Below are 57,671 nucleotides of genomic sequence, written 5' to 3' on the forward strand. Positions count from 1 at the left end.
TCATTTTTCGCATTGTCAATTGGCGGGATGATGCAGTGTTCTGGGCTGATCAAAGCGCCTGCCGAAAAGCCGGCTATTGGAATTCCCTTACTATACTGTTCTCTTAGGAGCGCGCCGAGGTCTGTATCAACTATATATTCCCGATAACGTTCGGTTTCGCCTCCGCCAATAATGATGCCAGTACATGTCCGCAATTCTTCTATTTCTTCGTTTGTCGGCTCGGGCGTCAAAAGCAAATAAAAGAATTTTTTAACCCCGTTCACTTTTAAGATATCCGTGTATTGGGGCAAATAATTTTTCCATCCCTCCCTTTCTACCAGCAGGATGGCCACCTTGCCTTTTTCTTCCAATGATTTTGCGGCAAACTTTTTTCCGAATTGCACATCAAATGGAGGACCGCCTCCTTGCAAAAAAAGAAGCCTTTTTTCCACTCCAACTACTCCCTTCTTCTTGTCGGCTATCTCACGATATACTCGAGTACTTCATCCAGATAACATTCTAGCGGCTTTCCCGAATCAACCACTAAATGTTCAATATTGAGCGGTTTTTCACTACTGTCGACAGCGACTGAGAATACTTTTTCGGATAACACTTCTTGGATTTGGCTAATTTTGCGATTCCGATTTTTCAGGCGTTCATTTATTTCTTGGAAATCATTCAAATAACATTCCACGTATTTGTATTTGACATTGTATTTTTCCGCTAACCGCATTCCCCTACCGAGCATTTCAGCATATAAGCAAGGGCTATCGAAGATAACGGAATGCCCAAGAGAAAGATGATAGTCGATCAAAGACCAATCAATTCCATATGAAATTTTTCCAGCAGTTCTATTATCTTCTTCCCGCACTTCCATAAATTCTAACAACGCCGATTTAACCACATCATGGTCTACAATGACGGCACCTGTCCTTCTTGCAATCTGTTGGGCCAATGTCGATTTTCCGGAACCCGGAAATCCGGCCATTTGTAGAAAAAACATAGCTGCAGCCTCGCTTTACTAATGTATTTGGTTTTTATTGTTCCAAGTTTATTTGTCAGAAAGTTTTAACATTATTTTTACTTTCTTAAGCTATACTGTTAGAAAGTTAGAAAAACGGTCAAAAAAATACAAGGCGAGTTACGAAAACCCTTTTAATGAAAGAAGGTGGCTTATGCGAAAATTCATGCCTTTTGTTTTATTTCTCCTTCTATGCTTGGTTGTAAGCATAGCTTCCCATATCACCTATCTTCATGAATGGTCACAAAACCGATTCATGGTAGGCAATAACGACGGCTTGTCTCAAATGCTGCCATTCAAATTGCACTTATATCAGCAATATACATCCGGCGAGTTTTTCTACTCAACACAGTTGGGCTTAGGAAGCGGTACTTTGGGGTGGCTATCCTATTATTTCGCGACCTCCATTTTCTTCTTACTGACCGTTTGTGTGCTTTTTTTGCTGGAATTCTCCGGCGTTATCCGTGAACCGGATATTTTGTTTTTGGCTCAGGCTGCTGTTTTTATCAGCATAATCCGCCTAACAGCGGTATTGGCCATTGCTTCTTTTGTCTTTCGCTACATGAAATTCGACCGTCTTCCCGCTTTTCTCGGTGCTTGCGTCTACAGCATATCCGGCATGTATTTTAGCCACACTGCTTACTGGGAGTTTTTCGCAGATGCCTACCTATGGCTGCCCTTGCTTTTGTTTGGTGTTGAAAAAGTGTTCCGGGAACAGCGCTCTGGCTGGTTTCTGTTTACAGTTGCGCTGTCAATGTTCGATAACTTCTATTTTGCTTATATTAATTTATTGGTAACGGGTATTTACATTCTTTTTCGTCTTGTTATCCCATTAGCTAAAAACGAGGCACCGAAACTCATAGTGATCAAAAAATTCTTGATAGCCGGCCTGATTGGCGCTGGGATCAGTACTGTTTCATTTGTCCCTGCAGCCTATTCGTTTTTGAACAATTACCGTCCGCCATATGCACATGAAATTGACTGGTTCGATTGGATAGACAATATTTTATATACTAGCAGTTACCTTGTCTTGCCCGCCGCTTTAGTATTAATGGTGTTTGCCTTTCCGCTTTACAGAAGTGTACGGTTCCGTTTTTTTTCATTTCTTGTGTTATTTGGTGTATTACTTCACTATAGCCCGGTGATGGCCAGCGCATTTAATGGCTTTTCCGCTCCCCAGTACCGCTGGGAATATTTTATTTCTTTTGCTGCTGGAGGTGCTGCGGCAGCCGGTTTCAGCAAACTGGCCTGGTTAAAAGTACGGCATATCCTAGTTGCAGGCTCTTTAAGCCTAATAGCTTATTTTGTTTTTGCGGCCTTTGATCCTACACGCGACGTTTCTTTGCCATTTCTTTTGATCGTTTTCGGAGTCGCTTTGTTCATTTTCTTTTTGTATACCCGCGCATTTCAGAAAAAATCTATGAAAGGCCAAGTCTTGGCCTTAATTATCATATTATTGGTTATTTTAGGGAGTGGGTTCCAATTTATCCAAGCAATCGCAGAAAATCAGCTCAATGTCCGACTGCCTTTGTATATTGGTGTGATAGGGATAGCCGTTATCACTTTCATGTTATTTTCAAGAGTAGGTCCGGATATCGCCAAAGCGCAGCAGCTCGCCATATTTGTAGTTCTTACATTGATTGTGTCCGCAAACGGTTTCCAATATGTCAATCTGGTTAATGGAGGGAATACCCATAAAGTTTCAAAAGAACTTATTACCGGGCCCAATTATAATGATGTGGAAATCGCGGAACTTCTAACCGCTATCGAGAACCGGGCAACTGATTCGGTTTACCGGGTTGAATGGATGGAAAGCCAGCGAAACAATACACCGCTCGTCCAGAATTTCAGAGGATTAAGTGCTTATTCCAGTATCTTGAACGACGAAGTGGTGCATTTCTATTTGACTGAACTGGAAATTGATATGGCTCGCGAAAGCGTTAGCCGCATAACAACACTCGGCAAACGGACGAACTTGCATAGCCTTCTTAAAGCCGACTACGTTATTCTCCGTCCGAATAATAAAAACGTGCCCGCCGGTTTCCGGCAAGTGCTGGCTGATGAAAATTTTGCGGTTTTTGAGAACCAGTATCCATTGCCATTTGTACGGACTGCAGCTATCACCTATAGCGAAAAAGAATTGGAACAGGCACCTATTCTTCTGCGTGAGCACGCCATGCTTAGAGGTGTTGTGTTAAAAAATCCGGAGACCGAGGCACCGCTTCCCCCTTTGCCGCAAAAGTTCACTTATGAAGTTGAAGAAAAAAACGCCAGTTTTACTGAAGGGGTTTTAGACGTAACCGGAGAATCTGGCGGCGTGGACTTGCTTCTGAATGAGCCTGTATCAGAAGGAAGTGATCTATATATTTCGTTCCATCTGATTAATAAAAGGCCGGATGACGGCTTTACGCTGGAAGTTAACTCCTATAAAACTTCACGGAAATGGAGCGGCTCTGTTTATAAAACATTTGTGGATGATATAACAATCCGCATTCCAGCAGATGATATTATCCGGATCCGTATGCCCAAGGGAATCTACGAACTAACAGAATTGGAGGTCTACGAAGAAACTTACGATGTGCTCCGCAAAGAAGTTGAAAATGCACCAATAGAAAATAAAGTGGTATGGGATGGCAGCCGGCTTCATGCAGAGTATGCTTCTGCAAGAGAAGGCGATTATCTTGTGATGCCCATTCCCTACGAAATTGGATGGAGTGCAAAAGTAAATGGAAAAAAAGCAGATGTTCTGGAAGCGAATTATGCTTTTTCTGCAATCCCTGCAGAAAAGGGATTTAACAGGATTGAGCTCATTTACCGGCCGCCCTACTTTTTCCGGTCACTGTTCTTTTCGCTCTTCTGCATCGCAGCAGCCTTTATCTACGTTCGAAAAGAAAGAAGGATTAAGAGGAAGAAAACTGGGTAAACCGTTACTAGCTACTTTAGCAACTAACTTAAACCAGGAGGAGATTACATGGCAAAAAAACTCGCTATTCACGAAACACTCGAAGTCCATGAGGTGCTTACTTTCAAAACAGCATGCCTCGCAAAAAACAAATTATTTGTTGATATGGTGCAAGATAAAAAACTAAAGGAAATTATCGAAGAAGATACTGAATTATCCACAAAAGCGGTAAAAGATTTACGTAAAATCCTGGCTGATGCCAACAAACAAACAAGCGGGGAGGAAGCATAATATGACTAAAAAACAAGAAGAAAAGCAACTCGAAAACGAAGTGCAAGCTGTGCCTGAAGGTTTGATCGATGATATGGTCATTGCGACCGATCTGCTTGTTTCTGCAAAAGCCGGTGTCCGCAATTTAGCGGTCGCCATTACAGAAACTGCAACTCCTAGCGTGAAGAAAATATTGCGCCGCGAGCTGGACAACGCTATCGAGCTTCATGACAAGCTTGCGCAATACATGATCAAAAACGAAATGTACCATGCTTATGATATTAACGAGCAACTTGAACATGACTTGAAAAAGGCGGATGTCGCCCTTAAATTAAGCAAATAATTTATATACAAAAAAGGTGTCGGCAAATCGAATGATTTGCCGACACCTTTTTATTGAGCCGTATAACCGCCATCGAGCACAGCGGCTTGACCAGTGATTCCTCTTGCTTTATCGCTTGCCAGAAACATCGTATAATCCGAGATTTCCTGGACAGTTAAAAGGCGCTTTTGTGGCACAAGCGGATAGATAACTTCTTCAAGCACTTTCTCTAGAGAAACATTGCGGGTTTTAGCCAAATCGTTCATTTGATTACGGACAAGCGGGGTGTCTACATAGCCTGGGCACATGGCATTTACTGTGATGCCATATTCTGCGCCTTCCAGCGCCGCCACTTTGGTCAAGCCGATTACCCCATGTTTTGCGCTGTTGTAAGCAGCCTTGCCCGCAAATCCAACCAAGCCATTAATGGAAGCCATGTTAATGATGCGGCCGAATCCTTGCTTTTTCATGATCGGAAAGGCGTGCTTAGTAGCTACAAACGGTGCCACCAACATAATTTTAATAAGAAGTTCATACTTTTCAGTCGGAAACTCTTCAATTGGCGAAATAAACTGCATGCCTGCATTGTTGATCAGGATGTCTAAAGAGCCGAAAGCTTCTACCGCTGCGTCGATTGACTGCTTCAAATCCTCTTCGCTCGTAACATCGCATTTCAAGCCGATGCATTCAAAACCTTGATCCGTTAATGTTTTTGCTGCTGTTTCCACAGCTTCTTCATTGATATCCGTCAGCACAATCTTAGCGCCTGCTCTGGCAAAGTCAACGCTGATTTCATATCCAATGCCGCTTGCCGCGCCTGTAATCAATGCAACTTTGTTTTCAACCATTATTTCAACCTCCTATGTTTTCGCTTAAAGCCCTAGCCCAAACGAAAACAAAATTATTGCAAGTACTGTTCCGAGCAATGGCACAATAACGGTCAACGCGCCTACTGCAGCATATGCGGCTTTGTGCGTTTCTCCGCAAATCCCCTGAATTGTAGTTACTACGTAACCGTTATGCGGTAGTGAATCCAGCGCTCCGGATGAAATCGCAATTGTCCGGTGAAGAGCATCAGCATTAACACCCATATCCAAGTAATGCGGTGCTAACAGCGGCAACGCAATTGTTTGTCCACCTGATGAAGATCCGGTCATTCCTGCAATAACACTTACGGCGATTGCTCCACCGATTAGCGGGCTGCCTGGAATATCAGTCATGGCATTTACTGCTGTTGTAAACGCCGGAACCGCTTTAGCCACCGCACCAAAACCTACTACCGCAGCCGTATTGCCGATTGCAATCAGTGCACCGATTGTTCCTTCTGTCAAAGCTTTTCCAAGGTTCTGGAAATACTTTCTGTTTAGAACATAGGTAGTAAGAACTCCGCCTAGCAACGCAATAATCAAGGCAGAGGTTTTAAGAGAATCGTGGAAAATAAACGAAATGATCAATACTACGAATAGTGGGATAAGTCCCAAGATCGGATTTGGCAAATCACGGTTTTCTGCAATCGGATCCGTAGCACGCGCAATAAAATGCTCCCCGTTGTTTACCGCTTTATTGATCATGCGTTTTAACCACCAGTAACCGAGAATGGCCATGAAGATTGCTACAAAAATACTTGCTTCCCAACCAGCATATGGGCTTGTATTCAAGAAAGGAATCGGAATCCAGTTTTGGATTTCCGGTGATCCTGCCGATGTCATTGTAAAGGTAACAGACCCTAGTGCAAGTGCTGCAGGAATGAATCGGCGTGGAAGGTCAGCTTCCTTGAACAAACTAAGCGCCATCGGGTACACGGAAAATGCTACAACGAACAAGCTGACACCGCCATAAGTCAATACTGCACAAGCAAGTACGATGGCTAGTACCGCTTGCTTCAAACCGAACTTCCCGACGAGCCATTTTGAAACACTATCAGCTGCTCCGCTGTCTTCCATAACCTTACCAAAAATTGCCCCTAACAGGAACATAGGAAACCATGACGTTATAAATCCTGAAAAACCTGTCATATAATTTGTTAATAAATTAGCTTCCCCTTCTCCTACCATCTGCGGAAATATAGCCAACCCGCTGAATAAAGCAACGACTAGCGCACACAACGGACCTGCTATAAGCAAATTCATCCCTCGCATCGTTAAATAAATAAGCAGTGCAAGTCCTCCTACTAAACCAATCATACTCAACATCTTTTTCTCCCCCTTGCCTTTTTTGAATTCCCCTTATGAATACGCACTTTATTGAAAACGCTTTCTTATAACATTATAAAATGTTACAAAATTGTGACTAGTGCGTTTATTTTAGTGTACAGTCTCTTTTAAAATAGGTAAAATGAATATTAACTATATAATCTATAGTTTTTAGTTATAGGAGGAAAAGTTTATGGATATTCGACAGCTTTCCTATTTCGTTGAAGTCGCAAAGCACAAAAGCTTTACTAAAGCAGCTCAGACTCTGCATCTGTCACAACCTAGTTTGAGTAAGATGGTAAAGAATTTGGAAGAAGAGCTGGACGTTACATTATTTGATCGTTCCGCTCGGCAGATTGCCTTGACAGATGCTGGGGAAGTGGTAGTGGAACAAGCGCAAAAAATTCTTAATAGCCTGGATGATTTATCGGCATCCCTTTACGATGTAATGAATTTAAAAAAAGGTAAGATTAAGATCGGACTGCCTCCTGTAATCAGCACTTTGTTTTTTCCGACCATTATTGCTGAATTTCAGCGGATGTATCCTGAAGTGGCGATTTTACTGGCAGAAGATGGGGCAAAAAAAGTAGAAAAGAAAGTTTTAGAAGGGGATGTCGATCTTGGATTTGTCATGTTGCCTGTAGACCACACGAAATTTGATGTGGTGCCATTTGTCCATCAGGAAATCAAATTGCTCGTGCATGAATCCCATCCTCTCGCCAATAGAGATTTAGTTGATTTGATCGAATTCAAAGAAGATCGTTTTTTGCTATTAAGCAAAGAGTTTACTTTAAACAGCCGGACCAAAGAATTTTGCAGGAACCAAGGCTTTGAACCGAAAGTCGCTTATGAAAGTTCCCAGTGGGATTTTATCGTGGGTATGGTCGAAAAAAATTTAGGCGTCACTTTAATGCCGGAGCTTATTTGCGACCGGGTCAAAGACGGTCCTTTCAGGACCATTTCCCTTTCCACCACTTTTCCATGGATGCTTGGCATCATTATGGCAAAAAATCGCTATGTACCTTATATTTCCCGTTCATTCATTTCCCTGGTAAAAAGCTTACCGAACACATAAGAAACATGTATAACTGCATCACCCCCTCTCACAATTAGTGCGAAGAGGGAGTGATGAAGGAGCTATTCCTTTTAAAATTCGGCGCTTTCTAAAATTTCCCCTTGCGCTTCATAACCTTTCATATACTTGATCCGACGCTGTGCGGAGGTTTCGCTGACTTGTTCATCTGCGTGGTAAGAAGAGCGGACCATTGGACCGGCTTCGCAATGTTTGAATCCTTTTTTAAGAGCTATCTTCTTCAGTTCCGCAAATTCATCAGGATGGTAGTACCGGATAACATCCAGATGCTTTTTTGTCGGCTGCAAGTATTGGCCGATTGCCATAATATCCACTTTATGCGCAAGCAAATCATCCATCGCCTCTAAAATTTCTTCTTTTGTTTCACCAAGTCCTACCATGATGCTGGATTTTGTCGGAACATGAGGCGCTATTTCTTTTACGCGCTCTAAAAGCTTCAGCGACCGGTCATAAGTTGCAACAGCCCGCACCCGCTTGGTCAGGCGGCGAACTGTTTCAATGTTGTGATTGAAAATATCCGGTTCGCTGTCCATTAGCATATGCAGGCTTTCGTAATCGCCTTTCATATCGGATGGCAAAATTTCTACCGTACAGCCTGGCACTCTCCGGCGAATAGCTCTGACCGTTTCCGCGAAAACAGCTGCACCGCCATCTTTTAAATCATCTCTTGCTACGGCTGTAACTACAACATGTTTCAGTCCCATAATTTCTGCAGACTCCGCTACACGTTCCGGCTCATTCCAGTCAAGTTCATTCGGAAGGCCCGTTTTGACTGCACAAAACCGGCATGCTCTCGTGCATGTATCGCCTAAAATCATAAATGTTGCTGTTTTTCGCACACTCCAGCATTCGTGGATGTTTGGACATCTTGCTTCTTCACAGACGGTATTCAAGTTTTTTTCCCGCATGAGCTTTTTCAGCTCAGTATACGATTCATTGGTATTCAATTTTACTTTAAGCCACTCCGGTTTGCGTATGTACTCTTTGTTTCTTGTCATGAGTGCGGCACTTCCTTTCTTTCTCTCAAGTAATTCCAATCTTCACTCTTATACTTCTTTTCCAGCTCCAAAGCTTCCTCCACTAAGAGAGTTGGGAGTTCGTATGGCTGTAACTCAATGTCCAGTCCTCTTTCAAAACCTTTTTTGAAAGCCGCTTTCGCATGGTCAAAGCTGATGGGAGCAGGCAATACATCATTGATAGCGACTGCACGCTTATCAAATGCCTTTCTTGCCCGTTCTTTTACTTCTTTATCAGGATATAAAAACAAGTCAAACAGCTTGATCTTATCGATTTCAAGGGGTATAGAGCCGTGTTGGAGAATAACACCGCCTTTGCGTGTCTGAGCGCTTCCCGCCGCTTTCTTCCCATCAATCACAAGCTCATACCAGGAAGGTTCCTCAAAGCAAACGGCGGAACCTTTTTTCAATCTTTCGTTTCGTGGTATTGCGAACCCTGCATTGATTCCAAGCTCTTTATAGCCTTCAAGCAATCCTTTAGATAAAACCAAATAAGCCTCTTTAATTGTTTGCGGCATATCCGGATGGTTTTCCGAGACAATGACGCTGTATGTTAATTCGTAATCATGCAATACAGCTTTCCCCCCGGTCTGCCGGCGCACAAGTTCAACTCCATAGCGCTCGGCACCAGCCAAATCGATTTGCCCGTCCACTTTCTGAAAAAAACCGATAGAGATGCCCGCAGGCTCCCACCCATAAAACCGCAGCACTGGCGGAATTTTGCCTGCGCTATGCCAACTCAGTAATGCTTCATCGAGAGCCATATTGAATGCTGGCGTGCAGTGGCCGGAATCCACAAAAAACCATGTATCTTTCATCTTTTCCCTCCTTTTAGTTGAAAATAAAAAGCGCCGCTTCCCATGTCAGGAAGCGGCGCATGCAGGCGTAAAAAGAAGCATTCGCATACTACTTCCCTCCGCTGGCATGGTCCAGATCAGGTTCAAAGGGTCCGAGCAATGCTCGTCTCAGCCGTTTTTCGGCTCCCCTAGTAGTTAACTTTTTATTTTCAATTTATAGAAATCTTATCATAAAGCAAATTAAAGAACAATAAAAAGTAAGAAATTCCCTATTTCACTTTTAGTTTTTTTCGTTTCGAAGAACCATCCTACTTTTCTTGCAAAATCTTTTCTATTTTGTCCATCAATTGGGACTCTATCCGGATTTCTGCCGCTGCTATATTTGACTGCACCTGTTCCGGCCGTTTCCCTCCCGGAATAACAGCGTCAATTCCAGGCTGTTCAAGCAGCCAGGCAAGCGCCAAGTTGGAGACATCGGTCCCTTTTTGTTCCGCAATTTCTTTCAGCTGTTCCACTTTATCAATGTATTTCTCGAAATTTCCTGATTGAAACAAGGGTGAGCTGTTTCGCCAATCCCCTTCTTCCAATTGGAAATCTTTTGAATATTCCCCTCCCAAAATTCCATAGGCGAGTGGTCCATAAGCAACGACCGAAATATTGTTTTGAACACAATAAGGAAGCAAATCTTTTTCAATTTCCCGTTGGAACATGTTGTACTGCAGCTGGACAGCAGAAATTTCAAGACTGCCATTGGCTTGTTTCAGCTGCTCAAGCGAAACATTCGATACCCCGATCGCCTTAATTTTCCCTTCTTGCTTTAAACGGGACAATTCGGCTACCGCTTCGCCAAGCGGTGTTTTTTCATCAGGCCAATGAATGTAATATAAGTCTACAGAGTCAAGCTGCAGCCGCTTCAAGCTATCTTCCAAAGCACCGCGAAGGTAAGCAGGGCTGTTGTTTTTGCTTCCATTCCGCCAATCGCTGCCGCCTTTTGTGGCAATCACATATTGGTCCCGTTCGAATTCTTTCAATACTTCACCGACCAATTCCTCGGATCGGCCTTCACCATAAACATCGGCTGTATCGATAAACGTAATTCCTTGCTCAAGTGCGGCGCGCACCAAGTTTTTCCCATCTTCCTCATTTAAATCCTGATAAAGGTTGTGGCCGCCTACTGCGTTGGTTCCCAGTCCCAAAACTGAAATTTGAAGATCGGTTTTTTTCAACATTGAAAATCTCATCTGAACACCCTTTCTTATGGATTGATATCTTTCAGGATGGCGCTATAGATAAACGCCACATTGTCCTGTCAGTAGACTCTATTCCCCTTATCTCTTGTATTATGTCAGTTTTCTGGAAGGATTAAATCTACGATAATGGGGAATTGCAGAAGAAACCTTATTTTTTGAATGGAGGAAAAGGAATGGGTAGATACACTTCCCGGAATATTATTTATGGCGGTATTGCTGCCACCGGCATTTATTTATTGCTTAAAAATATTAAAGAACAGAAAAATACGTATTGGATTTACAAGGACCACGATATCCGCAATGGAGAGAACGTCGATAAAAAAGAAAGCCCGAACGCCGAGTATGACAATGCGGAAATTGGACTTTCAGAACTTGATGCCACATACCGCGCAGAATGGACATCAATGGGTTATCCTCTCACGCACCGTGAACTTGAAGAAAACGAGAATAAATACAGCTAGAAAAAGAAGCCGCTATGGCTTCTTTTTTATGCCTATTTTCACCAGGTATCACCGCCTGAAGGAGGCGGCCAAGTACCGGACATTCGCCGGACCATTACGGCTTGGCCGGCATGATACGTGTTGTGGAGGGTGATGCCCATCAACCATTCTGCACGTGTTCTTCCCTTGCCTTCTGCACCTTTCTCCATCAAATCTTTGGCCGCCTCTTGTTTTGCGTCCTGTAAACCTGCTAAAAACCGGGAAACTGCAGCGTCCCACTCTTCGTTGTTCGCAGGCGCCCCTGACTCCGGCCATGACTCTGTTGCATGTTCCGGACTTTTCGGTGTTTCTCCTTTTATATAAGCCAACATGAAATCTTGCCAATAAATCATATGATTGAGAAGTTCCCAGATTGAATGCGGGCAATCTCCCGGCTTTTCACCAGCCGTCCGCCATTCCAGGCCGTCAAATACTGTTGCAGTGTCAACGTGTGCGCCTTTGCCATGCAAGCCATTATGAAAAAACTCTTTTTCCATGCTCCTGCCCCCTTACCTTTCCGGTTTTATCAAGCTGTGCCCAATCAAATTGGGGGAAACAGGTTTTAAACCAAGTTCCCGCGACCATACCGAAAGTTGCCCGATATGGTGAATTTGATGAGCTATCACATGGCGCATCACTTCCCCCGCTGCCAACAGCTCCACACTGCCGTCTTCTTGTGGCAGAACCAATGGGCGTCTATCCATTGCAGGTTCCCATGCGTCTACATATGCCTCTACTTCCGGTCGGAACTTGGCATCTAACGCCTTTACTTTATCCAGACTATTAAATTGCTCAAAATCTTCCTGGAAGTCCTCTTTTCCTTTTAGCAGCCGAATCCAGCTCCACTCCACATCAACTATATGAAAAAAGGTTTTTAAAATACTCTCCATTCCTCCCGTCCGTTGACTCAAGAGTTCTTCTTCAGATACATTTTCGCACCAGGTATACCATTCTTCGCGAATCTTCCAGTTGTACCGAAAAAAAGTTTGCATTCCATCCCTCCTGAAAGTTTATTGCTAATCTTTCTATTATCATTCCACGCATACAAGAAAAAGCCTGCTCAGAAATCATTCGATTTCTTAGGCAGGCTTTTCCGATTCAACTGAATGACCGATTTATTTTTCTGGTATTTGTTAGTATGTGGCCTTGAATAGTATTCTTGTACCAAGTAAACAGGTCTTCCTTTTGTTTCTTGGAACACTCTTCCTAAATATTCTCCAATAATGCCAAGAGACAATAATTGAATACCTCCGAGGAATAATATGACCGCCATCAAAGACGGATAGCCGGGAATAGAATCATTGAACAGCAAAGTGCGCACCAGTATGAAAAGCATATACAGAAAAGCACAAAGCGACACTGCTAGTCCCAGGAAAGAAGATATGCGCAGCGGTGCAATGGTTGACGCTGTAATGCCATCAACTGCAAGGTTGAACAATTTCGGATAATTCCACTTTGTGGTCCCCGCTGCTCGCGGCGCCCGGTCGAACAATATTTCTTTTTTGTTATAACCGATCCAGCTGAACATCGCTTTCGTGTAGCGCTGGGTTTCCCGCATCTGGTTCAGCGCTTCAATGCATTTACGGTCAAGTAGCCTGAAGTCACCGGTATTGCTTTGGACTGGAACTGCAGATACCTTTTTCAACAAATTGTAATACGACTCGGAAGACCATTTTTTGAACCAAGTCTCGCCTGCCCGGCTTCTGCGCCTTGCAAAAACATCGTCATATCCTTGCTCCCAATACTGGATCATTTGTGGAATCAATTCCGGAGGATCTTGCAGATCTGCATCCAGAATAATGACCGCATCGCCTCGCACATGGTCAAAGCCGGCGAGCATGGCAATTTCCTTGCCGAAATTTCGTGACAAGTTAATATAGGAGATTTCCTGATGGAACACCGACATCCCCTTCAAAATTTCAAGTGTACGGTCCGTACTTCCATCATTGACGAACAAATATTCAAAGCGGTATTCCGGAATAGGGGTGGTGACTTTTTTCAACCGTTCCACAAGAACGGAAAGAACCGCTTCTTCATTATAGGCTGGGATTAGAATTGTAATTAGTCTCATGGTCTTCCACACCTTTCAATGCCATCAGGTTTTTCTGGATGGGATTCAATACGGTTGCACTCAAGGGCTTGCTTTGAAATCAGGGGCCGCTATGCTATACTTTCGATAGTTTTCACCCTTGCGATAAGAGACATTTCACCATAAAGGAGCAGCTTATGCCAGAACAACTATTGTCAAAATGGTTTCATCAAATAAAACCCCAATGGAAAACCGCTTTCCTATCCACAGTCATCATCGGGTTCTTAACCCATATGTACATATTTACGAATGCTATCCCTAACCACGACAGCTTAGTGAATATATACACACCACAATTCAATTTTGATCTTGGCCGCTTCTTTCTCTCACCATTCAGCGGAATCAGCTCTTATTTCGATTTGCCGTGGATGAATGGACTTCTTTCCATTCTTTACTTGGCAGTATTTTCTGCCTTGATTGTCGAACTGCTAGAATTGAAAAAACGTATTTCCATCATATTGACTTCCGGCCTGATCGTCGCTTTCCCGGCAATCAGTTCTATTTTTTCGTATATGTTTACAGCAGATGGCTATATGGCCGGGTTCTTGCTTACAGCTTCCGCCTTACTTCTTACTAAAAAATACAAGTACGGCTTTTTGCCCGGCGCTCTGTTGTTTTATTTTGCAGTGGGAATTTACCAAGTCAATTTACCGCTGCTCTTAACATTGACTACCCTTTTCTTGATTAGTGAAATCCTTTATAAACCGATTACGTTAAGAATTTTTTTTACATATGCTATTCGCTTTTTTGCATTAACTGCCATTGGCATGGCGCTTTATACCATCACCTTTACGCTTTACCGCAACTTCTTCGCGGGCCAAGTGCGCAACTATCAAGGCCTGAACGAAGTAGGCAACACAGCCGGTTTATGGGAACCAATTTTACGGGTGCGAAATGCTTTTTCCCACTTTTTCTTTCGAGGATTTGGTCCGGATATGCCCGTCAATTTGTTTGAAATCGCAAATGTTGCCGTTTTCGCCTTGCTCCTGTTAGGGTTTGCATTATTCTTTGTCAAGCGAAAACAAACCATTTCGAAACCTCTAGCAGCCATTGCGGCCATCTTGATCTTAAGTTTGCCTTTTTCTGCATACAGCCTGTACTTTGTCTCGCCCGGTGTACAATACCACATGCTGATGATGTTACCGCTCGTTCCATTTTATTTATTGCCGATTCTTTTTTACGACAATCTTACATCCGCAACACCAAGAACAACCTTGTTTTCTTGGGGAACGGTACTTGTAACAGCGCTTGTTATTTTCAATTTTGCTTTGATCGCGAATATATCGTACTTTAATATGAATTTAAAATATGAAAAATCGACCGCTGCTGTAAACCGCATCGTCAACCGCATCGAACAGACACCAGGCTATGAAAACGCTAATAAACTGGCGGTGTTTGGAGAAATTGCCATGGAGTCCAAGATGGCGACAAAGTATGTTCCAGAAAGCATTCCGCGCATGACTGGGGCGCTTGGGGATACGTTCTTGCGCTTCCCAAGACATTACCAATACATGATGGAAGATCTGTATGGCGTTTCATATGATTTGGTAACCCCTGAAGAGTACGAAAGCATTCTGGCAAGCAGCATCTATAAAAATATGGAAAACTGGCCCGCCTCTGATTCTGTTCGGATTATCGACGATACAATCATCCTCAAGTTGAGTGAAGAGCTTCAATAAACTACTTATCCTTTTTTTCATCTGCTGTTAATTCCAGCGTTCCGCTGATTTCAATTCCATTTAAAGCCTGGGTCGCCAGCCGATCCGCTTCCGCATTGGATTTCCTTGGTACCAGCTCGTATTCCGGCTGGATGCCAAGGTCTTTTATTTTTTGGTCAATCCGGTCTGCCCACTTGGATAAATCAGCTTCAAGCGCCGGCCACTCCCCGCTCATTTGATTGATCACCACTTTAGAATCTCCAATGAACCGCACAGGTAAATGATGAACATTCAACAACTCCAATTCTTGAACGCACAGGTAAAGCGCTGCATATTCTGCTTCGTTATTTGAAATCAGTTCAGCAGAAGGCGCATTCTGTCGCAAACGGTAAGACTTGCCATTTTGTTCATAATAAATAACACAGCCAAAACCTGCTCGGTTTGTTTCCTTGTCAAAGCCGCCATCAAAATAAACCTCGATATTATGAGGCTCTGTTTCAATTCCTTTTATATAGCCTTTCAATTCTTTCAGCGTCCAAGTACTGTCAAATCGATCAACAAATTGCAGACTTCTTACGCGCCCTGTACGCTCAATATCTTCTGCCAGCAGCACCGCTTGCGCTGCCGGCATTTCATCCGAACGGAAAAAAGTTTCCGTCCCTTTTGGTGTCCGATAAGCCCATTCAATTCGGATATTCATTAATGCTCCCCCTTTTCCTTTCCATGTACTTGTCTTATTTCCGTTCTAGTGCCCCATAAACTCTCCGCTGCAACCGCTACCCAAAAGGAGGCCCTTAAAAATATTTTTTTCGAGCAACATGATGCTGCCCATCATGCCCATGTATTTGGCAGCTATGTCCACTGATTCCGGAACGATGCCAGGGTATGTGCCTGTACTCTCAGTCATTATTGGATACGCACTGATATCCGCATATGTGGTGCTGCTTATAAGAGCAGTAAAAGCGTTACGGGCAAAATAGCAAAAAAAAGGACCTCTTTTCAGCCAATCGACTGAAAAAAGAGGTCCTGTTTTTCTCGTTTCTATACCGCTCATTCTATAACTGCAACTGTCTCCCATCCATCGTATTCCCCTTGGAACCTCTCTGAAATTTCCAGCAGCAAGTCAGTAAGCTCATCTATAGCATCATGGGTCACAAAATCGACTCGTGATATATACACAACATAATTGCCGTCATCGTCTTTTTCAAACGAACCTTCCTCCACTGTAAAACCTTCTTGCTGGATAGTGTCCGCGAACTGCCTCATCATTTTTTTATCCTGAAACAAAATGAAATGCTCCACTCTGCGCGGCGATTCCAAACTATCGCCTGATAGCGCCAGCGTCTCCAATACATCCTGGTTTCCCATGCGTTGAAATTGAAACGAGTCCGGGTAGAGAACTTCAAAGTAAAAATCCCAGCTTTGGGTTTCCTCCAGTTTAAAAACTTCCACTTCATAGCCGGCTAAAAAATACAATCTGTTAACAATTAGCGCAAGTTGTTCTTCCTCTTCATGCGGTGAATAGAAAAATACATCCCGATTGCCGTCAGTCGTAAGTTTCCCGACATTGACATACTGCTTGCCTTCTGCCGCTTCAAATAATTCTTCTTCGATAAGAGTCAATCGATCCGCTTCCACTCCAGCATGCAAGCCATCGCTGTCAGGATTTTTCAAAGGCAGGCGCATTGCAAAAGCATGCTTGTACTTCTCCATATCCAGTTCTTGCGAAACCTCCATATCCAAAACGATTGATGCCGGTTTGCCATCAATTAATTCAACATACGTATCCCAGTATTCCGACATTTCAATCCCTCCACTCTATGGATAATTTCTTCGAGGCAATATGCCTGTAGCTGCAACCCTAATAATAAGAGTTGAATTTATTATACTTTTTTTCAGGGAAAATGAAATAAAAATATTCTGACTTCCAAAGTTTCACTTTAAAGCATCTATTGTATAATCAGAAAAAAGGAGTGGTGTATTCGTGAAGATGACTCAAGCAGGCTCTATCTACCAGTTGGCTTTCATGCCCCGTTTTTTTCCGGTAAACTGTTATTTGGTCGAAGAAGACAACGAATTAACACTTGTTGATGCTGCACTCCCCTTCAGTGCAAAAGGCATATTGAAAGCGGCACAAAAAATCGGAAAACCCATTACGAATATCATTTTGACCCATGCCCATAGCGACCATATCGGTGCGCTTGATGCACTGAAAACGAATTTTCCAAATGCTTTACTATCAATTTCAGCCAGGGAGGCACGTTTACTGGCAGGTGATAAAACCCTGCTACCGGAGGAAGCTGGCCGCCCAATAAAAGGCGGCGTCCCAAAAAACATCAAATCCAAGCCGGATATCCTTCTTGCAGAAGGCGATTTCATCGGCTCTCTGGAAGTGATTTTTTCTCCTGGCCATACACCTGGTTCCATCTCGCTCCTAGACCGCAGAACCAATAGCTTAATCGCAGGAGACGCACTTCACACGAGAGGCGGCGTTGCCGTATCGGGCACTTTAAAGCTATCCTTCCCTTTTCCTGCGCTAGCCACTTGGGATAAAAAAGCTGCGCTCGAGAGTGCAAAAAAGCTGCAGAGCTTTAAACCTGACTTATTGGCAGTCGGTCATGGCAGAATGATCCGCAACCCTTCGAAAGCGTTTCTGAAAGCCATAAGAGAAAGCAAAACTAGCTTAAATTAAAAGCAAAGCCGCTTTTCGGAGACAAGATAGGTTTCGGAAAGCGGCAATCTTTCCTGGAGTTCTGCCATTTCTCCGCTTATTTGCAAGTTGCTACAAACTGGATCAAATCCATTTTTTTGATTTCGGTCCAAACAAGTTCAATGTTCTACGGATAAAGCTCTTGATTTTAAAATACCAATAAATCCATTCTACTTTTCCGGTTGCGATCCAATTACCGATCAGCAGTTTTTCAAAATTTTCTTCGCTGAAATAGTGAAGCTGCTCATTCACAGAACTATCCCACATAATTTTTAATATGTGTTTTTTTACTTGCCGTGAGGTTAAGGTGCTTTTTGGATGAAACAAGTTAGAGAAGCAAGCTACGATCCGGGTTGTATAAAATGCTTCTACCAAGTCAATATTTCTGGCAGCATATGCGCGGTTCCGCTTTAGAAATTCCCGAGTTCTCTGGAAAAGCAGCTGCTGATTCTCAAACAGATTCGGACGGAAAGTGCTGGTAATGGATGCACTGTTGGACGTCATATAATTATAGAAAGGCTGTTCAATAATTTTTATGCGGCTGCATTTTTCCAAATAGGCCAGGTTGAACAACATATCTTCTCCCCGAATTACCTCACGTTCAAACTGTAAGTCATTTTCTTGGATGATAGCGGTGAGATAAATCTTGTTCCAGTTGAAGTGGATAAAGTAGTCCCGATAAAGTTCACCAAAAAAGTTTAGTAATTCTTCTATTGTAAAACTGCCGGTTCTGTAAAAATGAAAGATTTCATCACTGACCAATCGATTGTCATATTCTATCATGTTCTTAAAGCCGCAAATCACCAACTGATGTTTTTCCCCAAGTTCAGCTACCATAGTTTCCGTCATCCTTGGCTCGATCGTATCATCGCCGTCAACAAATTGAATATACTTCCCTCTTGCAGCCTGTATGCCTGTGTTTCTGGCCGCTGAAGGCCCGGCGTTTTCTTGGTGCACGACTCTTATCCGGCTGTCCCACTGGGCATATTCGTCACACATCTTGCTGCTTCGATCTGTAGAACCATCATCTATAAGAAGCACTTCAATATTCTCATATGTTTGTTTCAGGATGCTAGATATGCAATTTCCAATATAGTCTTCTGAGTTGTAAACTGGGACGACGATGCTGACTAACTTTTTCCCTTCCAAAGCTTTCCCACATCTCCTCCGTGCTATGACTTTCACTTTAACTTCATCCTATTTCTTTTATCCATCTTATTCGCGAAGTTTCATCCCAAATCCTTCTTGGCAACTAGCTATCCTGCAGAATGCTTCACATGCGAAACCACTTAAAATATACCGCAAAAAACCGGCATCTTATGGAAAGATGCCGGTTTTAATGATCACCAATATTTTTTGGGGGTCTTACTTAAATCATGCATGTTTGCTGGCAATGGGCGGCTAAAATAATAGCCTTGGCCTTCATCGCACTTTTCCTCTTTCAAAAAGCTCAACTGGGTTTCATCTTCAATTCCTTCAGCAATTACCTGCATATTAAGTTTGTGAGCCAATGAAATAATGGTAGAAGTGATTGTTTTGCCGTTCAAATCTTGTGTAATATCAGCGACAAAGCTTCGGTCAATCTTGACCCTGTCAAACGAAAATTGCCTTAAATAACTGAGGGACGTATAGCCTGTACCAAAATCATCGATTGATAGGGAAATCCCTAATTCTTTCAGGTTCGTTAAACTGTCTTTCAACACTTTTGTATCTTCCATCAATATACTTTCCGTCACTTCAAGCTCCAACCATCTTGCTTCCAGACCTGTTTCTTCAAGTACTGTTTTAACTGTTTCCACAAAGTTTGGATGCTGTAATTGGATGGTTGAAATATTGACACACATTTTAAATGGCGGGTATCCAAGTTCCTGCCATGCTTTATTCTGGGCACAGGCTGTTTGCAGCATCCATTTGCCAATTGATACGATGTGACCGCTTTCCTCTGAAATCGGGATGAAGTTATCGGGTGGAACCATCCCGAGTTCCGGATGTTTCCATCTTATCAGTGCTTCCATAGCTCGAATTTCTCCGGTGCTTAAGTCTGTGATCGGCTGGTAATGCACTATAAATTCCTGATTGGCCATGGCAGTCTTCAAGCCTTTTTCAAGCGTAAGTTTATAAGCCGTTTTCCGGTCAAGTTCTTCTGAATAAACGGTATAGTTGTTCTTTCCATACTTTTTTGTGTAATACATGGCCGTATCGGCCTTCTTAATCAAACTATCTACATTTTCTTCTGTACCATTACTGAAAGCAATACCGATGCTTGCAGAAACTGACAAAGAATGCCCCATAATTTCGAAAGGTTCCGCTATTGCTTGATTTAATCGTTTTGCCAACTCAATAGCTTCTTGCTCTGCGATGCTAGGCAACAAAACGGCAAATTCGTCTCCTGCGAAACGGCCAACAGTGTCCGTTTTTCGCACATTCTCCGTCAATCTTTTGGAAACCGTTTTTAAAAATTCATCTCCTGCATGATGTCCTAGCGAATCATTGATAAACTTGAATCTGTCCAAATCCACAAAGAGAACAGCTACGGGTTTTTCATTTGTTTCTGACAGTTTAAAAACTTGCCTTAATCGGTCTTCGAACAGTTTCCGGTTCGACAGCTTTGTCAAAGAATCAAAGAAAACAAGTTCTTCCATCAATTTCTGATGTTCCACTTTATCTGTTATGTCTTTTACAATGCCATAAGCTCCTGTTATTTTACCGGCTTGTTTCATCGGAAAACTGGTCACTTCTATATTTCTTCTTTTTCCGTCTCTTCGATTGATAGAGATTTCATAACTGGCCGGAATGCCCTGCAGTGCCTCGTTAAAGTGTTGAAGGGTGGTTGTTAAGTCTTCGGAAACGATAAGCGGAGCAAACGACATTTCAAGCAGTTCCTTAGTGGAATATCCGGTCAAAGTTTCGCATCCTGGATTTGCATCAGTAAAAACGCCTTCCAGATCCATTGTAAAGATAGCATCCGGATTATTATAAAATAAAGATTTAAATCGTTCTTTGCTTTCTTCAAGCTTCAAATTGGCAGTAACTTCTCCAGTCACATCAAAAACGGTACCAAAAAGCAAAGTCTTTCCGTTTCTTTCCATCCTCGTTCCGTGAATTTCCACATGGATTAGTTCTCCGTCCTTTTTATAGACTCTCGCTCGATAACGAGATAAATCTTCCCGGTTATCCACCCTGCTTTTTATCCTTTCCTTCACTATTGATAAATCGTCAGGATGAAATAAATCTTCTATTGTCATTTTGCCTGCCAGAAATTCTTCTTCTGTATATCCAGTCAGGGTGCAAAAGTGCTGATTAATAAAGGAGAATGCCCAGCCATCTAATATATACATACTTACAGGAGAATTTTGTATCATAACTTCAAACATTTCTTTATAGAATGAATTTTTCTCTGCCTCGTCTTTTTGGGCTGCAATTGAAAGAGTCATGTTTGTATTTGTAGTCTTGATTTTCATAGATGCTTCCTCCAATAAATGATAGGTACTATAAAATTCTCGCAGTGCCTTTTATAGTTTTCCTCATCATACCAAACTGCTTACATCTTATGTAGTAAATTAGGAATAAAGTTTTAATTTGTCATTTTTTAAAGTGCTTCTTATTATTTCTATCTTTTATTGTATAAGCCTATAAAAAACATAAAGAAGAAGGCCTTACTTTCCAATGGAATAATAAGACCTTCTCGATTTATTCATCTATATAACTGGCATACACGATCAGCCTTTCCTCGCGTGTGCCAAGGGTACGACTATACGCCCCGGAACAAGTTATAAGAACAAGTTCCGGCGACGACGTATAACTGAAAACAGCGGAAACGTCCGCCTTTTCAAGCGGCACTGATTCCATGGCGTATACTTGAAATGACAGTTTCTTCCCTTCCCCTTCAACAATTACTTTATCCCCTTTTTCCAATTGGGTAAGATCCCAGAAGATTGCCGGGCCATCCAATCCGTCTACATGACCGGCAATTACAGCGCGGCCGTTTTGCCCTGGTCGATACCCGGGTTCAAACCAGCTAACCTCTTGGATATTATCCGGTACAGCCATTGTTCCGTCTTTCGTTTTCCCCAAATGTTGTATGGCTGCTTCTACCCCAATAGCAGGAATGAATATTTTTTCTGGGGCAATCCCACTCTGCCTGACAGCGTTGATTGGATTTTCTCCAACAGAGTGGTGGGAAAGAGTGACTGCTACAGACTGCTTTGAAGAGAAGTCAATGTTTTCACTTCGTATGCTTACTTCATCTTTTTCGCTTTGGCAGCCAATTAAGAAAACAAGTGATAAAAATAGTAACTGTTTAATTTTGAACGCGTTTTTTCCAGACAAAACCGCTCGCCCCAACCATCAAGATAAATCCTCCCATGACTAATAGCCAAGAGCTTTGCTTATTATCGGGAGTGCCAAGACCAGTAGTCGGCATGCCATCTGGGGAACCGGCCTGTTCATAATCCACTAATGCCAATACCTCAAGTGCATCGGCAGTATTTACAGCAAATATGCTGTAAACCGTTCCTGCTGCTAATTCTGTACCTTCAAGAGGCAAAACTTGTGTGCCATCAGGCAAACGAATTTCAAGGTCGTATGTTCCAGCATCCACCTCTGAATAATCAGTAATGCCTGGGAATTCAGCGCCGCTAAAAAGTGCGTCTCCACCGATCAACCCAACATCTACTGCTGGAGCATCCGGAGATAAATGTCCGATACGAACTTTCGCTTTTCCTTCTGTTACTTCCATTGAATCTTCCGCTACTACAAATTCAAGTGCATCGACAGTATTTGCTGCTGCTGCTGTGTAAGCTTTTCCGGCCTCAACAGCCAAATCCGCCTGCAGTACTCCTTCACCTTCAGCGTATTCAGATCCATTTGCAAAAACTTCTACATCATGCGTACCGGCTGGAACATCTAAATATCCTGAGTTGGCCTTAAAAGCTACATTTTCCAACGTTAATTCACCGTTGACATAAACATCGACTGCCGGGGCATCGGGTGATGCATGGACTACCCTAACTTTCGCTGTCTCCGCTGCATAAGCCCAAGAAACAGTTGAAAAAAACATAGCCAGCGCAACAGCAACTAAAACTAAAAACTTCTTCATTTAAACCTCTCCTTTTGTATAAGTTTTATATAACTCTTTTACAACTTATTTATACTACTTTTTTGATTTTATTGCAACAAAAAAGTCAGATAATTTAAAATACTTTGTATAAATAGTTTGAAGTTTTGCTTATTAACTTTATTTGCTTTGTTAAACCAGTAAACTTCCGGGTAAATACAATTAGAATGTTAAGCGTGTAAAGGAATCAATACGGATACTTCTGCCAGGTTTTCGTGATTTGAAATTTGAGAATAAAACTTTTTTCGGACAGTTCAGCAAAAAACGATGCTGCTTCCACTTAAGGAATGCAACATCGTCCTATTTTTATACAATACTTATATAAATTATTCTTTTCTTCCATCCAACCGCATGATCCATCTGCGCATGGTACGGCGCTGTCGTTTTTCTACCGGTAATATTTCCTTTGCCTTACTTATGATTTCGGCAATTTTTTCTTCGATGGCGGCATCTTCATGCCAACTATATTCGTATAAAAAATAATGGAGCAACCGAATAGCTTCTATGCAACTGTCTTTGTCTTGAGGGTTTAGAAGGCTGATATCATCCAGTATAATCGAAGCTTCATCGTCCTCTTCCAAGTCTTCTTTTTTAGGTCCGTATTCATAACAGTATTTCAGCATTTCTTCGTAAAGATCTTGCAGTTCTCTAGGGATTCCAATGGACATATAAGATTCATAAGGATTGATCAACATTTCTCTTTCCCCCCTCTTTAATTCTGCAATATTGAATAGATAAGATTCACTCTTTCGGATGTTTTTCTCTTCTATCTATATTTCAAAATTCGACAAAGCCTTTTCGAATACCTGCATATTTATTTAATTTTTCGAATATTTTTTTATTTAAACTTATCAGTTGCAATAATAAATTATTACCCTCTATTTACCTAGCTTAACATCAAATGAAGTTGTACAGCTCTTATACAACTTTAATTTCTGAAGGAGCGGTTGAAGATGCGACAAAAAGTATTGGTTATCGGAGCAGGGATAGGCGGATTAACTTCGGGTGCTTTGCTTGCCAAGCATGGAATGGAAGTTTTAGTTCTCGAAGCTTCTTCTGAATTTGGCGGCAGTGCAGGAAAGTTCAAACGTAAATCCTATCTGTTTCCAGTCGGGGCGACACTTGGTATGGGGCTTGAGGAGAATGGTATTCATGAACGGATTTTCCGTTACTTGGGGAAACCTTTCCCACTTCCCCCGCTTGAAACAGTCATGGAAATGGTCCATCCGGAAGCAACTTATGTATTTATGAAGGATCGGAATTGCCATGTCGATGGAATCATCCGCCATTTTCCAGAACATGAAAAAAGTATACGCAACTTCTATCGTGAACTTTACAAAACTGCTTCTATTATCCGAACTTTAATGGATCCGCTGCCCGTGCTCCCTCCTACAACTATTGCAGAATGGGCAAATCTATTTCGCTCAGTTCGATTGCAGCACATCCGGCTTTTGCCTTTATTCAATCAAACACTCGGCCAACGGCTAAAGCACCATCACTTGGACAAGCTCACTCCTTTTTGCACAATGCTTGATGGCTTATTGATAGACAGCATGCAAACAGGCAATAAGCATGTTTCTTATTTATTGGCGGCAGTTGCACTTGATATCTATCACGAAGGGGCTTATTACGTTCCAGGGGGGCTATATCAATTTGCTGACTTAATGGCTAAAAGCATTCAAGAAAACGGCGGTGTATTAAAAAAACGGCGGACTGTCACCAAACTTGAATACAGCGAAGGCATTTGGCTTGCAACGGACCAACGCGGCAATACTTATGAAGCAACAGACGTTGTCTTAAATGTGCCAATCCATCAATTGCCGGTCATTTTGGAGCCCAATATGATTGACAAACTAAAAAAACCGCTCCGCAATGGACTAAAAACGCCAACTTGGACAACTTTGACGCTCTATATGGCAATAGATGAAAGCATACTGGATGCCCCTTTACCGCCATTTCGGCAGATATCTACAGGTTCTGGGGATTCACTTACTGAAGGCGAGCATTTTTTTGTGTCTGCATCCCGACCCGGTGATTCTCTCCGCGCTCCGGATGGATTTCAAACTGTCACAGTCTCCACCCATTCTCAAGCACAACTCTGGAACACCAAAGAACAGTACGACGCTAGGCGTGAAATACTGACAGAACGCATGTTGTCGGCAATCAGCCAAGTAATTCCCCATTTCCGTGAAGCCATTGTTCACTTGGAAACAGGCGCCCCTAAAGGATGGGAACGTTACACCGGACGTCCGAATGGCTATGTTGGTGGATTCCCTCAAACCTTGGATAATGCTTTGTTCAATTCAATTTCACACCGTTCGGGATTGCCCGGGGTATACGTATGTGGAGATCATATCTTTCCCGGCGGCGGCACTATCGGTGTAGCGGCAAGCGGTCTTCATGTTGCCCGCTCCATTTCAGGCAGCCGCCTCGTCTAAAAAACAGACAGGTTGTTTAAGGTTATTTGATAATATAAAAAATCAAGTTGCAGCCTTAATGATATTGAAGGTCATTTTTATAAAAGCGGCCGTTGAAAATCTGGTTTGACTTCAGACTTAAATGTCCCTTTAAGCTTGAGAAAGCTTAAAGGGGCATTTTTTATAGACCGTGTTTATTATTCCCTTTCCTCTCTGTTCTTTTTCTCTGTAACAACCCTCATATTTTGTGTAGTAATAAAACTGTATTCCTGTTCATTTAGTATTATAATAGTCCTAACATTCAAAAAAATATCCACAAAATATTTTTATAGAAAGTTAATATACCTATTTTATGTTTATTTATTTAATATTTTTCTGACCAAAACCATATTTACGTTCTAACCTATCAAGGAGGGGTCATTGTGAGAAAGTATGTAATGGATTTTGAGGAAATCAGTAAAGAGGATTTATTACTTGTAGGCGGAAAAGGATTGAACCTTGGAGAAATAGCTAAGCTTCCAAGAATACGGGTGCCAAAAGGTTTTTGCGTGACAACTGAAGCTTATAAACGAATGATTGAACAATATCCTGAAGTTAATGAATTGATTGAGCATCTTACTCTTTTGTCAGCTGATGGTACGCAGCAAATTCGTGAACTTTCGCATATCATAAGGGAAACGATCGAAAAAACAGTTATTCCTTCTGATGTTCTAGAGGACATTCTTCGTCTTTTTTTAAATTTTGGTGAAAATTTTTTTTACGCAGTCCGATCCAGTGCCACCGCAGAAGACTTGCCTGCCGCTTCGTTTGCCGGACAACATGATACGTATTTGAATGTCCACGGACAGCGAGCTATCCTGCAGCATATCAGAAAATGCTGGGCTTCCTTGTTTTCAGAACGGGCAATTGTATATCGCATCAAAAATGGCTTTGATCACCGAAAAGTTTACTTATCGGTTGTTATTCAACAAATGGTCTATCCCGAAGCTTCGGGAATTCTCTTTACAGCAGATCCTGTCACTTCAAACCGCCATGTGTCATCCATTGATGCAAGTTTCGGGTTAGGCGAAGCTTTAGTGGCAGGCATCGTCAGTGCCGATAATTACAAAGTGCGGGAAGGAAAAATACTCACCAAAACAATTGCAGAAAAGAAAATCGGAATTTTTCCATTGAATAATGGCGGAATAGATAAGCGGGAAATCTCTATTTCCCGGCAAAAAGACCAAGCTCTTTCCGACGAACAAATTGTAAATTTAGAAGCTTTGGCGAGAAAAATCGAAGGGCATTTCCGTTCACCACAGGATATTGAATGGTGTTTAGTGGAAGGCGTATTTTATTTTGTCCAAAGCCGGCCCATTACAACTTTGTACCCCCTGCCCGATAAAATGGATGGTAAACTGCGGGTTTATATGTCATTTGGCCATCAGCAAATGATGACCAAACCTATCCGTCCGCTTGGCATGTCGTTCATCGAATTCCTCGCTACCTATAATTTAAGTCGTGCCGGCGGCCGTATATATATAGATTTGACACATGATTTGGCTTCTCCGATTTCAAGGCGAGCAATCATGAGTTCTTTTCGCAAAAACGATTCTTTGTCTTACAGTGCCCTGGCTACTTTTTTAGATCGAAAAAACCCGTTGCCAAAAGGCCAGCGCATGTTAAAGATGGGCGGCGGCAGGCTGTCCTGGGCTCTTCCAACTGAATGGTTTAAGCTATATCGCAACAACGACATGCTTTTGATTCAGCAATTAACTTCCGAAAGCGAAGCTTCCCTCAAAAAACTTGAAACAGAAATACAGCAATTCTCAGGGGATGAACTGTTTGCTTTTATTGAACAAGACCAACAGGAGCTTATTAAGCTGCTCTACAATCCGAAAAGCATGGCTGCCATTTTAGTTGGAGTATACGCCTCTTCTTGGTTGAACGACAAACTGTATAAATGGCTGGGAGAAAAAAACACAGCGGATGTACTAAGCCAATCCGTCCCCAATAATATAACTTCAGAAATGGGATTGGCTTTACTTGATGTAGCAGACGTTGTAAGGCAATACCCTGAAGTGACGTCGTATTTGGAAAGGGCAAAAGATGAAGACTTTTTTGAAGCGCTTGAAAAATGTGAAGGTGGAAAAGCAGCAAGCAAATCGATTCAAACCTATTTGAAAAAATTTGGCATGCACTGTTCTGGAGAAATTGATATAACCAACCCACGTTGGACGGAAAAACCTTCCACTCTTGCACCACTCCTTTTAAACAACATCAAAAACTCTGAACCAAATGCTCGGCGGGCAAAATTTGAAAAAGGGCGAAAGGAAGCAAAAGATAAAGAACAAGAAATATTGCGGCGCCTGGAACGATTGCCGCAAGGCAAGAAAAAAGCGAATGCGGCAAAAAAACAAATCGACCGGATGCGCAATTTTATCGGTTATCGTGAATATCCGAAGTATGCCATCATCCAGCGGTACTTTCTCTACAAACAGGCATTGATGAAAGAAGCCCAAACTCTTGCAGAAAAAGAAATCATCCAAGCGAGAGAGGATGTCTTTTATTTGAACTTTGACGAGTTCCGAAAAACGGTCCGAACCGAAAAAATAAATGATCGCCTTATCTTGGAACGCAAAGGAGACTATGCCTATTTCGAGAAATTAACCCCTCCACGTATAATGACATCTGAAGGAGAGAAAATCACTGGACAGCCTACCGGTGAAAATTTGCCGGAAAGTGCAATTCCAGGCGTAGCTGTTTCTTCAGGAGTTGCAGAAGGCCGCGCCAGGGTCATTTTTAAGATGGAAGATGCGGTATTGGAGAAAGGAGATATTTTAGTGACCGTTTTCACAGATCCAAGCTGGACACCTCTTTTCGTCGCAATTAATGGGCTGGTTACAGAAGTCGGCGGTTTAATGACGCATGGCGCTGTTATTGCCAGAGAATATGGGCTTCCAGCAGTAGTTGGCGTCGAAAATGCCACCAAACAAATCAAAGATGGCCAGCGCATCCGGATCAATGGTACAGAAGGTTATGTGGAAATCTTAGAGGAAAACACATGAAAAGGGCCTATGGAGGCCCTTTTCATGTTTATCTTGAGTTAATCATGAAGACATTAATATACCGATATAAGCTAACTACTCTTTTATTGCGTATTCGTTTACAAATACTTCATCATAAATTCACACGGCGCTTACAATTAAGTAGTACTATAGTTTTATTATCAATAGATAACTTGAGCATTAAGCATTAAAAAGGAGCTTATTTTATGCAACCAGATTTGTTGTTCACGCGCACTGCCAACCCTTTATGGTATTTTTCATATTTACTTCGCAAGAGAAGAAAGAATTTGCTGGAGTACAAACAAATGAAAGAATTGCAGCTTATTTTAAGAACGAAATCAGTAGAAACCTACTTCCAGCCACTGGTAGCATTAAATACAGGAAATACGGTAGGTTACGAAGTGTTTAACCGCCCCGTTGCTTCTTCGTTGTTTCCAACTACTGAAACGTTTTACGACTTTGTCGGACAGACTGATTTGATTTTTTCTCTTGAAAATACTTTCCGTGAAATATCACTTAGCCGCTTTTCAAAGTGTGTCCAGCTTCAGCCCAGCGAAAAAGCTGCATTGCTGTTTTTAAACGTTCATCCACATATTTTGATGGATCCCCATTACCGGACTGGAGAAACATTAAAGATGTTAAAAGGTCACGGTTTCTCACCTGAACAAATCATCTTTGAAATATCGGAAAAAGCTGCTATTGAAAATTACTCCCATTTTGAGAATATTTTAACCAATTATCGATCTCAAGGATTCCGAATTGCTTTGGATGATGCGGGATCTGGATACAACAGTTTAAAAACACTTGTTTATTTGAAGCCTGAATTTCTGAAACTCGATAAGACGGTTATCCAGAATATCGATCAAGACCAAACAAAGCAACAATTGGTCAAGCTGCTCCTTAATTTTTCGAACGAGTCAAACACCCACTTGATAGCAGAGGGAATTGAAAGAGAGGAAGAATTGCTTTACTTAAAGCAGCACGGCATACATATCGGACAAGGCTATGCCCTTGGCAAGCCAAAGCAAGAATTGGTTAAAGGGGTAATGCGTTAAATAATCGGCATGGTAATTTAAGTTTTGGGGGAAATGAGATGTTCACGTCTATAGGAGAAATTTATGAGGAAGTGCCATGTGTAGAACCGGAAACAAAAAGCCGCGAAGTCGATAAAATCTTTAAGAACTTGCCCAGTATACAAGGCATCATCGTAAAAACGGACGTGCCTAATTTTGCACTTGTCATGAAACCATCTTTTTACCAGGTTATCGGCAACCAATACGGATATAACTTGTATATGGGCCGCCCTATTCATCTGATCATGAATAAATCTCCCTTAGTGGTGGACCATATGCAGCCGATTTTAGAAGTAAGCCAGCTTGCTATGTCAAGGCCAATTGAAGAACTTTACGATTATGTGATTGTAACAAAAGAAAAAGAATGCATGGGAGTAGTGAGCATTCAAAGTTTGTTGCTCTCCTTTGCCAAAATCCAAAAAGAGACAGCTTTGTTAATGAATCCCCTTACCGGGTTGCCAGGAAATAATTCGATCGATCATGAATTGACAAAAGTTCTGGATATGGAAAAATTCAGCATCATGTATGTCGACTTGGATCATTTTAAAACGTATAACGATACGTATGGTTTTAAAAAAGGAGATGATTTGCTTTTGGCAACTGCAGCTGTTTTGAAAAAAAATCTAACCACCAACTTTTTTGGGCATATAGATGGTGACGACTTTATTGCAATTCTCCATCATCACAACTATGAAAAAATTGCCCAAAAGATTATTGATGATTTTAGCCAGGCCATACAATCGTTTTATTCAGAAACTGATTGGGCACAGCAATATGTTGTTGCTGAAAATAGAGCAGGACGCATAGAAAAAATCCCTCTCGTCAGCATTTCCATCGCTATCGTAACGAATAACGTGCAAGCATTTAGCAGCATTCAGCATATCGTAGATGAAGCCGCAACCATTAAAAAAAGATGCAAACAAAAGCTTTATAGTTGTTATATAGCCAATTCTTCTAACTCTTTGGCCAAGTAGATCCCTTGATAGCATCAGGATACAGCATGAAACGATTAGCATCCAGAATTATTGGCATACAAAAAAGGGGCTTTTTATGGCCCCTTTTTTGCGCATCGTTCTTTTACTCAATCATAATGCGGTGTGATTTTTCTTGTTTTTCTTCTTCCTTAGGGCGTGGGACTTGAAGCATCAATACGCCTTCTTTGAAAGATCCGGAAATATTTTCTTGCTCAATTTCACCAATGTAGAAGCTGCGTTTGAATGAACCGTATGAACGTTCTTTTCGGATAAAGCGTCCGTCCTGCTCTTCCGCTTCTTTTTTCATTTCTTTTTTGCCCCGGATTTCCAAATAACCGTCTTTGTACTCAACATCAATATCTTCTTTAGTGAATCCAGGCAGATCCACCATGAACTCATAGTGATTTTCTTTTTCCTTGATATCTACTTGCGGAAAATGAGTTTCCCCAAAAAATTTATTAAAAAAGTCAGTTTCCAATCCACTTCCTAAAAGGCTTGGGAATAACTCAGTCCGTCTTCTCGGAAATAAAGTACTCATGGTAACCGTCTCCTTTAAATTTGATTTTTTGGTGTCTAGCAATATCTCAAAACCCAATGCTTCAGAGAATCAGGGGAACACAAAAAAGCAATCTGATGGCTGACCCCTAAGGGTTCTGCCTTCCCATTCCATCACCTTCTCGGCCCACATTGCCAAACTGCTCCTTTCTATTGAATTGCGTCGTTTACTTAAGAGATGCATTTCCTAATAATAATTAGATTATTCCGTTTTTTTATTTCCCCAATAAAAATTATATTTATTTTTTTTTACTTGTCAATCAATTTGATATGAAAAAACTAAAAAATTATTATAAATTGACGCTGATACTTACAAGCTTACTAATGCTTAACTCCTCTTATTTCTGGTCATTCGCCTTACACCTTGCCCGATAATTTGTTTTACTTGCATCCATGGGGCAAAAGAAACCCTTAAGGAACGAATAGTTCCTTAAGGGTTTCAAGCTTACATATTGGCTTTTCCTACTACTTTTTTTATATCTTTTTCGAACGATTCCGGCTTGTCTTTCGGCGCATAGCGGCCTATGATATTGCCTTCTTGATCGACAAGGAACTTTGTAAAATTCCATTTGATGCTGTTGCTCAAAAAACCTTTCGAATTATCTGTTAAGTAACGGAATAAAGGATGAGCGTTTTTTCCATTAACATTGACAATATCGTGCATCGGAAATGTGACACCATAACTCATCCGGCAAGCTTCGGCAGCTTCTTCCGCCTTATCCAACTCTTGACGGAACTGGTTGGAAGGAAATCCGAGAACTACTAAGCCATCCTCTTTATACTCTTTGTAAAGGTGCTCCAGGTTATCGAATTGTCCGCTTAGACCACATTTTGTCGCTGTATTCACAATTAACATCGGACGGCCCTTATACTCGCTTAACGGATATTCTTCTCCTGTCGATTTGGTAACAGAAATGTCGTAGATCCCCATTTTATTTTCTCCCCTTTCTTGAAATGGCGCCTATAAGTCCATATCAGAGAACGCCAAATTCAATTGTTTCAAATTTTTCATCAATGTAATTGCACTCATATCGATAAAATTGCAGTTGATGACTTTGTCGTATATAGCCTGCTCAATTGCCTCTTTTTCTTCCTGAGCTTTTTGAGTCAAGGAAAGCACATATGCCCGTTTGTCTTCATCTGACTGCCGTTTAATCAAGCGCCCCTGTGCAATCATTCGGCTGATGATCGGATTCAGTGTACCGATTCCCAGACCAAGCCGGTTCCCGATATCTTTTGTCAACAAGTGGTCTTCTTCCCATAGCACCAGAAGGACCAGATACTGTGGAAATGTCAGATTGAACGGTTCAAGCGTGCGTGCATATAATTTCGTAAAATTACTCGATGCTTTATATAGTTCAAAACACAATTGCTGATCGAGTTTGGAGGGCAATGCCACAAGAATCACACCTATACTATATTTTATAAAACGGTGATTTCAACATCGATAGAATCTTTTACCGCTTTGGAATATGGGCAGAAATGATGCGCTTTGTCTACGTATTCCCGTTTTTTCTCATCATCCAAGCCAATAATCTCCACTTCCAGTTTAGCTGCTAACTTAACCCCGCCGTCTTTATCTCCAACTAAAGCAATCGTCGCCTTGACTTCGCTTTTTTCCACTTCCACTTTATCACGTTCCAACACCATTTCCAATGCACTATTAAAGCAAGCACTGTAACCTGCTGCAAATAATTGCTCCGGATTAGTAGCTGTTGTTGCCTCTCCACCTAGAGCTTGCGGTTTTGCCACATCCAAATAGAAAATGTGATCTTCTGAGTAAACAGCCCCTTGTCTTCCACCTGTGTTAATAACTGTAGTTTCATAAAGTGATTTCATTAATAATTTCCTCCTGAACATTTATATCGTGTACGATATAAATACTAAAGAAAAACTTCTGCGATGTAAAATAATTTGCTTATTTATTTTTCTATCAAAAAAAACCAGTGAAGGCCTCAACAAGTCGAGGGTTGCTGCTTTTTCTTCTTTACTCATGTACTTTTAGCTATGGAGCCGTTTTATGGAATGGCAAAAGTGCTATCCATTCCAATGGAGTAAGAGAGTTTCTCAACAAACTAAAATGACCGCCCTCTAAGGCAGTCTTTTACTTCATCTGGACACGATTTTTTGTCAGGTAGATAGGTGTTAAAAAATAGAGTTCTTTATGACAAATAGTGGATACTCTTAACAATTCAAGAAAAACACTTTCCGATATCCCATATGTGTACATGCTATTAGGCATGGTTCGAAGTTTTTCGCTTGCCTGTTCCCAGTTTACCTCTTCAATTTCAACCCAAGTAGTTTTTGTCTTAGCTGCGGTTTTTACGATTAGCCTTGCGAACAAAGTAATATATACTGTACCGTCTTCTGCATGTATATCTTTTACTCGAGTGAAATAATAAGACCTTCCTTTCACAAACAATGACATCTGGCTTTCCCTCCCCAGTAAGCAGCTACCTAAAGCACCAAACCTATATTCAAACGGCTTTGCTTTCATCTTCCTGCCTATAAGATACAGCACTACATACAAGATACAAACCGATGGACGTGATGAACCATTTCTTCTATGTAATAAGGATTTTTTCGCCAATGCTTAGTATTCCGTGGGTGTTGTTCATTTAGTGGACTGTCGATTTTCCAGCTGCTAATCGCTCGTTTCAGCATAAGAATTATTAGGTTTTAAGATAAATACGATATATCCCAAATCGCGTTCAAAGTCCCAATCGAGGAAAGTTTCAGATATAAGCCGCTTTAATATAGGTTCAAATTCAATATTGCCCAATACTTTTTGTTCCAATTGCCATTTAGCCCGCTTTAATTCTTCTACATGGCCACGCTTGATCAATTCTTTTTCAATCGGCAGCAAGAAATTAGAACGCCGGACTAAAATAGTTCGGTTATCCAGCCAATACGTTTCTAATTCTTCAGGAGCTTTTTCGGATAGAATATTGGCTTTGATCAATTTGTCCTGGAATTTTTCCTCGCTCACTTCATCTGGCCATTCTAATGTACTTTTATCTACGTCTCCATCAAAAACACCAATCACAATTCCGGTCTTTTGTTCCAAGTTCCAATCAGAGTAAATTTCATTTAACTCCAGCTTACTGATATTTTTTAACTCTTGCACAACTTCCTCTTTCATATTGTCCATCAACATATCCCGTGTTTCCAAGACACGGCGCTCCTCGTTCTGCTGAAGAAGAAATTTTTCCATCGGTGTAATAAAGCCGCGAAAATGAATAGTTATAAATGGAGGGCTGAGGGTGACATGCACAGAAGTAGGACCCTTGCCAAAATAAGTGCGCATCAGAGCTGAAATGTAAGAGCCGACTTCTTTATGCGGTTTCTTTTCTAGTTTCATTCGATACCTCCCTTCCTTTTTGAAATCTTCTGTCTGATTATGTTTTTCCACACAAGTTGTTTCAACGAAATAAAAAAAGCCGAAAAGATTCTCCTTTTCAGGAAGTCTTTTCGGCTTTGTTAGCAGCGCTATAGTCTGTAACACTTCACCATTTTTTGTGTAATTTACTATCATATTGCTGTTCGTGGAGAAGCACAGTTTGAAGATTCATAGGATGTACTAAAATGGAAACTCTATTGTTTTCCAAGCACTTTTATTATACATGACGCGATTAAACAAGAGCAAGCTGGAAAAAGCTCTTTTATTTGCTCAAAAGCTGCCTTTAGCGGCAAACTTGATTTTCTTACTTTACACTCACTTTGCTCCCACTTTTCAAGTAAAGCGTTTCGCCATTATGGGTAATATTCAGCCCTTCCCCTTCTAAGACAATATAAGTGGTGGCCTCTCTATCTTTATGCACTTTCAGCAAGCGGCCCTGATAGCGTAGTCGAAACTCCAGTGAATTCCATTCGACCGGAAGAGCCGGAGCCAGGGAAAGTCCGTTTTCTTTCAAGCGCAAACCGGCAAATCCATAGACTATTCCAAGCCAAGTACCGCCCATATTAGCCATATGCAACCCATCTTTTGTGTTTTTATGGGTATTTTCCAAATCAAGGCGGGCTGTTTCATTAAAATAATCATAAGCCTTTTCTTGATAACCGAGTTTCGATGCCATAATGCTATGAACACAAGACGACAGCGAAGAATCGTGTGTTGTGATTTGTTCATAATAGTCATACGAATTTTTAATGGTTTCAAAATCTTGTTCGTCTTCAAGAAGAAAATGCGCAAGCACCGTATCTGCCTGCTTTAGCACTTGATAACGATACAATGTCAATGGATGATAATTCAACAACAGCGGATATTTTTCAGAAGGCGTATTTTTCAGATCCCATCGGGCCTTTTGCAAAAAGCTGTCATCTTGGGCATTGATGCCAAGCGTTTCATCATACGGCAAGTACATATTGACTCCCGCACTTTGCCAGATACCCACTTCTGTTTCCGTCAGTCCTAGTTGGCTGGCTAAATGATGCAAGCGGTCGCTGTCCACAGCTTTAAGTAACTCATACACTTTAGCCGCCCACAATAGATTGTGTTTAGCCATAGCGTTTGTGTAATAGTTGTTGTTGACGATGCACGTGTATTCGTCTGGCCCAGTAACCGAATCGATCCGGAATCGGCCATTTTGCATATGACCGGCATCCGCCCACAGACGCGCTGTTTCAAACAGCACTTCAGCCATGTAATCTTTCATGAATTCTTCATCTTTTGTGGCCAAGTAATATTGGATATAACTGTATGCAATGTCTGCACTTATGTGGTATTGAGCCGTCCCGGCCGGGAAGAATGCCGAGTTTTCCGAGCCGGTGATAGTGCGCCAAGGAAACAAGGCGCCTTGACTATGCCCCATCTCTTTCGCCCGCTGCCTCGCACTGTCTAAGATCGAGTAACGATGCAACAATAAATTTTTGGCAATTTCCGGGTTAGTCATCAAAAATACCGGAAAAATGTAAATCTCAGTATCCCAGAAATAATGTCCTTCGTACCCTTCGCCTGACAATCCTTTAGCTGAGATGTTGCTAGCCGGGTCTTTGCCTACCGATTGCAAAAGCTGGTACAAGTTAAAGCGGATTCCTTCCTGGACGCGCACATCTCCATCAATGGCTATATCTGCGACCTCCCAGTAAGCATCCAAATACGTTTTTTGCTCTGCAAGCAATTCCTCGAAAGGCTTGTTTTGCAATGAGGCAAGAATGTTCACAGCTTTTTCAGCAACATTACTGCCATGTCTCATAGTGTCGGTATAGACGTTGAGTTTGGTGAAGCGGAAAGGTTCTTCGCCTTCGCAAACATAAGTTTCTTCTACACTTGAATCTGTTGCCTTGCTATCGTATGTATGACTTCCGGATTCAATGGCAGAACAAGAAACGCAAGCTACTTCAAGATTGGTTACGTAAGTAGTATCCTTAACAATACTGAACCGATTTTCTTGCCGCACTTCTGTTACATGAAGCCGCTTTGCATGGCCAGATGCAAGCCGTGGGTCTTCTTTATCAACAAAGTTCGAAACGTCGCCATTAACTGTGGACACAAATTTCACGTGGCTGATTGGGCTAATTGCCTCCACTTCGATATCTAAAGCAAATAATTCTCTTGTCACAAATGAAACGAGGCGCCGAAAATAAATTTTCACTTCTTTTCCTTGGGGTGATATCCAATGAACGATGCGCTCCGCAAAACCTTTGTCCATATGCAGATTGCGCTCACAGAAAAGAACTTCTCCTTCAAACAGCGAAAAAAGCTCTCCATCTAAGTAAATTTGTACAGTCTGAGCATCAATGACATTTAATATTTTTTGCTGAGTTTCCGGAAATCCATAAAGTTTTTCTCCATATGTGATTTCTGTTTCATCATGGAATGCATTTATATAGGTGCCTCGAATGGATTTATAATCTTCCTTATATCCTTCCTCGAAATTCCCCCTGACACCCAGATAACCGTTTCCTAAAGATAAAAGGCTTTCGTTTACCAATAAGTTCGGATTATCCAGTTCAAACTTCGTTATTTTCCAGGTCATTATCTGCCCACTCCTTGGTTGCCTGTATTTTCTGTTACTAGCTTTTCTTTTGGTACTGCTCAATAATTTTTTCAAAAACCAATTCGGAAGTGTTCCCAACTAAATAATCGGCGTGCGGTAAATGAGCTGCATCTCCGACTCCAACTGAAAACATCTTCGCTTTATTCAAAGCCTCTATACCAGCGGCTGCATCTTCAATTCCAATACAATCCCAATAAGCAATCCCCAAAGCATCTGCTGCAGTCGTGAACGTTTCAGGATCCGGTTTCCCTCTTTTTACTTTTGAAGCGTCCACTATATAATCAAAATAGCCTGTCAGACCAAGTTTATCCAATATGGCCGGAGCATTTTTACTGGCTGAACCTAATGCGACTTTCAAGTTCGCTTTTTTATTCTCAATCAATAGTGCTTCAATTCCTGGAAGAATGTGAGAAGGATCGACTGCTTCAATCAATTCCAAGTAGTATTCATTTTTACGGGTTGCGAGCTTTTCCTTTTCTTCAAGGGAAAATGCCGGTATGGAAGGATCTAGATTCAAAATACGGTCCAGCGAATCCATGCGGCTGATTCCTTTAAGTTGTTCATTAAACTGGCGGTCAAAAAAGATGCCAAGCTCTTCTGCTAGTTTTTTCCATGCAAAAAAATGAAACTCTGCTGTGTCGGTGATTACACCGTCAAGGTCGTAGATAAAAGCTTGTGGATATCGTGTCATATAATAGATTCCTCTCTTTTTCAAGCACCTAATCGCTTGGTAGTGTTCTTACGCTTCCCCGCGCCATTAATTGATGCTTGACCCAAATGTGCTGGCGCTCCAATTTATTTTCTTTTATGTCTTGAAGCAGACGGGCAGCCACTCCTCCGATTTCGACAAAATCTTGCTGAATCGTTGTCAGCGGTGGTTGGGTGAAACTACTGAAAACCAAATCGTCAAATCCGGTCACTGAAACATCTTCAGGTATTTGCAGGCCAGCTTCTTTCACTGCCGACATAACTCCAAAAGCCATCAAATCGCTAAAACATAAAAAGGCCGTCGGCTGCTTTTTCTGCAAATACGCTTTGCTTAACTGATATGCTGTTTCTTCGGAAAAATCGGCATCCAAGACATCTACATCGCTCAATTTCATGCCATGAGCAACTAACGCCTCTTCAACTCCTTTCATCCGTTCTTTGTTCACATATGTTTCTTCGGTCCCTCCAATGATGACAAGGTTGCGATGATTCCGTTCCAGCAGGTAGAGCGTTATTTCCTTGCCCGCTTGCGCATTGTTGATGGAAACGCTGCCAATCATGCCGTTTTCAGTTTCGTTCATAATATCGAGCACAACACACGGAATGTCCGTATCGATCAATTCTTTGTAGTATGGGTCATCTGTGCGTATTCCTTGCAAAATCGCACCGCCAATATTGCGCTCCCGGCAATATTGAACGTAGCTTTGCTGTTTCTGTTTTTGAGTATCAATAAGATTTATCGACAACTCAAAGCGGCTTTCTGAAATTTCGCGGTAAACCCCTTTGAATATATCGAACGCATTATTGTCTTTTATGTTGTCATTAAGGACTCCTGAAGAAATCAGACCAAATGTCATTTGTTTTTTTGAAGACAGGTTTTTCGCTACAATATTCGGTGTATAATTCAGTTCTTTTGCGACAGCGAAAATGCGCTGGCGCGTTTCTTCACTTACATCCACATAATTATTATAAGTTTTTGAAACTACACTGATTGATACCCCGGCTTTTTTGGCAACATCTTTGATAGTAGCCATCCTCAACATCACTTCCTGAAAAATAATAGGTACAATGCATAAAGTCCATTTAGAGAAAACGCGGTCCACCCTTTTCAATCAATCACCCTTCTTTGTTTCCCAACGCCTTTTTCTCAACTTTTAAAGAGAAACGATAAAAAGCCAAAAAGGAAAGAAACGCACTGATTGTACCTGCAAAAAGCGGCACTAAAAACAAAAGCTCAGTCATACTTACATAAAACAACGACAAGTTGCTCACTAAGATAAAAAGGCTTAGCAGCGGATTGCCTAAGGTTACAAAAAAAGTATTTTTCAACAGCTCTTTTATATTCATCTGATAATGGGCATTTAAAGAAAAAAAGTTGATAGTAAGGACCAGTAAGATTAAGCCAAGGACTATAAACACTACTCTCAGCAAATCGCTTTCGTTTTTGAAAAACGAAAAATCCAGGATCCAGACAAGCCAAGCAGCGGTCAATACCAGACCGGACAAAAAGCTTTTCTTAAAATTCACCTTGAAGTGCAAAAAATAAGATTTAATTAAGGAAGCTTGATCTTTTTTTATGATCCAGTCCCGTGCCATAGCAAACACGGCAGCAGTGCTTGGGAAAAACAACAAAGGCACCAGCACAATTAGCGGCAGGAGATAAACAAAAGAAGATTGTTCAGAATTGCCAAAGAAAATACTGATGATCGTAAAAAAGATGGGAATATTAAGGAAGAACCATAACACATTGACAACCGAAAACCGCATGATCCATTCAGTGGCTATATATAAAGTTTCCGTTAGACCTGAAAAGTCACGCATGATATTCCCTCCTGATGAGAAGGAGGCTTATTTGACTGCCCCTTCTCCAATTCCTTTGATAATGTGTTTTTGAGCAAGTGCATAGAAAATGATGACGGGAATAATCGTCAATGTTAAACCGGCCATTGCCAGGTTCCATTGAATTGAAAACTCTCCAAAGAAATAAAAAGTTGATAGCGGAATAGTTCTGAGACTCGTATCGATTAACGTCAAAGATGGCAAAAGAAAATCGTTCCAGATGCTAATTACGTTCAATATCATAACCGTGGCTGTAATAGGTTTTAGCATTGGGAAAATGATTCTCCAGAAAACACCGAATTTTGTTGCCCCATCTATCGTAGCTGCTTCTTCAAGCGTAATAGGGATGGATTTGATGAATCCATGATAAAGGAAAACCGACAGACTCGCGTGGAATCCGACATTCATGAAAATAAGCCCTTCCCGCGTATTGTAGATAGGAATGTTCAAATTATTTGTAATCGAGCTCATAAATTGCATCAAAGGCATCATAAGCGTTTGAAACGGAATAAGCATTGTTGCGATGAACGTCATAAAGATAACCGTGCTTAATTTATTGTTTGTCCGCACTAGCATCCATGCAGTCATAGAAGATAAAACGACAATGATGATAACAGATACGATGGTAATATAAAGCGAGTTTACAATAGCACTTAAAAAGTTCATTTTCTCCATTGCTTGCAAATAGTATTGCAGACTGAAATTGGTCGGCAAGGATAAAGCATTGTCGTAAAGTTCCTGTCGGTCTTTGAAAGAGTTTACGAAGATGATATAGATAGGAGACAAGAAGGCAAGTGCGAGCAAAACAAGCAAGACATCTTTTATAACTTTCCCTACTTTTTTCATCACATTTCGACCTCCCGTTTCTTCGTAAGGTACACTTGCGTCAACGTAATTGCAGCTACGATCAAGAAAAAGACAATCGCTTTTGCTTGTCCAAACCCATAATTTCCGCTGCCAAAAATTTCATTGTAAATATTCATAGCAAACATTTCTGTAGAGTTTGCCGGCCCTCCGCCTGTCAGCGATAAGTTAACGTCATAAATCTTAAATGCGGAAGAAAGCGTTAAAAACAAAGAAATCGTCAGAGCAGGCATTAAAAGAGGCAATGTGATTCTGCTGAACCGCTGCCATGGAGTTGCTCCGTCAATCTTAGAAGCTTCCACCACATCATTCGGGATTCCTTGAAGCCCCGCGATATAGATGATCATGATATATCCAGCCATTTGCCAAGTGAAAACAAACACTAATCCATATAATGAAAATTGCGGATCTATCAGCCAGTTGAAAAAGACTGTGTTCAATCCAGTCAGTTCGCCAAAAAATTCAAACACGTCCAGGAAAACAAACTGCCAAATGTAACCCAGGATCAAACCGCCAATCAAATACGGCATAAACAGCATCGTCCGCGCAATGTTGGAAGTCCGTAATTTGGATGTGACCAGCAGTGCGAAAGATAGTCCAACAACATTAATTGTGATAACCGATAAGACCGTAAACAAAATTGTAAGCCATGCCGAATTGAGGAATCGTTCATCCTGTAATAATTTTGTGAAATTCTCCATTCCCACAAACACTTTCGGATTGGCCGCTATGCCATCCCATTGGAAAAACGCATAATAAATACCGATAATGAATGGAATAATTACTACAGTTATAAAAATGATCAATAGAGGTGCAGTAAATAGTGCATACCATAATTTCTTGTTCTTGCTTGCCATGTCCACCCCTTCTTTCCAGTAAATTCTATTGTTGATGACTATCGAGTAATGGTTTTCCGGTCAGGCACATGCCTAGCTGCTAAAACGGAATAAAGTAAGGATTGGACACGCCGCAATGGCGTGTCCATAGTCCTTAGTTAAATTGATTTGTTGTATTATTGAGCGCTTTGCCACGCTTTATCAAATTCTTCAACAAATTGTTCACCATTCATGTCTTCAGAGAAGAACTTTTGTGCAAATGGAGTCAAGTTGTTTGGAACGATGTTTGCAGGGAATGCGTTTTGTGCCCATGGAATAGTTTCACCGCTGTTTGAAGCTTCAGAAACTGCTTGCGACAACGGATCCAAGTCGCCTGGTTCAATTGTTGTAAGAGCTGGAACAAATCCGAATTCCTCTACAATATATCGCTTGCCTGTGTCGCTTGTATGCATCCAGTTCAAGAAATCTTTAGCGGCTTGAATCTCGCCTTCTTCTTTTTGGCTGTTGATGGCCCAGTTATTTCCTGTTCCTACTGCTAATTTGTCATTGCCCATCAATGGAAATGGCAGCATGCCATATTCAAAGTCCACGTCGAATTCCTGGAGCATGCCTGAAGCCCAGTTCCCTTGATGGATCATAGCCGTTTTGCCTGATGCAAAATCACCGATTTGCTGGTCATAAGATACGCTCAATGGAGTAGGTGTATTTGTTTTAATCGCTTCCATAAATTGGCCGAATTCCTGAAACTCAGGAGTTTGCGCCATTGTCACTTCGCCAGCGTTCAATTTGCTGATAAAATCTGTCGGGTCCGCCTGCAACGAGAATGGATAGTTGCTGATGTGGCCAATCAAGAAGTAAGCATCTTGAGCAAGGCTGAATCCGTTGATGTCTTGCCCTTTGAATTTTTCTAATGTGCTTGTGAATGAAGCCAAATCTTTCACATCTTCCGGTTTTACAAGATCCTTGTTGTAAATCATACCGAATCCTTCAACACCGTAAGGAATGCCGACAACTTTGTCTTCCAGTTTCAACTCCATATTAGGTGCAATGTCTTTTACATATTCTTCCGAGCTCAAATCAGCAATGTATGATTTTAGTTTTTCAGCTTCCATCGCATGTTGCAGGCTGAAAATAGATGGACCTTGATTGCTGTTTAAACGGATTTGCAATTGCTGGAAATAGTCATCTCCTGTTGTCCCCAACACTTCAACTTCAACACCTGTTTCATCTGTATACTCTTTAGCCAAGGCTTGCAGCTGATCAGAAATTTCCACTTTGCTTTGGAAAATCGTAATTTTCTCCGCTGATCCTCCTTCTTCACCGCTAGGTGAACTTTCTTCTTGTCCTCCGCATGCAGCCAACAAAAGCAAGACTAACACCAATACTAGACTGCCTAACGATTTTTTCTGGAATTTCATATGAATTCCCCCTTATATGATTTGGACTACTATAGTAAATAAAATGAAAAATTCATTTTATAACTACCAACACAAATTTTTTGTTTCTTAATCTGTTTCCCGCTGCCTTTAAGAGAGCGGAACTTCGATAGAACCTTTGCATTTATGGATCGTGGCACCGGCTTCGAATTCGAATGATTTTTCGCTATCCGCTTTTACCGAAAGCATAGTTGGCGTAATGACGATTGCAAGAGAATGCCCTTGCCATTTAATATGGAATTTCATCCGGTGCCATTGCTTCGGCAGCTTAGGATCAATTCGGAGCCGCCCGTCAATCAGCCGGATGCCAGCAAACCCAAAGACGGCAGCTTTCCAGATTCCGCCGATTGACGCAGCATGGATGCCTTCATCAGACGTATCCATCTGTGGACCCAAATCAATCTCAGCCGATTTCTGGAAAAGGGAGTAAGCCAAACTGTATTCGCCAATATCGTTTGCAAGAATGGCGTGTGTGACCAAACTTAGCGATGAATCATGCAGAGTTTTCGGTTCGTAATAGTGGAAGCTGGCTTTTTTGACATCTGCTGAAATGCGCGGATCGTCGCGCAGGAATGTTTGCTCCAGCAGGTACAGCAAAATCAAAGCGTCTGCTTGTTTCGTCACTTGGAGAAGGTTGATCTGTCCGGAATTATAATCCCGATAAATGGTCCTTACTCTTTCCTGATTTTTGTATTTTGTGAGATCAATTTCTTCTAGCTGCAGATACGTGTCATCTTGCGGAATCACACCATCTTTTTCACCCGGTTCCGGCAAGAAAAGCTTTTCTGCTTTCTCCTGCCATTCTTGGTAAGCGGTACTTAATCCCATAGGAACATCGAGTTTTCCTAATAACTCCGGTTTATGCTTGGCCAGTTTTTCATAATAACGCATTGCCAGTTTCAAGTTGAAATAGGCCATATAATTTGTAAAGGCATTATTGTTGACGTGCTCTTTATATTCATCCGGTCCAATAACATCTGTAATTTCGAAGAGCCCTCTTTGTTCGTTCCATTCCAGGCGGCTCGCCCAGAATTTTGCTGTATCAAACACCATCTCGTATCCGTACTTGTCCAAAAATCCCTCGTCTTTTGTCACTTCAGTGTATTGATAAACTGCGAAAGCGATATCCGCCGAAATATGTTGCTCGATTGCGCCAGACCAGATACGGGATTGCTCTCCTGTAACGATATCGATATCACCCCATATAGGCGTTACTTCCCCATCGGTCGGCCAAGCCATTTCCCACGGATACATGGCGCCGCTATAGCCATTTTCACGGGCTTTTGCTCTCGCTCCAGCCAACCCGAGGTAGCGATACGTCAGCAACGATTTCGCTACGGCAGGATTGGAAAAAATAAAAAATGGCAGGATGAACACTTCCGTATCCCAAAACGAGTGGCCTTTGTAGCCTTCACCGCTCAAGCCTTTAGCGCCGATTCCCATTCGCACGTCATGCGCTGGCGTCATGATCGTCAAGTGATAAAGCGCAAAACGCAATGCCAGCTGATCATAAGAATTGTTACTATCAATCTGGATATCATAAACATCCCAAACTTGTTGTTTCCAAACCTGTTGATGCGCTTCAAAAAGTGAATCATAGCCTTGAAGGGCGTGCAGTTTCAAATTTCCTAAAGAAGACTCGCGCAGCTGCTGCAGATCATATTCCGCTTCCATTGCATCCCAGTCGCGGCTTGTATGGACTGTTGTAACTTTCTCTACTTCAAGCCGATCGTTCGGCTGAAGAACAAACTCATAACTTAACCACACTTTGCGCCGTTCCATATCCATGTCTGGATCGACCTCTACTTCTTCTCCGTTCACCTTAACGTCATGGGTCGTATTAATGACCACATCTACCTGAGATTCATTTGTTGTCTGAACCAGTTGAATCAGCTGCTTATCAAAAACTCTCCGTTCACCTTCCATAAAATGCTGAGATCCTGAATTGGTCATTTGAGCATTAATGCCGGAATCTAAAGAAACTGCGACCTGATGGGATAAACTTTCAACTTCTATTTTTGAAGCCGTCAAATGCAGGTTGCTCAAGGACACAAAGCGCTTGAAATGAAACCGCAGCTTTTTGCCTTTTGGCGAGATCCATTCAAAACTTCTGGACAGTTCAGCCGTTTTCAAGTTCAACTGGCGCACATATTCTTCTGTTTTTCCATATTCTAAGCTAAATCGCTCCCCGTCCACGCGAATGTCGATGCGGGTAATATCTGCTAGATTGGGCAGCTCAGTCACTTCATTTACTTGCGCTTTATTGAATGTTCCATTAACAAACCAGTTCCTTTGTTCTTTTATGTATGGTTCTTCAGTTGCCGAACGCATTCCCATATAGCCATTGCCCAGCGACATAATGGCTTCGCATTTCCCTAAATAGTCGGACGAAAAACCGGTCTCTGAGACAATCCAATTTTCGAACTCTCCAGTGCCCTGGTTATACTCCATCATTTTGAGAGTCCCCTTTCTGTCTGATGCGTCGAAACTTTACGAAAACGTTTTAGTAAGAATTAAAAATATATATGCTTTGTTTAAAACGTCCAAAAGAAGCGTTTAACAAAACACTAAAGCACGACAAAAGTAAAGCGCTTTCAAGGGCAAGTATACGACTATTTTATTAAATAGTCAATATATTCCCAAAATCTCAAGAGTTTAGACCCAAAAAGTCCTGCCTCTGGTTTATCTAGAGGTCTTTTCGCGAGACCCAATCTAGCCTATTCCCTTCTTTTCATTTAAGAAAACCTAAGAGCGTTCGAATAAAGATAATAATATAGAAAACAGTCAAAAGGCCATGAAGAGAGATTTCTCTTCATGGCCTTTTGAATTTTACTCCTCTGCTACCTGAACCATTCCGTAGGATGTAATCATGTTCCACATCGACTCTGGAATATCCAATTTCCCTACTCTTGCTTTAGGAATAGCGGTAAAAATTTCATCTTCACTTCCGGCTTTAACTTTTTCTGTCCATTCGGGATCGATTAGCGCCTGGCGTCCCATTGCAACAATATCCGCCCCTTCTTGCAATGCTTCCAAAGCATCTTGCGGCGTCTTAACACTGCCTACCACAACCAACGGCACACGGCCGTTAATGTGGTCAGACAAAATGCTTACAATGCTTCCTTCTTGATTGATGCCTGCTGGCGGTGTTTTAAAATCGAACAGCGAAGTATGGATGTAATGGACGCCCTCTCCAATCAATAAGTCAACAAGCACTTTTGTTTCTGCTAGTGTATAGCCGACTGTTTCGCCGTGAATTTCTTCCGGTGACACCCGGTACCCAATGATAAAACTGTCATCTGCATATTTTGCTGCAGTTTCTTGAACTTCCTTCAAGACAGCAAGGGAGAACTTCAAGCGATTTTGAAGTGTTCCGCCCCATTCGTCTTCACGCCGATTAAAATAAGAAGAAACAAATTGCTGAAGCAAATAATGATTCGCTCCATGGATTTCCACACCGTCAAATCCAGCTTCAATAACTCTTTTTGTTGTTTCGCCGAAATCTCGGATGATCGAGTGAATTTCTTCACTTGTCAATTCACGCGGTGCTACCGGGCTGTTCGGTGTTGTGACGGCACTTGGGGCTACCGTTTCGTTTGTTGTTATCAACTCGGGCTGGCCGTGTCTGCCTCCGTGCTGCATTTGGACGATAGCTTTACTGCCATTGGCTTTCATATGTGAAGCCAAATCCTTCAAACTCGGCATGACGCGATCATCAAATCCAATAAACTGATTTGGGAAGGCAATGCCATTTTCTGAAATGGCGATACAAGCAGAGATATACAGATCGCCGATATTCGAGCGGCGTTTATAATAAGTAAGTTCTGACTCCGAGACTGTACCGTCTGGATTTCCCGAATAAGTAGTCATCGGCGCAACACCTAGACGATCTTTCAAGATGGCGCCGTTTGGCAGAGTAATCGGTTGGAATAAAGAATTGTATTGTGAGTTGATAGGATTTCCTCTTTTCATACCATTGATTTTTTTATTAGTTCTTCCATAAATTTATATATCAAAATAACATATAAAAATCTCGAATTCAATGAATTGAACTTGGTTTTCCATACAGAAAAAGAACATCAATGAAATTTTTCACTGACATCCTTTTTCTGGCGTTCCCATTTTCAGTTTTTTGGGGCTCCGTAACCATCTTTATTTTTTTGAAATTGTGGGCTGGCTTTTCATCAGTAACGGATTTCGGTAATAATCACAGTTTTCCCATTTTAATTCAGCAGACAAAATATCAAACGTTGTATGGAAGAAACGCTGAACATGATTGCTGGCGTCCGACGATGCAAGGACTGCTTCCATGTTCAAGAAATACTCGCTGACCTCCTGGTCGTAATAAGCTTCCTCAGGTTCTAAAGATGCGGCATTCATATCTTTATACAGAAAAGGATAAGGCAATACGAAAAAACTCGGAACCTCCACCTTGTCATCCCCTAACCAAAATCCATATTCAATAAATTGTTCATCAAAAGCGGCTTTTTCAATCACTTTGTCCAACGGAAAAGGTTCGGATATATTTTGGATAATGATAGCCGAAATATCAAAAGTTCCCCAAAAGAGTCCGGGCTTCACCTTTCGGCAACGCAATGGCCCAACAAATTTCAACTCTTCCTGTACAGCAAAATGAAAAAGTTCAAGACCGCGCAACGCATCTTCGGGAATGTAGGTGCTATGTTCGGTATCTTGGTCAAGCGGAACTTGAATAGACATTTCCTGCGGTTTTGGGTAGATACTGACCGGAACTCCGAACTGTTCTAAGGTTTGGAAGGTAAACTCATAATATGATTTGATTGGCGTGCCATTTTTCAGCCCTATGGACTTCTTCTTTCCATCGACTTGAACATGTAAAGCGCTGTTTCGAACATCTACATCTACTTGAAACATGTGATTTTCACTATAAAGAAGGCCTGTGGAAAACCCATCTGCAGTTAACGGCAACATCACATGTGCCCACTGCGGTTCTTGATGAGCGACTTCCAACCGGATCTTCCCCAGTATTTGAGACAGCAAGTGCAATGTGGTCTTTGTATCTTTCCACTCGGAATACCTGATCAATTCCATATGCTTTTCCCCTTTCGCCTGGTAGTCTAAGATACGAAGGTCAGATTTTGCAAAAGTTCTTTTTTTATGGCGTCCGCTTCCCCCATTCTAAGATAGAATCCAAATGCCGGACATCAACCCCTACTATTTCTGCATGGCCCTTATGTTTTCCTTTTTCTAGCTGTTGCCAGTTAATGCTCCTGTAATTTCTCAAAACAAAAAGGCCTTCTAAGGCCTTTTTTGCAGTTTTCCCTTTGCTGCAGTTAAATGCTTTTTATAAAATGCCCAATCAAAATTATAACTTAGTTTTTTTCAGTAGTTTTTTAGGCTTCCGCAAATCAGCTAAAATAAGCGAAGCGATTAGAATCAGCCCCATATAGCCAACTGCAGGATAAAACCAGTTAACCAGTTTTGTAAAACCGACAAAACTTAAAAAGAAGGCAATAACGCCAAAGACCGTGACAAAGATTTTAAACCGCGGGGTTCCAATACTGGCAAAACGTGCGGAAAAAGAAAGAAGCATACTAACTGCAGTGTTATAAATCATACAGAAAATAACCATGGCCATCACTAGTCCAATCACCGGTGATAAGTTATCCGCTATTCTCAGCATTGGCAAGTCCGTTCCGCCAACCACATCCACTTTAGCGAAAATGGCTAAAGAACTTAAGAAAAGCAAAAAGCCAAATCCGAGCCCGCCAATCAGTCCGCCTCGTCTCGCAACTTTAACATTTTTTTCTGCGCCACCCATTACAAGCGCCATTGATGTGCACAGCGCAATAGACAGAGAAACATAATTAACGGCTGCCAATATCCAATTCGGTGCAGCAGATAATTGAGATTCAGCAATTGGTTCCAGCGCCGCAAAACTTAAATCTTTAGTGGCAATACTGTAAACTACGATTCCAATAATCATCAAAATTAAAAAAGGTGTGATGCTGCCAATAATCGCAATAACTTTCTTAACGTTCATCATGATGGTGATAATGACTAACCCTGTCATCAGCGCCCGGCCAAAAGCGCCAGGTAAGCCAAATTGCTGCGAGAAAATCGAACCGGCTCCGGCAATCATGACAACCAATACTCCAAACAATGTCAAAATCAATGTATAGTCAATGATCTTTCCGATAAACTTTCCGCTAATTGAATAAACGACCTCTTCATGAGAAACTGTCTGCATCCGGCTGCCGAGGCCTGTCAATATCATTCCTAAGTAACCAAACAACAGCATGGCCAGCAAAGCGCCGCCCATTCCCCAGTACCCGAAACTCGTGAAGTATTGCAAAACCTCCTGTCCTGAAGCAAAACCCGCTCCAACAACAATGCCGATAAATGCACTTCCCATTTTTAAACTTCTATTCATCTTTTCCTCCATTCCTCATGTTCCAGCAGCAAAAGAAACATTTCATCTACATATCTTCGTAATTAGTACCTCATGTTAAGGGTAACATATTCATCCGTCACCTCAACCCGTCATTCTTACTGTCCTGCCCATACACAATCAATCAAAAACTTTTTACTAATTAAACTGCATAAAAGAAAAGACTAAAAAGCACTGTCTGTTACCAATCTCTTCCTTTAACAGGGTATATCCTAATATTTGCAGAAAAGGACAGAAGACTCTTTTACTTCACAGAAAAAAGCCGCCATTTGATAGGGCGGCTTTTCTATGGGTATTATTTAAGAGTTACTTCCGCTTTTTCATCATTCGCGTTTTTGTTCTCCAAATGTTTGAATGAGCGGACAACTACACGCGTTAATATCTCGATACCGGTCAACAAACTATCCTGGTTGAAAGCCATTTTCGGATGATGCAATCCAGGCGCCAAATCACACCCAAGCCCAAGCATCGTCGCTTTAATAGTCGGACGCTTTAATGTGTAATAGTGAAAATCTTCTCCGCCAGGTGTAACTATCGGCGGTGCCAGGAATTCCTCACCTACGGTCTCTTTTATGGCAGCAGCCATAAGTTCCACCGCGGTTTGGTCTACTTGAGCTGCCGCTATTTCTGCAGTCGTCTCAAGGCTGATTTTAACATCAGCCAGTTCAGCCACGGATTCGACCGCTTTTTTCACCTGAACCATCAGTTTTTCAATCACTTCATTCGATTGAGCACGGACATCAATACTAAAAATGCCGGTTCCGGGAATGATATTTGCCGATTCACCGCCAGCCTGGAACATAGTCATTTTCGCTGAATGCGGAACCATAGGATCAACATGAATCGTTCGGATTGCATGAACAAGCAGCGCCATCACTTCAATAGCGTTTTGTCCTTGATGCGGCCTTGCGCCGTGGGCATCCGTTCCTTTGATTGAACCTTTTAACATGCGGGCTGCACCGTTTAGGATGGCTGGAGCTGAATAGCCATGGCTTATTTCTTGTACTGGGCGAAGATGGACTCCATATAAGTAATCTATGTCATCCACAACACCTTTATCGATTAACGCTAATGCGCCATTTCCTTTTTCCTCCGCCGGTTGAAACACCACTTTCAACTGGCCTGTTTTTGGAATGCCAATTTTTCTTAAGACAAGCAACCCCCCGACTACTATTGCCATATGGGCATCATGCCCACACGAATGGTTTGCCTGGTACGTGCCATCGACTTCTTGCCACAACGCATCAATGTCGGTACGAAGGCCGATGCATGGTTTTCCGCTTCCGACAGTCACTACAAGTCCCGTAGAATCATCAAACCCTTCAACTGTAAAGCCTTCTTTCTCTAAAAATTTTTTCAAATACTTTGTTGTTTCGACTTCCTGCCAACTAATCTCCGGGTGATTATGCAGATGATTGAACACCTCTTTAATGATTGGTTCTATTTCCTGCAAGGACGCTTTCATTACGTTCCTCCTATTGTTTCTTCTTCTATAGCTTTTTTCATTTTATCATAATTACCTGATATATCTGTTTACTTTTCAACGCATTTAGAGTATATTTTTCTTATATCATAAAGATATATATCTATAAGATATAGAGGTGGTTTTTATTACTCGGGAAAACAATACTCAATATGCACTGTTAGGACTGTTGACTATTGGCTGCGATACAGGTTATTCCATGAAACAAATGATTGATGGAAGCTTGAACCATTTTTGGAAAATCAGCTATGGCCAAATTTACCCTACATTGAAGCTGCTATTGGATAACGGGTATGCCGAAGTCCAAGATTTGGCGCAAGAAGGAAAACCGGATAAAAAAGAGTATAAAATCACTGACGAAGGAACGGAGGCGCTTAAACGTTGGCTTGCTCAACCAATCACTGAACTCCCGCTCGAAAAAAACGAACTTCTGCTAAAATTATTTTTCAGCCGCCATCAAGATTTGGAGTCGACTCATCACCATTTGGAAAATTACCAAGAAAAGCTTGTCTCCCGTTACGAAACCTATGAAGCAATCAAAGAAATGATCACTACTCGTTTATCAGCTGAAGAAGATGCCCCGTTTTGGCTTATTACGTTGAATTACGGATTAAGGACCACCCAAGCAGCAATCGATTGGTGCGAAGAGACGAAGGAAGTATTATTTCATAAGGAGGGCTAACAATGAGCGCTCAAGTTTTTCCTGGCAGGTATACTGTTGCACACGAAGAAAGCATTGTTGTTTTTATTATCGGAACACGAATCAATAAATGGTGGGCAGTCCATAAATGGTGGCCGGTATTCACCGCGATGCCGCCTATGATCAAGGAGCTATATAGCCGTAAGGAATTAGGTTGTTTATCCATGGAAAATTTTTTCGGTTTTCGTACAACCCTCATGGTCCAGTATTGGCGCTCTGAGAACGATTTAATGGCATACGCGAAAGGGCAGAAGCATTTAATTGCCTGGAAAAATTTCAACAAAAAAGTTGGCAATAATGATGCGGTCGGCATTTACCACGAAACTTATATCATACGCCCCGACCAGTTCGAAGCAATTTACGGCAATATGCCGACGTTTGGACTTGCCAAAGCACTGGGCATGGAGCCCGTCAATTCCGCCACCGACTCCGCCCGTAAACGGCTGCAGAAAAAACAGCACGCGTAATAAGATACACACTTTTAAAGGATTCCCTAAAACAAAACCAGCCATCCTCGACTGAGAATGGCTGGTTTTCACCCTACTTCCAAAACTTCGATTGCACCGTCTTTTCCGTTATGGACTGAAATTGCATGAGTGCTTCTATAGTGAATGGTTTCCCCTTGTTTCGTAAAAATATCTGGAAAATGTTCCATCATGCGGTTCAGCATTTCAGGGTGCACCAAAATCGAAGCATTATCCCCATATTCTTTCAGCGCCGAATCAACCGATTCCACGTCAGCTGTTGCCAATAATTGATCTGCATTCATCTGCATTCCTCCTTTTCCTTTATATTCTCTTATTGTTAAACTACCCTGCGGTCTTCAGATAAAACTATGAATTGAAACTTTTTCGTTCAACCTTCAGCAAAGTCTCTTTATCAGTAAAGTGCTTAACCGGAAAAATGGGGCAACCCAAAAATGCACTTATCATTAGAGTGTAAAAAATGTAATTCAAAATCTAGGCCCTTTCTTTAGATTTACTGTTTTCTAATTGTTATACTCCTATATGTAATTTATAGATGATAAGGAGTGGATATTATGCAGAACTTAAATGGCAAGACTGCCTTAATTACAGGGGCGGGCAAAGGGATTGGCCGTGCAACTGCCATCGCTTTCGCTCAAGAAGGCATTCATGTAGGGTTGCTTGGAAGAACAGCTGCTAATCTTGAGGAAGTGGCAAAAGAACTTCAACAATTTGGAGTTAAAGTCTCAACTGCAGTGGCTGATGTAGCGGATAATAACGCTGTCATTGCAGCAGTTGATCAAATCAAATCGGACCTTGGACCAATCGATATTCTGATCAACAATGCAGGCATCGGGAAGTTTGGAAAGTTTCTTGAACTTTCTACTGAAGAATTCAAAAATATCATTGATGTGAACTTGATGGGACTTTATTATGTTACAAGAGCTGTTCTGCCAGAAATGATTGAAAGACAATCCGGTGATATCATCAACATCTCTTCCACGTCCGGGCAAAAAGGAGCCCCTGTTACCAGTGCTTATAGCGCTTCTAAATTCGGAGTGCTTGGCCTTACAGAATCGTTGATGCTTGAAGTAAGAAAGCATAATATCCGTGTCAGCGCATTAACGCCTAGCACAGTCGTGACGGATTTGGCTTATGCGGAAAACTTGATCACCGGCAATCCAGAAAATGTAATGCAGCCGGAGGATTTGGCAGAAGTCATGGTGGCACAATTGAAACTTCATCCACGTATTCTTTTGAAATCCGCTGCTTTATGGTCGACCAATCCATAAACAAAATTCACTTTAAAATGATTTGACCAATTTGAAAAAGAGCTGTTGCCGTATGTTAACTTCTTAGCTTATGGAATAGCTCTTTTTTTGATAGCTTTCTTATATTATTTATTGAAGACGATATATATTGTCTAAAAGGGGTAATAACTAGAGAAGAACTTTATCCATTCAGATGGAAGGAGGAACTCCCATGTTTGTGCCAAGCTTGTTGGTAATCCTCGGCTTTATGTTCGTTCACATTAATACGCATTACATCAAGTTCTTGAACACGCCTCAAAAAAATGTCCTATTATCTCTAGTTTCAGGCGGCTCAATCGCCTATGTTTTTCTGCACCTAGTGCCCGAACTTGCCCATTATGAAGTTGTTGTAGAAAAAGCACATTTGCCTCTGCTATTCGAACACCTCGATTATTTCGCTTACTTGCTTGCTTTGCTTGGAATCGCACTTTTTTACGGAATCGATAAACTGAATGATAAGTCGCAGCGAAAAAATGAAAACGAAAAAAATTTAACACGTCCGCAAGAACATATTTTTATCCTTCATATCCTAACCTTTGCTTTGTATAACGGTTTGCTTGGCTATCTGCTCCCATACTTGAGCGGTGATAACATTGCCGCTTATGTTGTTTATTTTATCGTTTTCTCTTTTCATTTTATCGCCAATAGCCGGGTTCTTCATTTGACCCATGAAGATTTATATATAAAAGCGGGGCGTTGGATTCTCGCCTTTTCCGTCTTAGTCGGCTGGCTGCTCAATGAATTAACTCATACTAGTGCGCTTACAATTGCCATTCTTTCTTCGTTCCTGACCGGTGGTGTAATCCTGAATATCTTGAACGATGAATTGCCTGAACAAAAAAAGAGCAGCTTTCTTGCTTTTTCCGTTGGGCTTATCTCGATTGGCGGTCTTCTCCAACTAATTCTATAAAAAAAGGCCAATTCGTTCCCTCACTGCTTAACGAATTGGCTTTCTTTTTTATACTAGAACTTTGGATTCTTGATCGATTTCAACCGTCGTTTCCACTAAAATGCGCGACTTTGATATGCCCAACAATGCCAGGGCTTTCTTATTGCTTTTTTCAATTTCTTCATTGTAGATGTGTTTGGAAAGAACCGCAATTCCGCTTCTTTTTGCCAGTCTGTCAAGTTGATTCTTCATGAACGTGGAGTTGCAAAGCACGACCACTTGATCAAGATAAGGGCACAACCATTGTTGGAGTTCTTCCCATACATCATAAACCTCAGGCGCAAAAACAAAAGGCTGGCCATCGACCATCATCGAACGATTATCGATCAACAGCTTGATTTCTCCTTTTCGAAGCAACATGGCCTTGTTTTTGATTTCTTTTGCTAGCTTCCTGGCGTCATATTCACTAAGAGGTCCTGCAACACGCCAAGCGATAACTTGTTCGTTCACATCCACCTCGCAAATGAACCTTTTTTCTAAAGGCTTTTTCATTTCTTTTTTCAGCAAAGCACAGCGTGGAGCGAAACTTTCATGTTCAAATAAGTAAGGTAAATCCACATCAAGCGCATTTGCCAATTTCTCAATATTCAGCAGCGATAGATTTTTTGTGCCTCTTTCGATTGCCCCGACATATGAGCGGTCCAGTTCTGCACGTATTGCCAGCGCCTCTTGGGTTATCCCAGTTTTCAAACGAAGTTCTTTTACCCGTTTTCCGAATTCCTCTAAAATATTCATAGAAGCACCTCTTTTCTTACCTAAGCTATAGGCTCTATTATAGTTAGTTTCAATTCTGAAAACTATATTTTTTTGAAAAAACAAAACGAGATGATTAGATCAAATTGCCCATCTATTATGTAAACCTTCTAAAATTCTATCTTTTTCTCACACCACTTTAGTCCTTTTAGTTTAGATCCAACTTTGACTTCTTTAAATTTTAAAGATGCGTGTAGACAAGTCTTTCCAACAATGCAATCGATTACAAAAAAAATTTGCATCTTTTCAAGATTATGATTAAATAAAAGGATAACGTATTACTTTTTATGAAAAATTAACTATAGAGGAGAAGAAAAAATGGCAGACGCAATACAAAATTCCAAAGATATTAGGTCTTTTTTCGAAAAATATCAAGAAGCATTTGATGAGAAATTATTGGCTGAGGCAGTCAATGTAAAAGATCGAATCAATGAAATTCTTGCTGTTGGCAATATTGATTTGGTAGCTAACGCACATAAATTGGTCATTTATATTATTGAAGGAAACGAAGAAGAATTGGCTTTGTTTGCAAAACAAGAAGGGATTGCTTGGGCAACACATTCCATGGAGTTGTCTTTCAAATTGGAGTGGGTGCAAGCTATACGTCGTTCGCTCTGGACGTTTATCCAACAATATAATGACGCAAAAGAAAACAGAGTAGTATTTGACTTTTTCCAAATGGAGAAAGACATTAATTCTCGAGTTGATGCGTTCCTAAATACATTTTTCATAAATTATTCTACATACAAAGATGCTTTGCTGTTGGCTCACCGCGAATTAGTGGAAAACTTATCTGTTCCGATTATCCCCATCAATACATCTGTCTGCATTTTGCCATTGATCGGTTCAGTGGATTCGTTCCGCACTTCAATCCTTGAAGAAAAAGTGTTGATGGAAATCGGCAGATCCCGCATTCAAACATTGATCATGGACTTGTCGGGAATTGCTGATATGGAACCAGAAGTGATTCACCATTTGATGAAAATTATTGACGGTACAGCAATGATGGGCTGTAAAACCATCATTACAGGATTACGGGCAGAGGTTGTCCGGAAAATGATTCATATGGATTTATCCTTTGACCATAAAACCAAAACACTTGGTACGTTACAGCAAGCATTAAAAGAATACCTTGTAGTTTAAAGACATAACAGAAGCTTTCTCAAAATTTTCAAAAAAATCCAGTGGAGTATCACTCCACTGGATTTTTATATACAGAGTACATATAGATGGGAATGGACAACTGCCTCTTTTAGGGCAACCCTTTTTTTTCCTATAGGCATCTCTATTTAAAAACAGAAACGCAGTTGATTATTGGCTTTCGTATCTTTCCAAAAAAGCATCTGCCATTGCTGCGTACCCTTCGTTATTTGGGTGAATATCGGAAGCATTGGGAAGTTTATCTGTGGCATCATTTCCAAAAACATCATCTACCGGAATAAAATCAGCGTCTTGTTGTTCAGCAACTTGTTCCAATGTTTCATTCAATTGGTCCAGCTTAACCGCAAGCTCCGCTTTCTGTTCTTCTTGCAGATGAGGAAATGGAAAGTAATACCCCATGACATAGATATGAGCTTCTGGTGCCTGGGTTTTCAAATTGGCCAGCATAGTATCCATATTGCTGCGAATATTCCCCAGTTCCGCTTCTACTTGCACTTCATCAAATTCCACTTCGCCGTTAGCTGGATTTAGCCTTACTAAGCGCAGGAGATCATTAGCTCCGGCAGAAATTGTAATTAGATCCGCTGACTGCACGGTCTCTTGTGCTTCTTTTGAATCCAGCTGCTGAAGTATATCTTCTGTCGTATAACCCGGTACCGCTAAATCTTTTGTGTATCTTGCCAATTGTTCTTTGTTTTCAAGTTCTTCGGCAATTATATCTGCATAGCCAGCGTCAATTTCTGAGTAAGGGGTCTGCCCTGCTGCCAGTGAATCGCCAAGAGCTACATAAGCGACAGAAGAATCGATTTCTTCCTGTCCACATGCTGCTGTACCGAATAAGATGAGCGTTGCAATTAATGCTATGTTCTTTTTCACTCTTCCACCTCTTTTTTGGATTGCTCTTTGGATTAACAGTTAACGTTTATTGTTCGAATAACTTTGAAAAATTCTGTTAACTTAGTTACAATTAGGAAAGCCTATTGTAAAAGGGATGAAATAAGCCGAGATATTATATTGTAATAAACGATTGCTTTTCTTTCTATTCCCGTTTCATCCCGAAGAGTAGCTCGTTTCCTCCATTTTAACTTTCTTATTTCAACTCAGCCAATCTGAAACTTGCGGGAAGGGGGAAATCCTTTGGATCCATTAGAAATACTCGAAAACTTACATAAAGTTCGTCCTGTCTACCAACCTATTATAAGTGCAGTCAAGCATGATGTGATCGGCTACGAAGTACTTGGGCGTTATCAATCTGAAAGCGGTGACTGGATCAGTTTGGGTGATTTTTTTCATGATAACGATGTTCCAGATGAATATAAAATCGAAGTCGACCAACACCTTTTGCATTTGGCGGTCAGCAAAATGCTCGAAGAAAAGAACGAATCTTCTCTGTTCATCAACCGCAATGCCAAACAGCTATTAGTAAACAGCGGCGAAGACTTTTTGCAAGCTTTAAAAGTTTTCGAGAAACAAGGCTTCGCGATGAACCGAATTGTTTTGGAAATTACAGAACATGATTTTGATGAAGATTTTGGCATGCTAGAGCACCTGCTGATTTACTACAAAACTTATGGAATTCAAATTGCGGTAGACCATGTGGGCGCAAAGAGCTCAAATATAGATCGTATCCGGCAGCTTAAACCCCACATTCTAAAAATCGACACAAGCATCAGCCGCCAACATAAGCAGGAAGTTTTTCAAGACATTATATACTCCTTGTCAGTTTTGGCTCGCCGAATTGGCGCGAAATTAGCTTATGAGAATATTGAAGACAATCAC

Annotated in this window: 56 protein-coding genes and 1 riboswitch (2 of these 57 cut by a window edge); of the genes, 18 read left to right on the forward strand and 38 right to left on the reverse strand. The window is 41.4% G+C overall.

Annotation, left to right across the window (positions count from 1 at the left end):
* Positions 1-431, reverse strand: the 5' portion of a protein-coding gene (locus tag B0H99_RS02545; protein WP_106532070.1) for a Type 1 glutamine amidotransferase-like domain-containing protein. It extends 247 nt beyond the left edge of the window; the window shows 431 of its 678 coding nt (coding positions 1-431); the start codon lies at positions 429-431; its stop codon lies off the left edge, out of view.
* 26 nt (positions 432-457) lie between these two features.
* Complete coding sequence (locus tag B0H99_RS02550; RefSeq protein ID WP_106532071.1) at positions 458-982, reverse strand: P-loop nucleotide/nucleoside kinase family protein; 525 nt, start codon at positions 980-982, stop codon at positions 458-460.
* Positions 983-1,154: 172 nt separating this feature from the next.
* Between B0H99_RS02550 and B0H99_RS02555 the strand changes: the two genes are divergently transcribed.
* The 3 genes from B0H99_RS02555 to B0H99_RS02565 all read left to right on the forward strand — a co-directional run bounded on the left by B0H99_RS02555 (position 1,155) and on the right by B0H99_RS02565 (position 4,515).
* Positions 1,155-3,923 carry a YfhO family protein gene (locus B0H99_RS02555; protein ID WP_106532072.1) on the forward strand — a complete coding sequence of 923 codons (2,769 nt, stop codon included), beginning with the start codon at positions 1,155-1,157 and terminating at the stop codon, positions 3,921-3,923.
* A 48-nt stretch (positions 3,924-3,971) separates the two neighbouring features.
* On the forward strand, positions 3,972-4,193 hold the full coding sequence (locus B0H99_RS02560) for a spore coat protein (protein ID WP_106532073.1): 222 nt from the start codon (positions 3,972-3,974) through the stop codon (positions 4,191-4,193).
* A gap of 73 nt (positions 4,194-4,266) precedes the next feature.
* A complete protein-coding gene (locus B0H99_RS02565; RefSeq protein WP_245894378.1) occupies positions 4,267-4,515 on the forward strand; it encodes a spore coat protein in 249 nt (82 codons plus the stop codon).
* Between the two features lie 50 nt (positions 4,516-4,565).
* Here B0H99_RS02565 and B0H99_RS02570 read toward each other — a convergent pair whose 3' ends face one another.
* Both B0H99_RS02570 and B0H99_RS02575 read right to left on the reverse strand, forming a co-directional pair.
* Complete coding sequence (locus B0H99_RS02570; protein ID WP_106532075.1) at positions 4,566-5,342, reverse strand: 3-hydroxybutyrate dehydrogenase; 777 nt, start codon at positions 5,340-5,342, stop codon at positions 4,566-4,568.
* 24 nt (positions 5,343-5,366) lie between these two features.
* Positions 5,367-6,686 (reverse strand): GntP family permease, encoded by a 1,320-nt coding sequence (locus B0H99_RS02575; RefSeq protein ID WP_106532076.1) that lies wholly within the window; start codon positions 6,684-6,686, stop codon positions 5,367-5,369.
* A 193-nt stretch (positions 6,687-6,879) separates the two neighbouring features.
* Between B0H99_RS02575 and B0H99_RS02580 the strand changes: the two genes are divergently transcribed.
* Positions 6,880-7,761, forward strand: a complete 882-nt coding sequence (locus tag B0H99_RS02580) for a LysR family transcriptional regulator (RefSeq protein ID WP_106532077.1) — start codon at positions 6,880-6,882, stop codon at positions 7,759-7,761.
* Positions 7,762-7,832: 71 nt separating this feature from the next.
* Here B0H99_RS02580 and lipA read toward each other — a convergent pair whose 3' ends face one another.
* The 3 genes from lipA to B0H99_RS02595 all read right to left on the reverse strand — a co-directional run bounded on the left by lipA (position 7,833) and on the right by B0H99_RS02595 (position 10,833).
* Positions 7,833-8,777 carry a lipoyl synthase gene (gene lipA, locus B0H99_RS02585; protein ID WP_106532078.1) on the reverse strand — a complete coding sequence of 315 codons (945 nt, stop codon included), beginning with the start codon at positions 8,775-8,777 and terminating at the stop codon, positions 7,833-7,835.
* Positions 8,774-9,613: a lipoate--protein ligase family protein gene (locus B0H99_RS02590; protein ID WP_106532079.1), complete on the reverse strand. Its 840-nt coding sequence runs from the start codon at positions 9,611-9,613 to the stop codon at positions 8,774-8,776. Before B0H99_RS02590 ends, lipA begins: the two co-directional genes overlap by 4 nt.
* 76 nt (positions 9,614-9,689) lie before the next feature.
* A riboswitch (TPP riboswitch) is annotated at positions 9,690-9,792 on the reverse strand.
* Between the two features lie 108 nt (positions 9,793-9,900).
* Positions 9,901-10,833 (reverse strand): aldo/keto reductase, encoded by a 933-nt coding sequence (locus tag B0H99_RS02595; protein ID WP_106532080.1) that lies wholly within the window; start codon positions 10,831-10,833, stop codon positions 9,901-9,903.
* Positions 10,834-11,015: 182 nt separating this feature from the next.
* Here B0H99_RS02595 and B0H99_RS02600 point away from each other — a divergent pair, with 182 nt between their 5' ends.
* Entirely contained in the window at positions 11,016-11,303 is a 288-nt protein-coding gene (locus B0H99_RS02600) for a hypothetical protein (protein ID WP_106532081.1), read from the forward strand.
* Between the two features lie 38 nt (positions 11,304-11,341).
* Here the strand turns inward: B0H99_RS02600 and B0H99_RS02605 are convergent, their stop codons facing one another.
* The 3 genes from B0H99_RS02605 to B0H99_RS02615 all read right to left on the reverse strand — a co-directional run bounded on the left by B0H99_RS02605 (position 11,342) and on the right by B0H99_RS02615 (position 13,392).
* Positions 11,342-11,818, reverse strand: coding sequence for a DinB family protein (locus B0H99_RS02605; protein WP_106532082.1), 477 nt, complete (start codon positions 11,816-11,818; stop codon positions 11,342-11,344).
* Positions 11,819-11,830: 12 nt separating this feature from the next.
* Positions 11,831-12,313, reverse strand: a complete 483-nt coding sequence (locus B0H99_RS02610) for a DinB family protein (protein ID WP_106532083.1) — start codon at positions 12,311-12,313, stop codon at positions 11,831-11,833.
* 68 nt (positions 12,314-12,381) lie between these two features.
* Complete coding sequence (locus B0H99_RS02615) at positions 12,382-13,392, reverse strand: glycosyltransferase family 2 protein (RefSeq protein ID WP_106532084.1); 1,011 nt, start codon at positions 13,390-13,392, stop codon at positions 12,382-12,384.
* Between the two features lie 155 nt (positions 13,393-13,547).
* On the opposite strand from B0H99_RS02615, the gene B0H99_RS02620 reads away from it, so the two are divergent.
* Positions 13,548-15,089: a glucosyltransferase domain-containing protein gene (locus B0H99_RS02620; protein WP_106532085.1), complete on the forward strand. Its 1,542-nt coding sequence runs from the start codon at positions 13,548-13,550 to the stop codon at positions 15,087-15,089.
* A 1-nt stretch (position 15,090) separates the two neighbouring features.
* On the opposite strand, the gene B0H99_RS02625 is transcribed toward B0H99_RS02620, so the two are convergent.
* Positions 15,091-15,768 (reverse strand): ribonuclease H family protein, encoded by a 678-nt coding sequence (locus tag B0H99_RS02625; RefSeq protein WP_106532086.1) that lies wholly within the window; start codon positions 15,766-15,768, stop codon positions 15,091-15,093.
* Between the two features lie 133 nt (positions 15,769-15,901).
* On the opposite strand from B0H99_RS02625, the gene B0H99_RS17735 reads away from it, so the two are divergent.
* Positions 15,902-16,048, forward strand: coding sequence for a hypothetical protein (locus B0H99_RS17735; RefSeq protein ID WP_181313551.1), 147 nt, complete (start codon positions 15,902-15,904; stop codon positions 16,046-16,048).
* A 70-nt stretch (positions 16,049-16,118) separates the two neighbouring features.
* On the opposite strand, the gene B0H99_RS02635 is transcribed toward B0H99_RS17735, so the two are convergent.
* On the reverse strand, positions 16,119-16,871 hold the full coding sequence (locus B0H99_RS02635; RefSeq protein ID WP_106532088.1) for a DUF695 domain-containing protein: 753 nt from the start codon (positions 16,869-16,871) through the stop codon (positions 16,119-16,121).
* 181 nt (positions 16,872-17,052) lie between these two features.
* On the opposite strand from B0H99_RS02635, the gene B0H99_RS02640 reads away from it, so the two are divergent.
* The gene (locus B0H99_RS02640; RefSeq protein ID WP_425440375.1) at positions 17,053-17,760 is read left to right on the forward strand and encodes an MBL fold metallo-hydrolase; all 708 of its coding nucleotides are present in this window, start codon (positions 17,053-17,055) and stop codon (positions 17,758-17,760) included.
* A 102-nt stretch (positions 17,761-17,862) separates the two neighbouring features.
* On the opposite strand, the gene B0H99_RS02645 is transcribed toward B0H99_RS02640, so the two are convergent.
* The 5 genes from B0H99_RS02645 to B0H99_RS02665 form a co-directional block, all read right to left on the reverse strand.
* On the reverse strand, positions 17,863-18,963 hold the full coding sequence (locus B0H99_RS02645; protein ID WP_106532089.1) for a glycosyltransferase: 1,101 nt from the start codon (positions 18,961-18,963) through the stop codon (positions 17,863-17,865).
* A gap of 158 nt (positions 18,964-19,121) precedes the next feature.
* Positions 19,122-21,239, reverse strand: a complete 2,118-nt coding sequence (locus B0H99_RS02650; RefSeq protein WP_245894359.1) for a sensor domain-containing protein — start codon at positions 21,237-21,239, stop codon at positions 19,122-19,124.
* A 229-nt stretch (positions 21,240-21,468) separates the two neighbouring features.
* Complete coding sequence (locus tag B0H99_RS02655) at positions 21,469-22,107, reverse strand: class F sortase (RefSeq protein ID WP_106532090.1); 639 nt, start codon at positions 22,105-22,107, stop codon at positions 21,469-21,471.
* The gene (locus tag B0H99_RS02660) at positions 22,079-22,876 is read right to left on the reverse strand and encodes a DUF4397 domain-containing protein (RefSeq protein ID WP_106532091.1); all 798 of its coding nucleotides are present in this window, start codon (positions 22,874-22,876) and stop codon (positions 22,079-22,081) included. Before B0H99_RS02660 ends, B0H99_RS02655 begins: the two co-directional genes overlap by 29 nt.
* 344 nt (positions 22,877-23,220) lie before the next feature.
* Positions 23,221-23,589 (reverse strand): hypothetical protein, encoded by a 369-nt coding sequence (locus tag B0H99_RS02665; RefSeq protein ID WP_106532092.1) that lies wholly within the window; start codon positions 23,587-23,589, stop codon positions 23,221-23,223.
* A gap of 258 nt (positions 23,590-23,847) precedes the next feature.
* On the opposite strand from B0H99_RS02665, the gene B0H99_RS02670 reads away from it, so the two are divergent.
* From B0H99_RS02670 to B0H99_RS02685, 4 genes are all read left to right on the forward strand, one after another.
* On the forward strand, positions 23,848-25,332 hold the full coding sequence (locus B0H99_RS02670; protein WP_106532093.1) for a phytoene desaturase family protein: 1,485 nt from the start codon (positions 23,848-23,850) through the stop codon (positions 25,330-25,332).
* A gap of 401 nt (positions 25,333-25,733) precedes the next feature.
* Entirely contained in the window at positions 25,734-28,358 is a 2,625-nt protein-coding gene (gene ppsA / locus B0H99_RS02675; RefSeq protein WP_106532094.1) for a phosphoenolpyruvate synthase, read from the forward strand.
* A gap of 206 nt (positions 28,359-28,564) precedes the next feature.
* Positions 28,565-29,413 (forward strand): EAL domain-containing protein, encoded by an 849-nt coding sequence (locus B0H99_RS02680; RefSeq protein ID WP_106532095.1) that lies wholly within the window; start codon positions 28,565-28,567, stop codon positions 29,411-29,413.
* Between the two features lie 38 nt (positions 29,414-29,451).
* Positions 29,452-30,405: a GGDEF domain-containing protein gene (locus B0H99_RS02685; protein WP_106532096.1), complete on the forward strand. Its 954-nt coding sequence runs from the start codon at positions 29,452-29,454 to the stop codon at positions 30,403-30,405.
* Positions 30,406-30,508: 103 nt separating this feature from the next.
* On the opposite strand, the gene B0H99_RS02690 is transcribed toward B0H99_RS02685, so the two are convergent.
* The 18 genes from B0H99_RS02690 to B0H99_RS02775 all read right to left on the reverse strand — a co-directional run bounded on the left by B0H99_RS02690 (position 30,509) and on the right by B0H99_RS02775 (position 50,537).
* Complete coding sequence (locus B0H99_RS02690) at positions 30,509-30,943, reverse strand: Hsp20/alpha crystallin family protein (protein ID WP_106532097.1); 435 nt, start codon at positions 30,941-30,943, stop codon at positions 30,509-30,511.
* A 462-nt stretch (positions 30,944-31,405) separates the two neighbouring features.
* Positions 31,406-31,891 carry a glutathione peroxidase gene (locus tag B0H99_RS02695; RefSeq protein ID WP_106532098.1) on the reverse strand — a complete coding sequence of 162 codons (486 nt, stop codon included), beginning with the start codon at positions 31,889-31,891 and terminating at the stop codon, positions 31,406-31,408.
* Between the two features lie 30 nt (positions 31,892-31,921).
* On the reverse strand, positions 31,922-32,359 hold the full coding sequence (locus B0H99_RS02700) for a MarR family winged helix-turn-helix transcriptional regulator (RefSeq protein ID WP_106532099.1): 438 nt from the start codon (positions 32,357-32,359) through the stop codon (positions 31,922-31,924).
* 23 nt (positions 32,360-32,382) lie between these two features.
* The gene (locus B0H99_RS02705; RefSeq protein ID WP_106532100.1) at positions 32,383-32,799 is read right to left on the reverse strand and encodes an organic hydroperoxide resistance protein; all 417 of its coding nucleotides are present in this window, start codon (positions 32,797-32,799) and stop codon (positions 32,383-32,385) included.
* Positions 32,800-33,064: 265 nt separating this feature from the next.
* A complete protein-coding gene (locus B0H99_RS02710) occupies positions 33,065-33,457 on the reverse strand; it encodes a hypothetical protein (RefSeq protein ID WP_245894361.1) in 393 nt (130 codons plus the stop codon).
* Between the two features lie 147 nt (positions 33,458-33,604).
* Entirely contained in the window at positions 33,605-34,321 is a 717-nt protein-coding gene (locus B0H99_RS02715) for a Na-translocating system protein MpsC family protein (protein ID WP_181313552.1), read from the reverse strand.
* Positions 34,322-34,664: 343 nt separating this feature from the next.
* Positions 34,665-36,938, reverse strand: a complete 2,274-nt coding sequence (locus B0H99_RS02720; protein ID WP_106532103.1) for a glycoside hydrolase family 65 protein — start codon at positions 36,936-36,938, stop codon at positions 34,665-34,667.
* Between the two features lie 37 nt (positions 36,939-36,975).
* Positions 36,976-37,650: a beta-phosphoglucomutase gene (gene pgmB / locus B0H99_RS02725; RefSeq protein WP_106532104.1), complete on the reverse strand. Its 675-nt coding sequence runs from the start codon at positions 37,648-37,650 to the stop codon at positions 36,976-36,978.
* Between the two features lie 28 nt (positions 37,651-37,678).
* Positions 37,679-38,701 carry a LacI family DNA-binding transcriptional regulator gene (locus tag B0H99_RS02730; RefSeq protein ID WP_106532105.1) on the reverse strand — a complete coding sequence of 341 codons (1,023 nt, stop codon included), beginning with the start codon at positions 38,699-38,701 and terminating at the stop codon, positions 37,679-37,681.
* An 82-nt stretch (positions 38,702-38,783) separates the two neighbouring features.
* Positions 38,784-39,488 carry a YesL family protein gene (locus B0H99_RS02735; protein WP_106532106.1) on the reverse strand — a complete coding sequence of 235 codons (705 nt, stop codon included), beginning with the start codon at positions 39,486-39,488 and terminating at the stop codon, positions 38,784-38,786.
* 27 nt (positions 39,489-39,515) lie between these two features.
* Complete coding sequence (locus tag B0H99_RS02740; RefSeq protein ID WP_106532107.1) at positions 39,516-40,352, reverse strand: carbohydrate ABC transporter permease; 837 nt, start codon at positions 40,350-40,352, stop codon at positions 39,516-39,518.
* Complete coding sequence (locus B0H99_RS02745; RefSeq protein ID WP_106532108.1) at positions 40,352-41,227, reverse strand: carbohydrate ABC transporter permease; 876 nt, start codon at positions 41,225-41,227, stop codon at positions 40,352-40,354. Before B0H99_RS02745 ends, B0H99_RS02740 begins: the two co-directional genes overlap by 1 nt.
* 155 nt (positions 41,228-41,382) lie before the next feature.
* Positions 41,383-42,624: a sugar ABC transporter substrate-binding protein gene (locus B0H99_RS02750; protein ID WP_106532109.1), complete on the reverse strand. Its 1,242-nt coding sequence runs from the start codon at positions 42,622-42,624 to the stop codon at positions 41,383-41,385.
* A 108-nt stretch (positions 42,625-42,732) separates the two neighbouring features.
* On the reverse strand, positions 42,733-45,096 hold the full coding sequence (locus tag B0H99_RS02755) for a glycoside hydrolase family 65 protein (protein WP_106532110.1): 2,364 nt from the start codon (positions 45,094-45,096) through the stop codon (positions 42,733-42,735).
* Between the two features lie 375 nt (positions 45,097-45,471).
* Positions 45,472-46,614, reverse strand: a complete 1,143-nt coding sequence (locus tag B0H99_RS02760) for an NADH-dependent flavin oxidoreductase (protein WP_106532111.1) — start codon at positions 46,612-46,614, stop codon at positions 45,472-45,474.
* 180 nt (positions 46,615-46,794) lie between these two features.
* Positions 46,795-47,712: a DUF5996 family protein gene (locus B0H99_RS02765; RefSeq protein WP_106532112.1), complete on the reverse strand. Its 918-nt coding sequence runs from the start codon at positions 47,710-47,712 to the stop codon at positions 46,795-46,797.
* Positions 47,713-47,986: 274 nt separating this feature from the next.
* Positions 47,987-49,054, reverse strand: coding sequence for a YkvI family membrane protein (locus B0H99_RS02770; RefSeq protein WP_106532113.1), 1,068 nt, complete (start codon positions 49,052-49,054; stop codon positions 47,987-47,989).
* Positions 49,055-49,367: 313 nt separating this feature from the next.
* On the reverse strand, positions 49,368-50,537 hold the full coding sequence (locus tag B0H99_RS02775; protein WP_106532114.1) for a M20 peptidase aminoacylase family protein: 1,170 nt from the start codon (positions 50,535-50,537) through the stop codon (positions 49,368-49,370).
* A 145-nt stretch (positions 50,538-50,682) separates the two neighbouring features.
* Here B0H99_RS02775 and B0H99_RS02780 point away from each other — a divergent pair, with 145 nt between their 5' ends.
* Together B0H99_RS02780 and B0H99_RS02785 are read left to right on the forward strand one after the other, a co-directional pair.
* Positions 50,683-51,237, forward strand: coding sequence for a PadR family transcriptional regulator (locus tag B0H99_RS02780; RefSeq protein WP_106532362.1), 555 nt, complete (start codon positions 50,683-50,685; stop codon positions 51,235-51,237).
* Positions 51,238-51,239: 2 nt separating this feature from the next.
* Positions 51,240-51,722, forward strand: a complete 483-nt coding sequence (locus B0H99_RS02785) for a DUF4188 domain-containing protein (protein WP_106532115.1) — start codon at positions 51,240-51,242, stop codon at positions 51,720-51,722.
* A 68-nt stretch (positions 51,723-51,790) separates the two neighbouring features.
* Here B0H99_RS02785 and B0H99_RS02790 read toward each other — a convergent pair whose 3' ends face one another.
* Positions 51,791-52,024, reverse strand: a complete 234-nt coding sequence (locus B0H99_RS02790; protein ID WP_106532116.1) for a hypothetical protein — start codon at positions 52,022-52,024, stop codon at positions 51,791-51,793.
* Positions 52,025-52,294: 270 nt separating this feature from the next.
* Between B0H99_RS02790 and B0H99_RS02795 the strand changes: the two genes are divergently transcribed.
* Positions 52,295-53,011 carry a 3-ketoacyl-ACP reductase gene (locus B0H99_RS02795; protein WP_106532117.1) on the forward strand — a complete coding sequence of 239 codons (717 nt, stop codon included), beginning with the start codon at positions 52,295-52,297 and terminating at the stop codon, positions 53,009-53,011.
* 190 nt (positions 53,012-53,201) lie between these two features.
* A complete protein-coding gene (locus B0H99_RS02800) occupies positions 53,202-53,939 on the forward strand; it encodes a hypothetical protein (protein WP_106532118.1) in 738 nt (245 codons plus the stop codon).
* A 48-nt stretch (positions 53,940-53,987) separates the two neighbouring features.
* On the opposite strand, the gene B0H99_RS02805 is transcribed toward B0H99_RS02800, so the two are convergent.
* Entirely contained in the window at positions 53,988-54,713 is a 726-nt protein-coding gene (locus tag B0H99_RS02805; protein WP_106532119.1) for a helix-turn-helix domain-containing protein, read from the reverse strand.
* 336 nt (positions 54,714-55,049) lie between these two features.
* Between B0H99_RS02805 and B0H99_RS02810 the strand changes: the two genes are divergently transcribed.
* Positions 55,050-55,874 carry an STAS domain-containing protein gene (locus B0H99_RS02810; RefSeq protein ID WP_106532120.1) on the forward strand — a complete coding sequence of 275 codons (825 nt, stop codon included), beginning with the start codon at positions 55,050-55,052 and terminating at the stop codon, positions 55,872-55,874.
* Positions 55,875-56,042: 168 nt separating this feature from the next.
* Here the strand turns inward: B0H99_RS02810 and B0H99_RS02815 are convergent, their stop codons facing one another.
* Positions 56,043-56,768, reverse strand: a complete 726-nt coding sequence (locus tag B0H99_RS02815; RefSeq protein WP_181313553.1) for an SGNH/GDSL hydrolase family protein — start codon at positions 56,766-56,768, stop codon at positions 56,043-56,045.
* 261 nt (positions 56,769-57,029) lie between these two features.
* Between B0H99_RS02815 and B0H99_RS02820 the strand changes: the two genes are divergently transcribed.
* A protein-coding gene (locus B0H99_RS02820; RefSeq protein ID WP_106532122.1) for an EAL domain-containing protein crosses the window boundary here: on the forward strand, positions 57,030-57,671 show its 5' portion. It continues 579 nt past the right edge of the window; 642 of the gene's 1,221 nt are visible here — the first part of the coding sequence; it begins with the start codon at positions 57,030-57,032; its stop codon lies off the right edge, out of view.

The organism is Planomicrobium soli (genome assembly GCF_003014655.1).
In the GTDB taxonomy this organism is placed as follows: Bacteria; Bacillota; Bacilli; order Bacillales_A; family Planococcaceae; genus Planococcus; species Planococcus soli_B.

What these genes read in the sequence shown, in the direction of transcription:
- B0H99_RS02550 (WP_106532071.1), bottom strand. Translation starts at nt 982, where the DNA reads ATGTTTTTTCTACAAATGGCCGGATTTCCGGGTTCCGGAAAATCGACA.
- B0H99_RS02555 (WP_106532072.1), top strand. Translation starts at nt 1,155, where the DNA reads ATGCGAAAATTCATGCCTTTTGTTTTATTTCTCCTTCTATGCTTGGTT.
- B0H99_RS02560 (WP_106532073.1), top strand. Translation starts at nt 3,972, where the DNA reads ATGGCAAAAAAACTCGCTATTCACGAAACACTCGAAGTCCATGAGGTG.
- B0H99_RS02565 (WP_245894378.1), top strand. Translation starts at nt 4,267, where the DNA reads ATGGTCATTGCGACCGATCTGCTTGTTTCTGCAAAAGCCGGTGTCCGC.
- B0H99_RS02570 (WP_106532075.1), bottom strand. Translation starts at nt 5,342, where the DNA reads ATGGTTGAAAACAAAGTTGCATTGATTACAGGCGCGGCAAGCGGCATT.
- B0H99_RS02575 (WP_106532076.1), bottom strand. Translation starts at nt 6,686, where the DNA reads ATGTTGAGTATGATTGGTTTAGTAGGAGGACTTGCACTGCTTATTTAT.
- B0H99_RS02580 (WP_106532077.1), top strand. Translation starts at nt 6,880, where the DNA reads ATGGATATTCGACAGCTTTCCTATTTCGTTGAAGTCGCAAAGCACAAA.
- lipA (WP_106532078.1), bottom strand. Translation starts at nt 8,777, where the DNA reads ATGACAAGAAACAAAGAGTACATACGCAAACCGGAGTGGCTTAAAGTA.
- B0H99_RS02590 (WP_106532079.1), bottom strand. Translation starts at nt 9,613, where the DNA reads ATGAAAGATACATGGTTTTTTGTGGATTCCGGCCACTGCACGCCAGCA.
- B0H99_RS02595 (WP_106532080.1), bottom strand. Translation starts at nt 10,833, where the DNA reads ATGAGATTTTCAATGTTGAAAAAAACCGATCTTCAAATTTCAGTTTTG.
- B0H99_RS02600 (WP_106532081.1), top strand. Translation starts at nt 11,016, where the DNA reads ATGGGTAGATACACTTCCCGGAATATTATTTATGGCGGTATTGCTGCC.
- B0H99_RS02605 (WP_106532082.1), bottom strand. Translation starts at nt 11,818, where the DNA reads ATGGAAAAAGAGTTTTTTCATAATGGCTTGCATGGCAAAGGCGCACAC.
- B0H99_RS02610 (WP_106532083.1), bottom strand. Translation starts at nt 12,313, where the DNA reads ATGCAAACTTTTTTTCGGTACAACTGGAAGATTCGCGAAGAATGGTAT.
- B0H99_RS02615 (WP_106532084.1), bottom strand. Translation starts at nt 13,392, where the DNA reads ATGAGACTAATTACAATTCTAATCCCAGCCTATAATGAAGAAGCGGTT.
- B0H99_RS02620 (WP_106532085.1), top strand. Translation starts at nt 13,548, where the DNA reads ATGCCAGAACAACTATTGTCAAAATGGTTTCATCAAATAAAACCCCAA.
- B0H99_RS02625 (WP_106532086.1), bottom strand. Translation starts at nt 15,768, where the DNA reads ATGAATATCCGAATTGAATGGGCTTATCGGACACCAAAAGGGACGGAA.
- B0H99_RS17735 (WP_181313551.1), top strand. Translation starts at nt 15,902, where the DNA reads ATGCCCATGTATTTGGCAGCTATGTCCACTGATTCCGGAACGATGCCA.
- B0H99_RS02635 (WP_106532088.1), bottom strand. Translation starts at nt 16,871, where the DNA reads ATGTCGGAATACTGGGATACGTATGTTGAATTAATTGATGGCAAACCG.
- B0H99_RS02650 (WP_245894359.1), bottom strand. Translation starts at nt 21,239, where the DNA reads ATGAAAATCAAGACTACAAATACAAACATGACTCTTTCAATTGCAGCC.
- B0H99_RS02660 (WP_106532091.1), bottom strand. Translation starts at nt 22,876, where the DNA reads ATGAAGAAGTTTTTAGTTTTAGTTGCTGTTGCGCTGGCTATGTTTTTT.
- B0H99_RS02665 (WP_106532092.1), bottom strand. Translation starts at nt 23,589, where the DNA reads ATGTTGATCAATCCTTATGAATCTTATATGTCCATTGGAATCCCTAGA.
- B0H99_RS02670 (WP_106532093.1), top strand. Translation starts at nt 23,848, where the DNA reads ATGCGACAAAAAGTATTGGTTATCGGAGCAGGGATAGGCGGATTAACT.
- B0H99_RS02680 (WP_106532095.1), top strand. Translation starts at nt 28,565, where the DNA reads ATGCAACCAGATTTGTTGTTCACGCGCACTGCCAACCCTTTATGGTAT.
- B0H99_RS02685 (WP_106532096.1), top strand. Translation starts at nt 29,452, where the DNA reads ATGTTCACGTCTATAGGAGAAATTTATGAGGAAGTGCCATGTGTAGAA.
- B0H99_RS02690 (WP_106532097.1), bottom strand. Translation starts at nt 30,943, where the DNA reads ATGAGTACTTTATTTCCGAGAAGACGGACTGAGTTATTCCCAAGCCTT.
- B0H99_RS02695 (WP_106532098.1), bottom strand. Translation starts at nt 31,891, where the DNA reads ATGGGGATCTACGACATTTCTGTTACCAAATCGACAGGAGAAGAATAT.
- B0H99_RS02705 (WP_106532100.1), bottom strand. Translation starts at nt 32,799, where the DNA reads ATGAAATCACTTTATGAAACTACAGTTATTAACACAGGTGGAAGACAA.
- B0H99_RS02710 (WP_245894361.1), bottom strand. Translation starts at nt 33,457, where the DNA reads ATGAAAGCAAAGCCGTTTGAATATAGGTTTGGTGCTTTAGGTAGCTGC.
- B0H99_RS02715 (WP_181313552.1), bottom strand. Translation starts at nt 34,321, where the DNA reads ATGAAACTAGAAAAGAAACCGCATAAAGAAGTCGGCTCTTACATTTCA.
- B0H99_RS02720 (WP_106532103.1), bottom strand. Translation starts at nt 36,938, where the DNA reads ATGACCTGGAAAATAACGAAGTTTGAACTGGATAATCCGAACTTATTG.
- pgmB (WP_106532104.1), bottom strand. Translation starts at nt 37,650, where the DNA reads ATGACACGATATCCACAAGCTTTTATCTACGACCTTGACGGTGTAATC.
- B0H99_RS02730 (WP_106532105.1), bottom strand. Translation starts at nt 38,701, where the DNA reads ATGGCTACTATCAAAGATGTTGCCAAAAAAGCCGGGGTATCAATCAGT.
- B0H99_RS02735 (WP_106532106.1), bottom strand. Translation starts at nt 39,488, where the DNA reads ATGCGTGACTTTTCAGGTCTAACGGAAACTTTATATATAGCCACTGAA.
- B0H99_RS02740 (WP_106532107.1), bottom strand. Translation starts at nt 40,352, where the DNA reads ATGAAAAAAGTAGGGAAAGTTATAAAAGATGTCTTGCTTGTTTTGCTC.
- B0H99_RS02745 (WP_106532108.1), bottom strand. Translation starts at nt 41,227, where the DNA reads ATGGCAAGCAAGAACAAGAAATTATGGTATGCACTATTTACTGCACCT.
- B0H99_RS02750 (WP_106532109.1), bottom strand. Translation starts at nt 42,624, where the DNA reads ATGAAATTCCAGAAAAAATCGTTAGGCAGTCTAGTATTGGTGTTAGTC.
- B0H99_RS02755 (WP_106532110.1), bottom strand. Translation starts at nt 45,096, where the DNA reads ATGATGGAGTATAACCAGGGCACTGGAGAGTTCGAAAATTGGATTGTC.
- B0H99_RS02760 (WP_106532111.1), bottom strand. Translation starts at nt 46,614, where the DNA reads ATGAAAAGAGGAAATCCTATCAACTCACAATACAATTCTTTATTCCAA.
- B0H99_RS02765 (WP_106532112.1), bottom strand. Translation starts at nt 47,712, where the DNA reads ATGGAATTGATCAGGTATTCCGAGTGGAAAGATACAAAGACCACATTG.
- B0H99_RS02770 (WP_106532113.1), bottom strand. Translation starts at nt 49,054, where the DNA reads ATGAATAGAAGTTTAAAAATGGGAAGTGCATTTATCGGCATTGTTGTT.
- B0H99_RS02775 (WP_106532114.1), bottom strand. Translation starts at nt 50,537, where the DNA reads ATGAAAGCGTCCTTGCAGGAAATAGAACCAATCATTAAAGAGGTGTTC.
- B0H99_RS02785 (WP_106532115.1), top strand. Translation starts at nt 51,240, where the DNA reads ATGAGCGCTCAAGTTTTTCCTGGCAGGTATACTGTTGCACACGAAGAA.
- B0H99_RS02790 (WP_106532116.1), bottom strand. Translation starts at nt 52,024, where the DNA reads ATGAATGCAGATCAATTATTGGCAACAGCTGACGTGGAATCGGTTGAT.
- B0H99_RS02795 (WP_106532117.1), top strand. Translation starts at nt 52,295, where the DNA reads ATGCAGAACTTAAATGGCAAGACTGCCTTAATTACAGGGGCGGGCAAA.
- B0H99_RS02800 (WP_106532118.1), top strand. Translation starts at nt 53,202, where the DNA reads ATGTTTGTGCCAAGCTTGTTGGTAATCCTCGGCTTTATGTTCGTTCAC.
- B0H99_RS02805 (WP_106532119.1), bottom strand. Translation starts at nt 54,713, where the DNA reads ATGAATATTTTAGAGGAATTCGGAAAACGGGTAAAAGAACTTCGTTTG.
- B0H99_RS02810 (WP_106532120.1), top strand. Translation starts at nt 55,050, where the DNA reads ATGGCAGACGCAATACAAAATTCCAAAGATATTAGGTCTTTTTTCGAA.